Source organism: Kitasatospora sp. UYEF31 (genome assembly GCF_057291755.1).
Genome location: NZ_JBXAWK010000017.1, coordinates 1 through 57,671, shown reverse-complemented (window position 1 = coordinate 57,671; position 57,671 = coordinate 1). Strand labels below are relative to the sequence as shown.

Here is a 57,671-nt window from a genome sequence, read left to right as displayed (position 1 = left end):
GGGCGGCGCCCGCCGCCTGGATGCCCGGCTCCACGGTGGCGGAGATCCGGTCCCCGACCGCCCGGTTGCCGATCTGGTCGTGGTCCTGGAGGTAACCGAGGAACCGGTGCCCGGGGAACCGCGAAGTGTCCAGCGGACGCCCGTGGTTCCGCTCCCGGAAGGTGGACCACGTGCCGTCGTGCAGCCACACCTGCGTGAGCGTCTTCTGCAACACCGCCATGGAGCCGAAGTCGGCGTAGTATCCCTGGTGTTCGGTGGTCAGCAGAGCATGCAGGGCGTGGTGGAAGTCATCGCTCCACTGTGCGTGCATCCCGTGGCCGCCGTTTTCGCGCGGGGTCACCGTACGCGGATCGTTCAGGTCTGATTCGGCGATCAGGAACAGCGGCTTCCCCAGCGCGGTCCCCAGCCGGTCCACCGCTTCGGACAGTTCTTCGAGGAAGTGCACCGCCCGGTTGTCGGCCAGCGCGTGCACGGCGTCCAGGCGCAGGCCGTCCACGTGGAAGTCCCGCAGCCACGCCAGCGCGCTGCCGGTGAGGAAGTTCCGCACCTCGTCGGAGCCGGCGTCGTCCAGGTTCACCGCCGCGCCCCACGGCGTGCGGTAACGCTCGGTGAAGTACGGGCCGAACGCCGGCAGTTGGTTGCCCGCCGGGCCCAGGTGGTTGTGCACCACGTCGAGGACGACGGCCAGGCCGCGGGCGTGCGCCGCGTCGACAAAACGTTTGAACGCCCGCGGGCCGCCGTACGGTTCGTGCACCGACCACAGGCACACCCCGTCGTAACCCCACCCGTGCCGGCCGGGGAAGGAGGCCACCGGCATGACCTCCACATGGGTCACCCCGATGTCGACAAGGTGGTCAAGGCGTCCGACCGCGCCGTCGAAGTCACCCTCCGGGGTGAACGTGCCGACATGCATCTCGTACACGACCCCGCCCGGCAGGGCCCGCCCGTGCCACGCCTGGTCGGTCCACTCGAACCGGTCGTGGTCGAACACCCGGCTGGGCCCCCCGGGGCCCTCCGGCTGCCGCCGCGAACGCGGATCGGGCAGCCGCGGGCCGCTGTCCACCGAAAACCAGTAGTCGTCGCCGTGCTTCACCGACGGCCAGTCCGCCGACCACCAGCCGGCCCGCGGTCCGGGCCGGAGTGCCCGCCGCCGTTTACCCACCAGGACATCCACCGACGACGCAGCCGGCGCCCACACTTCGAACCGGGTCATTCAAGCCTCCTCGCGAATCAGTGGGCGGTTTCCCCGTCGAGGGGACCTGTAGACACCTCTTCGCGCACCAACAACGCGACCGGCAGATCCGGCGGCTCTGCGCCGAGCAGGCCGTCCAGGGAGACTTCACCCTCGTACGAGTCACGTCCGGTCAGGACGTCCCGCCACCGCCCCGGCGGCAACGGCAGCGCCGTCGAGCCCCAGCCGCCCGTCAGCTCCAGGCTCACCGGAAGCCGGGTCGCCACCGCGATTACGCCCCGCGGTCCGCCGCGCTGGAACGCCACCGCGTGTGCCGCCGCCGGACCGTGCGCGGCCACCGGATCGTACGGGCCTTCGAACCACTGGGGCTGCGCCCGGCGCAACCGCAGCACCCGTGAGGTCACCAGCAGTTTGTCCGCGCTCAGCGGGAAGACTCCCGGCAGCCACGGCGGCTCCCGCCACGCGTTCGGGTCCTCGGCCGGATCGGAGACGTCGTCGTCCAACTGGGCGAGCAGCGCCGCCCGCATCCCGATGTCCACCGGGTCCCGGTTGTCCGGGTCCACCAGTGTCCGCAGCCGCACCTCGCCGCCCTGGTAGACGTCCGGCACCCCCGGCATGGCCAACTGCACCAGCTTCGCGCCCAAGGACACACACCGCTCGAACGGCTCCACCCGCTCGGCGAACGCGAACATCCGCGTGGTGATCTCCGGATCGCCCAGGACGCCGCGCAGATAAGCTTCAAGGCCCTGCTCGTATTCGGCGTCCGGGTGTGTCCACGACGTCGACCGCGCTGCCTCGCGCGAGGCTTTCACGACATAGGCCACCGCGCGGTCCGGTTCGATCGACCAGGCGCCGAAGAGGGTCTGCCACATCAGATAACGGTCGTACGGGTCCGGAGTCCGGCCGTGCACGTGCCTTGTCGCCGTGGTGTCCCACTCCCGCACCTGCTCCGCCCACGCGTCCGGCAGCTCGGCCAGGGCCGTCAACCGGGCCCGTACGTCCTCACTGCGCTTCGTGTCGTGCGTCGACAGCGTGGTCATGGACGTCGGGTGGGTGCGCGACATCCGCTCCGCGTAGGCGTGGAAACCGTCCAGGCTGGTCCCGAACAGATTGGGCGCACCGCCCACTTCGTTCATCGAATCGAGTACGTGCCACCGGTACAGGGCCCGGTCCTCGCCGCCCTTCGCCGCCACGGCGGCCGCGGTCTGGGCGAACCGTACGGTGAACTCCTCGGAACCCGCGGTCAGACCGAGCGCGGCATCGGCGATCAGCCGCGCCGTGGCGTGCAGTTCCGGTGGGACATCGGCCAGGGCGCGGGCCAGGACCAGCGCCGAAGTGGCGTCCGGCGTGCCGGGTGTGACGTATGGCCGGTACACCGGAACGCCGGCGAGCAGCGCCCGCAGCGCCGCGGAACGGTCGGCCCCGAATGCGCCGATCCGCTCCAGCACCCGCTCCAGGCGGGCGGTTTCGGCCTTGAGGGAGTCGGCGAGAACTTCAAGTTTCGACGCGCGCGCGAGTTCCTCGAACAGGCCGACTGAACCCCCTGCGCTGTGCCAGCCCGGGGGGCGACCCCCGGGTCCCCCGGGTCCCCCGGTGAACGAATGGTGCAGCGCCTGCAACGGCTGCTCGCCGCCGGGATCGATGAACAGCCCGTCCACCCGCCGCAGCGCGTCGTACCCCGTCGTCCCGTCGCACTCCCAGTCCGGGGACAGTTCCTCATCGCCCGTCAGGATCTTCTCCACGATGATCCAGGTGTCCGGACCGGCCGCCTCGCGCAGCGTGCGCAGGTAGCCGTGCGGATCGGCGAGACCGTCCGGATGATCGATCCGCAGACCCTGGACGAGTCCTTCCCGGACCAGCTGGAGGATCTTCGTGTGGGTCCCGGCGAAGACCTCGGGGTCCTCCTGGCGCAGGCCCATCAGCGTGGTGATGGTGAAGAACCGCCGGTAGTTGACGCTGCTGTCGGCTTCCCGCCAGTACGCGAGCCGGTAGTTCTGCGCGTCCAGCAGGTCCCGGATCGGCAGTTTGTCCGTTCCGTTGCGGATCGGGAAAGTGTGCTCGTGGTAGCGCAGCACAGTCCCTTCGTCGGGAGCCGTCGCCGGTTCGAGCACCAGCTCGTCCAGGACCTCGTCGAGCGGGGAACCCAGGAACGGCATGAGGATCTTCCCGCCGCCGGCCTCCCAGTCGACGTCGAACCACCGCGCGTACGCGGACTGCCGCCCGCGGCACAGGACGTCCCACAACTGTTTGTTGAGGCGCTCAGGGGCCGGCACGGCCATGTGGTTGGGCACGATGTCCACGACAATGCCCAGGCCGTGCGACCTGGCCTTGGCCGCCAGTTCGCGGAACCCGGCCTCCCCGCCGATCTCCGGATTGACCGCGCTGTGGTCCACCACGTCGTACCCGTGTGTGGAACCTGGCACGGGCGTCAGGACCGGCGACAGGTGCAGGTGGCTGACGCCCAGCGAGGAGAGGTACGGGACCACTGCCGCGGCTTCGGCGAACCCGAACGACGGCTGCAACTGGAGCCGGTAAGTGCCGGTGGGCGGCCGAAGGACTGCGGGTCGCGCGTCGTTCGGTGTCCCACCCTGTGAAGACGTCATGCCGTGAGGTGTTCCCCACGGGCAGGGGTGTCACGCGGAAGGTCGGTTGCGATCGGGTCTCCACGGCGGGCCGGAGTGCGCTGTGGCCCGGCACTCCGGGGGGTCCGGGGTGCTGGGCCACAGTCTCGGCTAGTGGTTCATGTGATCTGTCAGATCACCACCGTCCGGGGGCGATGGCCCAGCTCGGTGTGTTGTTGGTGAGCTTGCCTTCGGGGGTGCCGAGGAAGGTGAACGCGGTGACGTAGTAGTCGCCGTAGGTGTAGAGGGAGAAGGCGTCGCCGCGTCCGTCGCCGTTGACGTCGCCGACCAGCAGCGGGCCTTGTGCGGCCTGCCAGTTGCCGTCGCCGGAGTCCCAGCGGACGGTGGTGGTGCCGAATCCGCCGTCGGGGTTGGCGGTGATGGAGTACAGGGCGGTGCGGGAGTTGCCGTAGTCGTAGACGGCGGCCAGGTCGGCGCGGCCGTCGCCGTTGGTGTCGCTGGCGGCGAGCTGGACGCGGGGGCGGTCCCAGGATCCGTTGGGGACGTGCCAGCTGCTGGTGGGGGCACTGAATCCGCCACCGGCCTGGGCGAGCCAGGTGAACACGGTGGCGGAGCCGCCGTCGTACAGGTACATGGCGGCGACGTCGGTGCGGCCGTCGCCGTTGAAGTCCCCGGCGGTGTAGCGGGCGTCACTGTAGCGCCAGTTGCCCGCACCGATGTCGTAGTTCTTGACGGGGGCGTTGAAGCCCCCGTCGGTGCGGGAGGCGAAGGTGTGCAGGGCGATGCTGTCGTTGGCGTTGCCCACGACGGCGATGAGTTCGGCGCGTTTGTCGCCGGTGGTGTCGCCGGCCAGCAGGGTGGTGCGGTCGAAGTCCCAGCCGGTGGCCTGGGTCCAGGATTTGACGGGGTTGGTGAAGCCGCCGTCGGCGCGGGACAGCCAGGTCGACAGTTCGACCTTGCCGTCGGTGTACTTGTACAGGGCGGCGATGTCGGCGCGGCCGTCGCCGTTGAAGTCCCCGGAGGTGTACTTGGCGCCGGTGACGCACCAGCCGCCCGGGGCGGACTTCCACGATTCCGTGGGGGCGGTGAAGCCTCCGTTGCCCTGGCTGAGGTGGGTCCACAGTCCTGCGGTGCACTGGCCGTAATCGATGACCGTGGCCATGTCGGCGCGTTTGTCGCCGTTGAAGTCGCCGGTCAGCGTGGTGCGGGGTGTGGGAGCCGCTCCGGTGCCGTGGGTGTAGCCGGTGACGCCGCCGCCGTAGTCGTTCCAGCGCAGGTAGCCGCCCTGGAAGTCATTGCGGGATCCGGCGGGCACGACGTACTCGTCGGAGGTCGGGAAGCCGAGCCAGCCGTTCTCCCAGCCGTTGGCTGCCCAGGTGGAGCGGAAGGCCATCCGGACGGTGTGGGCGCCGGTTCCCGGGCTCCAGTAGACGGAGGCGGTATCGGCACTGTCGCCGGGACGGCGGAAGTGGTTGAACCGCCCGGGCTTGTTCGGGGTGGCGGTCTCGTCGGTTGAGGGGTATCCGAGGACGGCGGGCCCGCCGGTGGCGAGGTAGCGCTGGTAGACCAGGCCGTGGACCTCGTGGCCGCCGGTGTCCCAGTTCCAGGTGATCGCGCCGGGTCCGGTGCTGGGGGCACCGGCGAAGGTGGTGATCCAGGCGTCCTTGCCGCCGTAGGTCAGGTGCTGTTCGTCGGAGGTTGGGTAGCCAAGGAAGCCTTTTTCCCAGCCGAGTGCGGCCCATTTGTCGCGGCTGCCGCCGCCGATTGCCCAGGCTCCGGTAACGGGGTGCCAGTAGATGGAAACGGGCACGTTGCCGTCGACCCAGCGGAAGTGCGCGGCGCGGCCGACGCCGTCAGGGAGGCTAAACACCCCGGAGTCGGGGATGAGCTTGCCCGGGCCGCCGAGCTGTTTGAACTTGGCCAGGATCGCCCCGCACAGCGTATCGCCGTCGTGGACTTCACAGGTGGACCAGGGGGTGCCGACGTCAGCGATGGTACGGGCCGTGTCGAAGGCGCTTCCGTCACGCAGGACACGTCCGGGGAACAGGACCAGGCGTCCGTCGCCGCTGCGGCCCCACAGGTCGGCGGGCCCGGCCGAGGTGGCGGGGTTGCCGTCGTCCTCGAAGTCACCGTCGGAGGACAGGACGGGGTAGGCGGAGGTGGTGAAGCCGGTGCCGATGCGGACCCGGGCGGCCTGGTTTCCGAGACCGGTGACGTCGCCGGCCTTGGACGGGTACTGGAACAGGTCGCCGGTGTCGCTGTTGCGGGCCCACAGGTCGGGCAGGCCGTCTCCGGTGGTATCGCCGGGCGCGGCCAGGGTGAATCCCTGGGTTCCGAGGCTGCCGATCCGGGTGGCCTTGCTGAACATCCCGGTGGTGCGGGTGCCGTGGAACAGCCACAGGTCGGCGTTCCTGGTGCCGGTGCAGTCGTCCTCTAAGGTGATCAGGTCGTACCGGCCGTCGCCGTCGACGTCACCGGGGGCCAGAAGTTGCTTGACCCGGGACCAGCCCAGAGCTTCCGGATCGGCGTAGGTGGTGCACTTCTTGTCGGCTGCGGCGGGGTCGGTGCAGGTTTCGGGGCGCGACGACGGGCTGCGGTGACCGGCGGTGAAGTACTGCCCGCTGTTGGCCGTCAACCCCCGCTCGGCGGGGCTGAGGTCGGTGCTGAAACTGCTGAGGTACATGTAGAGCGTGTCGGAGTCCGGGGCGTGGGCCCACAGGTCGTCGAACTTGATGCCGTTGCCGCCGCGGTGGGTGGTCTGGGCGCTCACCCAGGACATGCCGTCGGGTGCTTGCGGCGGGCTGGAGGCGAACGTGGCCCCGGCGGCGGGGTCGGTGTTGACGGGGTAGATGCGCAAGGAGCCGTCGTCACTGTTCGTGACCAGGTCCACGGTACCGTCGCCGGTGATGTCGCCCAGGACGGTCTTGGCGTTGGGGTTGGCGGGGGCGTAGAAGCTGTAAGACGTGGGCTGGGAGCGGTTGCCGGCCCAGTCGACGCTCTGGACGCTGAGGGTGTTGGTGCCCCAGTTCTGGACGGGCAGGTCTTTGATCTTCCAGCCGTTGTCCCAGACGGCCGTTGAGGCACCGCCGGTGGGGATGGTGCCGTTGAGGGAGTACTCCAGGGTGTGGACACCGGAGAGATTGTCGGTGGCACTGAGGTTGAAGGTGCCGGTGCCGCCGGCGAACTTGGTGGCGCCGGGGATGCTTCCGGCGGCGGGGAAGTCGGTGGACGTGACGGTGGGGACGGACGGCGGGGTGCGGTCGATGCTGAACCTGCAGCCACCGATGGGGTCTGAATCCAGTTTGCTGTCATTGCCCTTGGCGGTCCACTGGTAGGTGTGGCCGTCGGTCAGGGTGCCGATGGCAGTGGACGCCTCGTGGTCGTTGGCGCCCCAGGAGACCCATCCGCTGTCGTGGACCAGGGCGTTCCCGGCGGATTCGTCACGCACGTTGAACAGGACTTGTCCGTTGTCGCCGTCGGGGTCGCTGACCCTGGCGAAGAGGCGGATGCCGCCGGCGGCGGGGTTGACCGCGCCGATCCAGCCGCAGTTGCCGTTCCAGCCGTTGACCGGCTGGGGGTCTGTGCGCAGGCCGTAGGGCGGGTTGGGCTTGCGGTTGTAGGTGATGCCCAGGACGGCGTTGCGGGAGAAGCGCTTGAACCGGGCAGTCTCGTCCTCGTTGTTGGCCTGGAGCCCGATGGTGACGACCGGGGCGGACCCGTCGATCTTCCCGGTGTCCAGCTGGAAGGAAGTGTCCTTCTGGTTGCATCTGCTGTTGGGGTTGGGGCCGCTGGGTACCCCGTAGCCGCCGGCGACGACACCGCCCGAGGGCTTGTTGTCACCAGACGGTGTCGGTGCCGATCCGGGTGTTGTTGAAGACGACCGCGTTGGTCCAGGGCGCGTACGCGCAGTCCCAGTTCGACGAGTAGGTCTGTGTCGCCTTGAACTCGGCGCCGGTGATCTGCGCGCCGGCGGGGAGGCCCATGTCGAAGCGCCAATAGGTGCGTTCGGTGCCGTTCTTGGCCTGGTAGGTCTGGTTGCCGACGCCCGGGTCGTAGTCGGTGTTGTACCAGAAGGACGTGGTCGGGTGGCCGGAGTGGACGTAGGTGGAGTACACCTGCGGCCGGTTCCACCCGGGGTCCAGGAACAGCGGGAAGACGGTGTCCGCACTGTCGAGCAGGGCCGGGTCGGGCGTCAGCTCCAGGGCGCCGCCGGTGAACTTCGCCGCGATGGGCGCGGTCCTGGCCGCCGTGCCGGGCTGCCTGGCGGTCGACTGTGCGGGAAGTCCGCTTTCTGCCCCCGGCTGGACGTCGATGGAGGCGGTGCGGGATTTCGCATTGCCGGGACCCGCAGTGGTGGAGTCCCAGCCCCGCGGGGTGGCGGCCTGGAAGACTGTTGTCCCGTCGGCTGCGGTCGCGGTGAGCTTGTCGGAAGCCGCGTTGAGGGTCAGGCCCTTGACGGTGGTTTTCAGCCGGAGGGTTTTGACCTTCGGGTTCTTGGCCGCGGCGGGGGTCTTGACGATCAACGTGTGAGTGAATCCGCCGAATTCGGTGGCGGTGACCTTCAGGTCGACGTCCGGCAGGACGGCCGGGTACAGGGCACTGTCGCCCTCCAGCTTCGGGGCCGGGAGGGAGTCGGGCCAGGTGAAGGCGAGGGTCTGGTCGCCCTCGGTGAGGGTGGCCAGCGTGTTGGTACCGCCGCCGGAGAAGGAGACGTTCCCCGCGGCGGCCTTCGGGCCGATGGTGCCGTCGGCCGCCTTGGCCAAGGTGGCGTCCAGCGGCACCCAGGCGGTGCCGTGCTTGACCCGGGTGGGGGCGGCGGTGCGGGTCAGGGTGAAGGTGCCGTCGGGGTTGGCGGTGACGGTGTCGGTGGGGGTGGTGGACTCGGGGACGGGGGCGGGTTTTCCGGTGGTCCGGGCTTTGGCGGAGGCGGTCTGTTCGGCGGTGCGAGTGTCGGTGGGGGCGGTGGCCGGATTCGCACCGCCGGGTGCGGCGGCGGCTGCCGGCAGCATCGGCAGGGCGGCGGTCAGTGCGACGCTCAACGTCACGGCGACAAGGCCGGGGGCGGCGCGGGTTTTTCGGGTACGCCGGATCGGCGGATGTCCTATCAGGGGAGTCCTTACAAAGGGGTGTGGGGCACAGGAATGCGCGAGTGCGCAGCTGCGCGCGGACGCTATGCCCAAAGTCGACCGACCGTCAAAGGGTGCGACTCTGTGACCGAAGCCACATCTATGACGGAGCGTCATGCGTCGTGACTCGATTTGACGGTGCGTTACTGCATTTCGAGATCCACATAGAGGTAGGGGATCGCCAAAGCGGGACAAGCTGAATGAATAGGCCGGATGTCGACACGGGGGAGCGATTCCGCATTCCGTGCCGAAGAACACGAATCCCCGGGGAACTGCTATTGCCTGACGGATCATCAGGTCCCTAGTCTGCGCCGCATCTTCTGATCTTCGACGGCTTGCGGGGTGCGGGCCGTCTCCATGGTGGGGGCCTGCTTTTCATGCTGCCGTTTTCCCGGCGTCGCCTTCGTGCGCGCACATCCACATCGCGTAGATCCCTGGTCGTGCTGGCGGTGACGCTGGGGCTGCTGGTGCCCACCGCGTCCGCGCAAGCCGACTTCGAGGACGGCGAAACGTGGTCACCGCGGCCGCTCGAGGAGACCGTGTCGGTCGGCGGGCACACCGCCCCCAGGACGAAGCCGAAGCCCCTGACTGGCGACGGGCACCCGGCCTGGACGGCCCCCACGGCGGTGTGGCCCCGGGCCGCCGACGTGGAGGCGGTCCCGGCTCCGTTGCCCGCGAGCGGGCAGCGCGCCGTCGGGTCGCCGTTCAGCGCTCCGGTGCCGCTGGTCGCGCCGCAGGGCAAGGTGGCGGGTACCCCGGTGTGGATCGCCGGTGTCAGGAGTGATGCTGGATCCGGTGCCCTGCAACTGACCGCCGGTGCGGATGCCCCCGCCGCCCCGGGCAAAGTCAAGGTCGCCGTCGCGGATCAGAAGACCGCCCAGAAGGCCGGAGTCGACGGCCTGCTCCTGACGCTCGACCGCACCGACGGCCGCACGGACGCCGGGCGGGTCACCGTCGGCGTCGACTACGCAGCCTTCGCCGGGGCGTTCGGTGCCGACTGGGCCTCGCGTCTGCGGCTGGTTGCCCTGCCCGCATGCGCCCTGACCACCCCCGGCCTGCCGCAGTGCGCCACCCGCACCCCGGTCCTCGCCTCGCGCAACGACACGAAGGCCAAGCAGGTCGTCGCCGAGGTGGACCTGCCCGCCGCCACGGCCCCCGCGCCGGACGCCGACGCCCGGACGAAGTCCGCGACCGCGGCCCGCGGCGGGGCGACGGTGCTGGCCGCCGAGGCCGGCCCGGCCGGGGCGTCCGGCGACTACAAGGCCACCAGCCTGGCGGCGTCCGGGTCGTGGACCGCCGGTGGGAACTCCGGTTCGTTCAACTGGAGTTACCCGGTTCCGGTGCCCCCCGCCCTGGGCGGCACCGCCCCCAACGTGAGCCTGGGCTACAGCTCCGCGAGCGTGGACGGGCGGACCTCGTCGACCAACAACCAGTCCTCATGGGTCGGTGAGGGCTGGGACTACAGCCCCGGCTTCGTGGAGCGTTCCTACACCCCGTGTTCGAAGGACGGGCAGGAGCACACCGGTGAGCAGTGCTGGTCGCCGAAGAACGGCCTGACCCTGTCGCTCAGCGGCAAGTCCGCCACCCTGGTCCAGGACGACACCACCAAAGTATGGAAGCTGCAGGACGACCCGGCCTCCAAGGTCGAGCAGCTGACCGGGGCTAACAACGGCGACAACGACGGCGAGCACTGGAAGGTGACGACCGGCGACGGCGTCCGGTACTTCTTCGGCGCGAACTTCAAACCAGGCAGCGGCAACACGGGCACCCAGACCAACTCGGCGTGGACCGCCCCCGTCTACGGCAACAATGCCGGGGAGCCGTGCAACAAGGCCTCCGGCTTCGCCGACTCCTTCTGCCAGCAGGCCTGGCGGTGGAACCTCGACTACGTGATCGACGCCCGCGGCGGCCTGGTCACCTACACCTGGGCCAAGGAGACCAACACCTACAAGCGCGGCGCGGTGCTGGTCGGGTCCGGGACGCTGACGGACTACACCCGGGGCGGCTACCTCACCAAGATCACCTACGGGTCCAAGGCCACCGGCACCGGCCAGCCCACCGCGCAGGTCCTGTTCGACACCGCCGAGCGCTGCATTCCCACGACGGGGGTGGACTGCGCCCCGGCGCAGATGACCAAGGCGAACGCCAAGAACTGGCCCGACACGCCCGTCGACCTCAAATGCGCGTCCACCGGCGCCTGCGAGAACTTCTCGGCGACGTTCTGGAGCACCCGTCGCCTGACGAAGATCACCACGCAGGTGCTCGTCGGATCCGTCTACCAGAGCGTGGACGAGTTCGCCCTGGACCAGGAGTTCCCCGAACCGGGCGACGCCTCCACCCCCGCACTGTGGCTCAAGTCCGTCACCCGCACCGCCGTCGACGGCAGTCAGCGCACCGCCGTGCCGTCTGTCGACTTCACCGGCACGTTTATGAGCAACCGCGTGGACAGTGCCACCGACGGCTCGCCGCCGCTCAACCGCCGCCGGCTCACCGGCGTGACCAGCGAGACCGGCGGCCAGACCACCGTCCGCTACAACGCGCCGGGATGCACCGCGTCCGCGCTGCCCACAGCCGATGCCAACACGCAGGCGTGCTACCCGATGTGGTGGAACTACAGTGACGGCGCAAACCCGGTGGTGCACTGGTTCCATAAGTACACCGTCGCCGACGTCACCGAGCACGACTCCACCGGCGGTGCCCCGGACCGCAACACCCGCTACGAGTACGTCGGCGGGGCGGCCTGGCACCGCGACGACAGCGAACTGATCACCGACGAGAATAAGCGGACCTGGAACCAGTTCCGCGGCTACGGGCAGGTCGTCACCCGCACCGGGGTCGCGCCTGATCCGGTGTCCAAGTCCGTCGCGTTCTTCCTGCGCGGTATGGACGGCGACACCAAGGCCGACAAGTCCAAACGGGCCGTCACCGTCACCGATTCGGCCGGGGGCATCCACACCGACAGCAACGTTCTGGCCGGGTTCGGCTACGAGTCCCAGACCTTCACCGGCGACGCCGGTACCCTGGCCGCGACGTCGCTCAGCCGCCCGTGGCTGTCCCCGGTGTTCGCCGTGCACAAGCGCACCGGACTGCCGGACCTGACCGGGCAGTTCACCCGCACCGACGAGACCCGCAGCCGGTCGGTGCTGGCCGACGGCTCCTGGCGCCAGACCCGCCAGGCCACGGTGTACGAAGGCACGTACGGTCTGCCGACCGCGGTGACCGACCAGGCCGACGGTCTGCAGGAGTACTGCACCAAGACGTCGTACGCGTCGAACACCACCGCGTGGGTCATCGGCAAGCCGGTCGAGGCAATATCTTTGGTCGGCGGCTGCGGCACCGTGCCGACCAAGGACACTGTCTCCGCCCACGCCCGCACCTTCTACGACAAACTGGCGTTCGGGCAGGTCGGCGCGATCGGCGACGTTACTTCCACCGACGCCGCCGACACCTACAATGCGGACAACACCCCGCACTGGACCACTACCGCGGTCAGCGAGTACGACGCCTACGGCCGCACGGTCAAGGTGACCAACGCGGAGCACAACGCGGTCTCCACCGCCTACGCCCCGGCCACCGGGGTGCTGCCGACGACGGTCACGGTCACCGGCCCGACCGGCTGGACGACTTCGACCCAGTACGCGGGCACCCGGAACCTGCCGGTCAAGACCACCGACGCCAACGGCCTGGTCACCGAGCAGACCTACGACACGCTCGGCCGGGGCACCGCCGTGTGGCTGCCCGGCCGGTCCAGGGCCAGCCAGACCCCGGACAAGACCTTCGCCTACGCGGTCAACAAGACCAGCCCGTTGGTGGTGACGACCCAGACTCTGCGGATCGACAAGAAGTACGCGACGACGGTCCAGATCCTCAACAGCCTCCTGCAGGAACGGCAGACCCAGGCCAGCCCGGTCAACGGCGCGACCGGCCGGATCATCGCCGACACCTTCTACGACACGCTGGGCCGCCCGGTCAAGACCAACCAGCCGTACTTCAACAACACCGCCAACGCCCCCACGGGCAACGTCTACACCGCCAACGACAATGAGGTCCCCGCCCAGGGCGGGGTGTTCTTTGACGGTATGGGTCGCACCGTCGCCGCGACGTTCTCGTCCAAGGCGATCGAGCAGTGGCGCACCACCACCGCCTACTTCGGATCGGACCGGGTCGACACCACCCCGCCGAACGGCGGCACCGCGACCACCGCCGTCTCCGACGCGCGCGGCAAGACCGGTGAACTGCGGCAGTACGACGGTGACAAACCGACCGGCACGTCGACGAAGATCACCTACGCGTACGACCCCCGGGCGCAGCTGGCGCAGGTCACCGACCCGGGCGGCAACACCTGGAAGTACACCTACGACTTCCTGGGCCGCAAGACCCGGACCGAGGACCCCGACAAGGGCCCCTCGGACACCGTGTACGACCTGGTGGGCCGGGTCATGTCCACCACCGACGCCCGCGGGCAGACCCTGCGTTACGGCTACGACCAGTTCGGCCGCAAGACCGCGATGTGGCAGGGTGACGCCACGGACGCAAACCTGCAGGCCGCGTGGACGTACGACCGGCTGTCCGGCGGCCTGGGCCAGGCCGACGGCTCGACCCGCTATGTCGGCGGCAAGGGCGGTGCGGCGTACACCGCGCAGATCACCGGGTTCGACGCCCAGTCCTACCGCCCGACCGGCTCGAAGACCACCATCCCCGCAACAGAGGGAAACCTCGCGGGGACGTACGAGTCGACGTCCACCTACGACAAGATCACCGGCCAGGTCAGGAGTAGCACCCTGCCGGGAATCGGCGGGATGCCGGCCGAAACGCTGACCTACAGCTATCTCAGCGGCGGCCAGCTCCTGTCGATGAGCAGCGTCAACGACACCTACCTCAACCGGGCCTCCTACGACCAGTTCGGCCGCTCCCAGCGGGCGACGGTCGGGGACACGCCACTGCAGGTGGCGCTGACGTCGAAGTACGACCCGGCGACCGGCCGGCTGCTGTCCACCCAGCTGGACAAGGAGACCGGCACCACCATGGCGGTGGACACCACCTCCTACACCTACAAGCCGTCCGGTGACGTCACCTCCGTCAGCACCCAGCGTGATACCGGGCAACGCGACACCCAGTGCTTCACCTACGACGGGACGCGCCGCCTGACGCAGGCCTGGACCGACACCAAGGGCACGAAGGAGAATCCCGCCCCGTCAGTGCCCGGCGTCGGCGGCTGCGCGAGCACCAGCCCCACGACCGGAGCCGCCGGCACGGTGGGCGGCACGGACGCCTACTGGCAGTCCTTCGCCTACGACGCCGTCGGCAACCGCACCCAACTGGTGGACCACAACGCGGCCGGCGACACGTCCAAGGACACGAAGACCGCCTACGACTACACCCGCGGCGGCAACCCGACGTCCCACACCCTGGCGGGGGTGACCCGCACCACCGGGACGACGCAGTCGGTCAAGACCGCCTACACCTACGACGCGGCGGGCAACACCCGCACCCGGCCCGGCGACGACGCCAACCTCCAGATCCTCGACTGGAACGCCGAGGACAAGCTCACCAAGGTCACCTCCGCCGGTACGGAGCAGTCCTATGTCTACGACGCTGACGGCGGACGGATCCTGCGGCGTGAAGGCGGCAAGACCACCCTGTATTTGGGGTCCGACGAGCTGACGCTGGACACAGTCGACGGCCAGGTCACCGGAACCCGCTACTACAACGCGGGCGGCATCGCGGTCATCCGTACGGCCGACAGTGCGGGCAAGAACACCTTGAACTACCAGGCAGCGGACCACCACGGCACCGGCACCACGGTGCTGGACACCAAGACGCTGAACGTCACCCGGCGGTCCTCCAAGCCGTTCGGCGAACAGCGCGGCGATACCCCGCCGACCCAGGCGGCGGGCACTTGGCCGGATGACAAGGGCTTCCTCGGCAAGCCGATGGACGCCACCGGACTGACGCACATCGGAGCGCGGGAGTACGACCCGGTGCTGGGGCGGTTCATCTCCGTCGACCCGGTCATGGACTTGTCGGATGCCCAGCAGATGCAAGGGTATGGATACTCGAACAGCAACCCGCTGACATATAGCGATTCAACAGGTCTGTGCTCGACAGAAAACTGCATGTGGGGTGGTGCCAGTTGTGCTGGATTCAGTGACTGCCCCATACAACCTGGAGCGACATGGGATGTTTCTGGGCAGCCGGGACCTGTTTCTTCAGTGGAGCCACCAGTCGAGACTGGCGATGCCGCCCAGGGTGGAAACTCTGGGCATGGAACAGCCTACGACTGTTCCCATGATCCTGACTGTGCGAGAAGTGATTACTCCACCAAAAAGAGCGGAGGGACGTACACCGGAGAAAGTGAAGGCGGAGGTTGCAGATCTTTTTTGACTGTCAGTTGCGTAAAATCCTCAGCTCAATGGGCGTGGGATAATAAGGAGACGATACTTGCAGTAGTAGAGGGAGCTATGGTCGGCGTGATTTGCGAAGCCGGTGTGACTGTAGCTACTGGCGGAGCCGCGTCGGTTCCAGCTGCTGCGGCTTGTTCTGCAGCGGGCAGTGCCACCACCGGATATCTGCTAGGAGACCGGGGCGAAGACCTAGCTGAAGATGCCGCAATGGGCGCAGCGCTAGGGGGAGTTTTTAGCCTGGCAGGTAAGTTCGGCAAAGTTCCCTGTAACAGTTTCATTCCGGGAACCGCAGTGGTTCTTGCCGACGGCTCATCTAAAAATATCGAAGATATCCATCCTGGTGACCTTCTTCTGGTGACCGACCCGGAAACCGGGGTCACCAAGGATGAACCGGTTGTCGCAACGATCCTCGGCGAAGGCCAGAAGAACCTCGTCCGGATCACTGTCGACACCGATGGTGACAAGGGTGAGGCGACAGGCTCGGTCATTGCCACCGACGGACACCCCTTCTGGGTTCCCGAACTGGGCCAGTGGATCGACGCCGGAAAACTCCAGCCAGGCAACTGGGTGCAGACATCTGCTGGTACATGGGTCCAGATCAATTCGGTCAAGGCATGGACACAGCAGCAGCAGGTTCACAACCTGACGGTCAGCGACCTGCACACGTACTATGTACTTGCTGGCACCACGCCGGTCTTGGTCCACAATGATAATGGATCCACTCCAAACTCCATTATTCAGCGAATCCAGCAAATTCAGGCTGGACAAGCCAACCCCAGGCTTAATCCGGATGGGACGCCCGATATTTTCCAGGCTCGCACCGGAACTCCTGCCTCGATCGCACGAAAGTGGGGAGGCTCTCAGATTTATGACATGGGCGATGGCGCAAATAGGTATCGGGTGCTAGTCAACAAGTATGGTGATGTTGGCTGGGTGGGTAACCACAATTACAGCAAAATAACGCCTTTCACTCCTTCGTGCTAACCAGGCGAACTGACTACGCTTGCGGGAGGTTAGAGAATTGAATCGAGAGGCTGATTCTGCCGTGCTGGCCGGAATTGGATTTGAGCTAATCAAATTCTCCGGGATTGAAGGAGCTCCACCACTCGGGGCTGTGTGGATGGCTGCCAGTTGCCCTCAGGGCGAAGGGAGAATCGACCGCACCGTGCCACTGGACGACCCGGAGATTCCCTCTAAGTTCAACGCCATGTGGCATGAAATGGCGGTAGAATTCCGGCTCCTTGATGAGCGGGGCGAGTTTCTTCTCGCCATCCAGGGCGATGAAAGTAGTGAAGACCAACATGCGCATTGGGCGAAAGTTCGACTGATGGACTCATGGGATATTTTCGAAGCCGGGACCAGAGGGCTGGTGACTGGGTTCGAGTACGGATATCCCGAGTTTGCGATGAGTTCGCTTGATGGTCGCACGATCATGCGCGGTACTACATGGAGTACTGCTGCTGGTTGCATTGTCATGCGCGAACCCTATCGATCCGAGACCCTCCGTCGTCACATTAGCGGCCCATATATGCAGTATGATCTCAATCAATTTGAACGTCGTGAAGCAGAAGCCTGGTTGCGAATCGAGGATTCTTCCGCTTCCGGTATTTGAATTCCGTGCGATGCGTGGGCGGAAAATTGCTGAAGGGGTTGTGGTCGACCCATCTTTTTTGAATGCTGAGGCCTCACCGGAATTAATTCCGGTGAGGCCTCAGGGGTGTCTGACGGCAGTAGTTGACGGCAACGTCAGCGGACGGGTGCTGCACAAAAGGGGTGGTTCGTCGCCGTCGTCGGGTCGGGCGGCAGGTTCGAGAGGTGTCCGGAGGGCGTTGCCGAGGAGGTCGATGGCGTCGCGCTGGAGGCGGAGCCGGACGTGGGCATACACCGTCGCGGTCACCCCGATGTGGGCATGGCCCAAAAGCTCCTTGATCACAACCAGTTCGACGCCCTGTTCAAGCAGGAGCGTGGCCGCCGAGTGCCGAAGATCGTGAAACCGGATGCGGCGCAGGGCGGCTCGGCGAAGTAGGGCGTTGAAGTGCCGGGTGAGGGTGGTGCCCTCGATGGGGTTGCCGTCGGGCCGGGTGAAGACGTACCCGCTGGCCTTCCAGCCTGCCCCCGCCGCCTCGCGTTCCTGTGCCTGCCGGTCGCGGTGCTGTTCGAGGGAGCGCAGGCACTCGGTGGGCAGGGCGATGCGCCGCTCGGAGCAGTGGGTCTTGGTCGGGAGGGCGGTCAGGCCGGCGGAGTTGGTGCGTTGGAGGGTGCGGCGGATGCTGGCGGTGCCCCCGGTGAGGTCGAGGTCTTCCCAGCGCAGGCCGAGGAGTTCGCCCTTGCGCAGTCCGGTGCGCAGGGCGAGTTCGAACAGAGCACTGAGCCGGTGATCGTCTACTGCCGCGAGGAAGGCACGCGCTTCCTCGCCGGTGAGGGGTTCGAAGCGGCGGGGTCGGGGTGTGCCCATGCGGACGTTGCGGGCGACGTTGCGGGGGATCTCCTCTTCGCGGACGGCTTGCTCCAGGGCGGACTTGAGGACGGAGTGGACGTAGGCCAGCGTCAGCGGCGAGAGTCGCTTGCGGCAGCAGGTTCCGGCCGCGCAGCACTGGGGCTGGTCGCGGGCGGCGTCGAGGCCGCGTGCGCAGCACTGGCAGGTGGTGCGGAGTTGGTCGAGCCAGGTGCGGACGTCCTTGGCGGTGAGCTTGGCGAGCTTCTTTCGTCCCAGTCCGGGGATGACGTAAAGGCGGACGCAGGCGGTGTAGCGGGTGTGGGTGTTCTCGCGGAGCCGGTGGACGGCGACGGTCTCCAGCCAGTAGGCGAGGAACGCCGCGACGCTGCCCTGGGCCGAGGGAGCGGGTATGCCGCGGTTGCTCGTGGCGATCTTCTCCGTCAGCTGGGCCAGCGCGTCCTTCCGCGTGGTGCCGTAGACGTGGATGCGCTTGCGGGTGTCGCCGGGGGCGAGGACGTATCCGGCGGCTTCCCAGCGGCCGTCTTTGCGCTGGTAGACGGTGCCGTCGCCGTTGGCGCGGACCCTGCGCGACCCGGTGACGGTGCTGATGGGGGCGGGGGCGGTTTCGGGGTTGGTCATCAGGCTGCCTGTTCGAGTTGGTGGCGGACGAGGGTGGTCAGAGCGTGGGTGGGGATGCGGCGGGCGCGGCCGATGGTGATGGAGGCGAGCTGCCGGGTGCGGATGAGGTCGTAGACGGTGGAGCGGCTGATCTTCAGGCGCGCCATGACCTCGGGGACGGTCAGGAGCTCGGCGTCGGCGTTCACCCGGTCGCCTCCGTCTGGACGGGGGCGGTCAGAGGGTCAGCGGAGTGACCAGCGCGGTCACTCGCGCGTGACGCTTGCCGGGGGCAGGCTGGCTGCTCGGGTCGGGGCTTTGGTGCGGCGGCCAGGAGGTCGGCGAGGTGGGCGAGTTCGGGCAGGAGGCCGCTTCCGGTGTACTGCCAGTGGGAGATCACCAAGGTGGTATCCGTGTCGACGTGCCGCTCGCTCCCCGCGCGGTGGCCGCTGCGGTGACCGGCGTCGGGGTCGGTGTGACCGGCGGTCAGGTCAGCGCGGTCATCGCGGTCACTGTGCCGGTCAGTGACCGGCTGACCCTCGCCAGCCCGCTCCTGGGCGTCGTTCTGGCGGGTGCGCCAGGTGGTGCGTTCGGCTCGGAGGTGGGTGAGGGTGGTGGAGTAGTGGCGGGTGCGGGTGGAGAAGTGGCCTCGGAAGCCGAGCATGTGGGCCCACTGCCGCAGGCGCAGGTGGGCGTGCTCGGGCTGGGCGCCGAGGTGCCAGGCGGTGTAGATCATTTGGCGGGCGTGGTCGGTGAGGTCGTGCTGGGCGAGTTCGGCCAGGAACCGCAGGCGGCGGTCGAGGGTGCCGGTGGTGGTCTCGGCTCCCTTGGTGGCGTACTTGGCGATGTAGGCGGCGACGTGCCGGTCGGTGACGGGGGCACCGTCGGTGAAGTCGGTGCTGCGGATCGCGCGGACGTCGATCTGCCGCCCGAACCGGAACACCGTGGACTCCGCCGGCTGGCCGGGCTTGGTCTCCCCTGCCCCGGAGCGGTGCTGGTGCGGGACACGGGTGCGCTGGACGGCAGCGCGGACGGCGTGGTCGAGGAGCCCGGTGGTGGCCCAGGCGGGCGGGGTGCTGCCGGGGCCGGAGGGTCCGTCGATGCGGATGACGGTGTGAAAGTGGATCTGGCCGCGCTTCTGGTACTCGGCGACCTTGGCGTACGACAGGGTCGCGTGGTGGCGCAGGGTGCGCTGCGTCAGCCCGGCCGCATGCGCGATCTCGCGGCGCAGGTGGCCGGTGAAGCGGGCCCACAGGGCGGGGGCGTGGGCGTTCCACAGCACCGCACCGGTGTAGTCGTACCGCTGCGGGTTCAGCGGCGTCCCGAGGAGCGGGTCGCCGTCACTGTGCCGAGTACCGCAGACGCACGGGGATGCGCCGGGTTGGTTGTGGACGGGGCCGAAGCCGGGTGCGGTGAGGGTGGCGAAGACGCGCGGGTGGGTGGAGACGCTGGTGGGGACGGTCTTTCCGCCGCGTAGTCCGGCGGCGATGAGCTGGTAGGTGTGGTAGCGGTAGACGTTGGAGCAGGCGGGGCAGCGGGTGGCGCGGCGGTTGCCGCAGCGCACCAGGAGTTCGCCGGCGGGCAGGTGGCGGGTGTCGAGGTGGTCCAGGATCTGGCCGGTGGCGGTGTCCAGGCGGGTGCGGTGTCCGGTCATCCGGATGGGGCGGGCGCAGCCGCCCAGGGAGCCGACCTGGCGGGCCAGGGGTGCGAGGTGTCCGGCGGCGGCGAGCTTGGCCAGCCTCGCGGTCAGCCGGGCCCGGCGTTCCAGCGCCGAGCCACGGTTCGCCGACGCGTCGGCGGTGCTGGGGTGCGCAGGTGTGGCGAACGTCGCGTTCGTGGCAGCGGACGTGGTTGCGGGGGAGGGGAGTTGGGGCTGTGCGGGCATGGGGGCAGACCTCCGGCAGGGAGCGAGGCAAGAAGAGGGGTGACTGAGGGGCGACCTGGGTGGTCAGCGCACGTGGGCACGGTGCGCGAGTCGTCGGGTGCGAGTGTTGGGCCGGGAGCGTCTGCCCTGGTCAGCGGTGGTGTTCACCAGCGGTGCGTGAAGGTAGCATCGCTTCAACGGCGCATTCAAGTGCATCCCTCCTCATCTGCTTGGGTGGCCTGGTGGGGTGTGGGTACTGTGCCTGGGTTTCCCGTTTTGGCCGGGCCGGATTTCGGTGATACTGGCGCGGAGAGGGCATGTGACCAGCGGTGACAGTCGGGCGGCGGGGACGCAGGCCGGTGGGCGGCACGGTGCTGTTGACGTTCGAGGTCATCGCCGAGGCCCTGCGGGAGCGGATCCGCTCCGGTGGGCTGATGCCGGGGGACGCGTTGCCGACGCAGGCGGTGCTGATGGCGGAGTTCGGGGCCTCCAGTCTGTCCGTGCAGAAGGCCATGGCCCTGCTGAAGCAGGACGGCTACGCGATCTCCCGTCCCGGTAAGGGCGCCTTCGTCGCCCAGCCCGACACCGACGGTGACTCGGAGGTGGGGAGCGCGCCCGTCGGCGGGATTGCGGCGCGCGTCGGGGCGCTGGAGCTGGCCCTGGCCGAGGCGCTTGATCAGCTCATTGTCCTGCGGGCCCGCGTCGAAGTCCTGGAAGCGGGCGACGGCCGGCCTACCCACTGACCTGCTGCCCTTGGGCGACCCAGGGGTCGGGGCTGGGGGTGTGCGTCCAGATTTTCTCTACGAGGTTCAAGGCGGGCCCAGCCCGCTGAGGGGGACCGACGTTGCCGACCGACCCAGGGGCGATGGCAGAACCCGAGGCCCGTATGGGTGTCGGCGGTTAGCGGTCCGTCGGGTTCAGCGCGGGGTTCGGCTGCTACACGTCGCACAGCAAGTTGTCGGGTATGGACTTCCTTGCTCCAGCGGAGCAAGTTGTCGCCGACGACCGTCCTACGGTCGGATCGCGGACACAGGGTCGGCCAGGGGTCCGACCCGTTCCATCGCTGGGCCCGCCGAGGGCGGTGTCCGACCCCGCCCAAGCTCCGCAGCGCAAGCCCTCCGCCGAACCGCTGACCGCTCCCGTGCCGAGCGACCAGACCGTGCGAATACCCGCCGAGTACCGAGCCGCCCACCAGCAGACTGAACCCGATCCCCGCGCGATCAGGACGCCAGCAGGTCGGCGACTTCGGGGACGTCGCGGAACGCTCGCAGCCGGTCGAGCACGATGCGCGTGCGCTCGGTGGTGCGTTTGCTGCCGCTCTGGCCCAGGGCGAGCATCCGGGCGGCGGTCCCGGCTGCGGCCTCGGGCTCGTTCGCGTCGGCGTAGGCCACGGCCAGCCACGACAGATAGAGCGCCAACTCCCTCGCGTGACTGGCGTCGTACCGCCCAAGGACGTCCGTCAGCAGCGGCACCGCGTGCAGCGGCCGGTGCAGTTCGGTGTAGACGCGGGCTTCCATGACCTGCAGTTCCCCGGCGTCCATCCAGTACAGGTACGACGGCGACTCGATGCCGTCCGAGTCCTGGGCCAGGGCCTCGGCCGCTTCCCCGAGCGCGGTCATCGCCGCTCGGTCCTGTCCGGCACGGGTATTCGCCCAGGCCACCCGGTCCAAGTAGAGGGCGCGGGCCTTCGCCGGAGCGTCGGGACCGGCCTCCTGGACGGCGGCAGCAGCCAGGTCGACGGCGTCGTGGGCGTGTCCGGTGTTGCTCCACTGGTAGGCCAGCGAGCCTGCGACGTTGCCCGACAGGACGCTGTCCCCGGCGGCGCGGGCGGCGCTGATTCCGAGCCGGTAGATCCGTTCGGCCTCGGCGTGCTCGCCCGCGTCGGAGGCGACCCAACCGGCGATCTGCGCCAACTCGCCAATGACTCGTAGAAGTTCGCGGCCCACGGGTTCGGTGTGGCTGCCCTGGCGGTAGAGCGTGACCGCCGCGCGCAGTTCTCGCAGGGCCGGGCCGATCAGGTCCTTGCCGTAGACCACGTCATCGGCCAGGCGCAGGCCGTGCACCCGCCGGGCCAGGTCGGCGACCTGCCCCGCGCCGATCCGCCGGCCGGTCCTGGCCGTCAGCGGGGCCAGTGGGTCGCCCTCGGGCAGGAAGTCGGCCACCGTCAGCACGCGCGGCGCGGGCTCGGCCGGGGGGACGGCCTTGGCCGCCTCCAGCAGCTCGCGCGGGACCTCCAGTGCTAGGGCGAGGAAGGGCAGCCACTCGCGCGGGGACCGGGTGCCGATCTCCCAGCGGGACACGTCGTTGCGCGTCGGGGGAACCCTGCTGGGGGCGGCCTGGGCCAGGGCGTCGGCGAGCCGCTGCTGACTCCATCCGCGCGCCCGGCGCAACCGCCGCACCAGTTCCCCGACCGTCTCCCGCACCTGGCCAGCTTGGCAGACACCGGGGCAGACACGCTGGCTCCTCCGCAAGGTTCCAGCCAACGAGACCCTGGCCGGGAGGGAACCGAGCGGGAGCGAAGGAGCGGGAGATGGACGAGCAGACGGTGCAGTGGCGGGAACGCCCCGGCCCGGTGTGTGGGGAGTGCGGACGGCTCCGGGAGCAGGCCCGCGCCGCCTCGCTGTGCGGGGACCGCTCCAGGCTCAGCGACGTGCGCGTCATGCAGGACCGCCACCGCCGAGCCGCCCACGGGCAGGCGGCATGAGCGAGCGCAAGACGATGCGGTTCCGCGACTACCACGTCCGCACCGACGCGACCGCCGAGCCGGTCCGGGTGGCTGTCTGCGTCACCGACGAGGAGCAGTGCTGGTGGACCAGCGGCGAGCGAACTCGCGCCGATGACGTCACCGCCCTGATCGCCAAGCACGCCAACGAGACGGGCCACCACTGCTTCCGCCGCACCGCCACCGACTACGCCACCGCAGAGCCCGGCGACTTCCACTGACCCGAGGGCAGCAGGCCAGATGCTGCTGGACGCCGAGCCGACGGGGTGACCGGCCAGTTCACCGGGCTGACCAGGGTCGGGCTCCTGGCGAAGCAAGTTGTCCCGTTGGATATCCCAACGGGCTATCCAACGGGAAGAAGGCTGACCCGGGGGCGGTTCATGCGGTGCCGGGCCCCCGAGGCGGCCGACGCCGTCGGCTGGGGCCGGGCGGCTGGTGGAGCCCCCGCCGGGCAGCTGCCCGGGGCCACCTCAGTCTGTGGCCTTGGGGTGGCCGGTGCCGGCGTAGGTGATCCAGGCGGTGCGGTTGGTGTCGTCGAGGAGGTACCAGATGCGTCCGCCGCCGGTGACTTCGTACTGCCAGCGTTCCAGGATCTGTCCCTTGTAGGTGGTGGTGCCGAGTTTGCCCTTGAGTCGGTGCTGGCGTTCGGGGTTCTCGGCGGCGCGGGGTTTGGCGCGGATTCGATCGAAGGCCCGGCGCAGGTTGGCCGGTGCCTGACGGCTGAGATGTTCCCAGCCGTCGGCGGCCTCGGTGTTGGCGAACCGGAGGTCGTACTCGTCGCCGGTCGGGGGTGGCGCGGCCCGGTCTCCGCGCTTCGGGCTCACTCCGCCGTCCCGGGTACGGGGACGGGGCCGAGGTCGCCCTCGGGCTCGCGGGTCAGCAGCGCGTGCAGGGCGGGGTCCGCGTAGATCTCGGCGCTGTGCCTCCACTGGGCGAGCAGCAGTGCGATCGGGGAGAGGTTGTCCAGGGCGACCGCGCCGCGCGCCGTGTCGACCAGTTCGGCGAGCAGGGTGTCGATGTCCTCTGCGGGCAGGAAGGTGCTCCAGGGGAGGGCTTCGGGCAGCGCCTGGCGCAGGGCGTCGATGTTCTCGGTCCGGACCAGCCCGGCGAGCAGGCGGGAGGTGAAGTCCACAACGGTGGCGTCGCGCTCCATCTGGTCCACGCGCATCAGCGCCAGGTCCCCCGCGTCGCGTCTGCGCAGCCGCAGTATGCGGACGGCGTCGAGCCGACGCGCGGTCGCGGCAGGATGGTGCAGCAGCTCACTGAAGGGCACGTCCTCGTAGGCCGTAGTCATGACATCCACAGTAGCTCGGATGTCAATCGATGGACAGATGGCGCGACGGTCGACTCTTCCCCTGATGGTCTAGACCTCTGACGGCAGTAGTGACGGCAACAACCACGCACAACGGCGTACTTCGGCACACTCCGACGGATCATAAAATAGCCGCTGACCAGCGAAAATGCAGCTAGCGGGCCACCCCGTGCCACACGTACTATGTGCTGGCAGGTTCGGTGCCGGTTCTTGTGCACAATGCTGGTGGGCCAAAACCACTACCAACGCCGCCGCCGATCGTCGTTAATGGAATTGATGAATACAATAAAGGCAACCTGCAGCAGCGCATATCTAAAAAGAAGCTCGATTTCTATAGAGGGATTGACGCTCCGAAGGGGGTTGGTTCTTACTGGATGGATTCGAAGATATACGAAATACCAGGTGGTGGAAGCGATTACCGACTTTTGGTGAAAGCTGATGGCACGATTGGTTGGGTCGGACCGAAAGGTATGGTGAAAGGGGCGGGTCATAATTATCAGAAGATTACCCAATATAAATCTCCGTGTTAGTGAGGGCTGGTGTGACAGGTGAGCGTGAAGAGCTTGTCGGAATTGCTTGCGAAGTCTGGACTCCGTCTAATCTGTATCCAGAATTCTGTAGTGACTATTCCGGCTGAAGCGTCGTGCATGGCATCGGCCTGTTGGCCGGAGGAGGGTAGGGTTGATGAGGTTTTTGGGTTCGAGAACCCTAACCTTGTGCGGGATGCAAACGCGGCATGGTTTTATATGGCGATCGAGTACGGACTATTTATGGAAGATCGCGAGTTTTTCTTGTCGGTAGATCTCGCCCCCCATGGGGAAATTCCAATATTGCGTTGGGCTCGCATTCGATTGGAAGATGAATGGGATATCATGGGGGACGGTATGGATCCAGCAGCGTTAGGGGTTCTTGGTGGGCCTCGGGGGCGCCCAGGTTTCGTCATGTTGTCGCTGGCGGGAGACGTAATTATCGCAGGGGCGACATGGGAGACTGAAATAAGCGTCCTTGCAGTACCGAATCCACATCGCGCAGAAGCAATTCGTAATTATATCGAAGGAATGCTTGCCTCTGGCAAGCTGGCGGGTGTCGATGCCGCAAATGCCAGATTCTGGCTAATGCGAGACTGCTGACCTTTGCTAATTCTCTTGATGAGGGTTATTCAGAACGCCTCCGGTGAGGCAGCGAACACTGAGGGGATTCGCGTTTTCTGGACAGCGGATTTAGGGTTTTTCTACACCGCCAACTCCACGGCCGACTTGCCGCAGGGGCCCCTGGACGAAGTCCTTGGGGGAGGGCCTCGTCGATGCCGATCGCCTCGGTCGCGGCGGGTTCGCCTCAGGGACGGATCGTCGGCTCCTCCGGGAGTTCCAGTGCCGCCGGCCCGCTGGAGGCGGTCAAGATGTTCAAGGTTCTGAACGAGAGGAAGGCCCCGCAAGGTCCCTGACGGAGATGAGGCAGCACCCCGCCGGGCTCCGCCGGTGCTCGTCCGTAGCGCGCAAGCGGATCCGCTCGCGGGACAACGGTCGTGCCAACTTCTTGACGCCGGACGCCGGACGCCGGACGCAGGCGAGCGGCGCAGGCCGGGTCAGCCCTGGGGAGTGAGCAGGACGATCGGGATCACGCGGTCGGTCCGCTGCGCGTACTCGTCGTACAGCGGGAAGATGCGCGCCATCTGGGGCCAGAGGGCCTCGCGCTCGGCCGAGGACGCGACACGGGCGCGGGCGGTGAACCGGCGGGTGCCGACCTGGACCCCGGCGCTCGGGTCCGCCCGGAGGTTCCTGAACCAGTCCGGGTCCTGGTCGGCGCCGCCTTTGGAGGCGACGACGATGAAGTCGTCCCCCGACGTGCCGTAGATCAGGCAGGTGCGGCGTGGCTCACCGGTCCTGCGTCCTGTCGTGGCGAGCACGAGCGTGTACAGGCCGTTCGACTCGTGACCTTCGGTTCCGCCCGAGGCGAGATACGCGCGGGTCTGCTGGGCGACCCAGTCCCAGGTCGAGTCGGTGGCGCGGTCGAGATCATCGGCGACGGTCATGGCGGCGGTCCTTTCGGGTGCGGGTGGTATCGGTCGGTTTCGAACCAGGACCGTGTCGCCTCAGTCGAGCTTCTCGGCCAGCGCAACGATGATGCCCGCGGGTCCGCGGACGTAGCAGAGCCGGTAGCTGCCCTCGTATTGCGCCACTTCTCCGACGAGTTCGGCGCCGCGGGCCCGCAGACCGGCGACCGTTGCGTCGATGTCGTCGACGGCGAACATGATGCTGCGCAGGCCCAGTGTGTTGCCCAGTGCGTTCGCCGGCTCGGCGCTGATCACCGCGGGGGTGTGGAACTTCGTCAGCTCGAGCCGGCCGTCGCCGTCCCGCGTCCGCATCATCGCGATGTCCACCCGGACCCCGTCGAGCCCGTTGACCCGGTCCACCCACTCTCCCTCGACCGGCGCCTGGCCCTCCAGCTCCATACCGAGTTCGACGAAGAATGCCTTGGCTGCCTCGAGGTCGTCGACGACGACGCTCACGTGGTCCATCCGCTGAATGGTCATGGTAGTTCTCCTTCTCCCTGTGCGACCTGTCATGGCCGCTCGTGCACTTGGGACGGATCCGGTGACCCGTTCTCTACACCCGCGGGGTGCCGTCCGGAGAAGGGTACGAGAATCAGGTGCGTCGCGAAGTGTCGAGAACGTGGGCGCGGAACCGTCCCCACAATACGAGCGGCCACGACGAGCCGCGTGACGACGAAGGAGATCGACGTGAATTACCTGCTGCTCAAGCCCAGCCCACAGCCACCGAGTGAACGAGCCACTCCTGCGGGCGCTCGTGCCCGCTGTGACCGGTGTCCTTCTCCGGCGCGGAGCCGACCCAGGGGCTTCACTGAAGTCTGACGCTGCGTCACCGTACGGACGGTCTCGCGCACTTCGACGATCACCCTCGCCGCAGCACCAGTAGACTCCGCCCGGGGAGCTTCAGCCGGTCCCCGGCGTGCACCGGATCAGGGTCGGCCGCGACCCCGGACGGCTCGACGGTGTCGATGACTGTGCGCCACTGTGCCCCGTGCCCCCGCGGCACCGTGAACTCCACCGCCTCGTGCCCCGCGTGCAACAGGAGCAGGAACGAGTCGTCGGCGATCCGCTGCCCGCGTGGGTCGGGTTCGGAGATCGCCTCGCCGTTCAGGAACACGGTCAGCGACTTCGCCGCGGTGGCGTGCCAGTCGGCGTCGGCCATCTCGTCGCCGGTGGGCGTGAACCAGGCGATGTCGGTCAGTTCGTCGTGGGTGCCCTGCACCGGGCGGCCGTGGAAGAAGCGGCGGCGGCGGAACACCGGGTGCTCGCGGCGCAGCCGGGTGAGGGCCTTGATGTAGTCGAGCAGCCGGGTGTCCTCGCCCTTGTCCGGCCACCGTACCCAGGCCAGTTCGTTGTCCTGGCAGTACACGTTGTTGTTGCCCCGCTGCGTACGCCCGAACTCGTCGCCGTGGGACAGCATCGGGACGCCCTGCGAAAGGAGCACGGTGGCCAGGATGTTGCGGACCTGACGGCTGCGCAGCTCCAGGACCTGCGGGTCGTCGGTGTCGCCCTCGACCCCGCAGTTCCACGAACGGTTGTGGCTCTCCCCGTCGCGGTTGTCCTCGCCGTTGGCCGCGTTGTGCTTGTCGTTGTACGACACCAGGTCGCGGAGCGTGAACCCGTCGTGGCAGGTCACGAAGTTGATCGAGGCCAGCGGGCGGCGCCCGTCGTCCTGGTAGAGGTCCGACGAACCGGTCAGCCGGGAACCGAACTCACCCAGCGTCGCGGGCTCCCCGCGCCAGAAGTCCCGTACGGTGTCCCGGAATTTGCCGTTCCACTCGGTCCACAACGGGGGGAAGTTGCCCACCTGGTAGCCGCCCTCGCCGACGTCCCACGGCTCGGCGATCAGCTTCACCTGGCTGACGACCGGGTCCTGCTGCACCAGGTCGAAGAACGACGACAGGCGGTCCACCTCGTGGAACTGTCGGGCGAGGGTGGCCGCGAGGTCGAAGCGGAAGCCGTCCACGTGCATCTCGGTCACCCAGTAGCGCAGGGAGTCCATGATGAGCTGCAGCACGTGCGGACTGCGCATCAGCAGGGAGTTGCCGGTCCCTGTGGTGTCCAGGTAGTAGTGCTTGTCGTCGGTCAGCCGGTAGTACGACGCGTTGTCGATGCCGCGGAACGACAGTGTCGGGCCGAGGTGGCTGCCTTCGGCGGTGTGGTTGTAGACCACGTCGAGGATGACTTCGATCCCGGCGGCGTGCAGCGCCTTGACCATCGACCGGAACTCCTGCACCTGCTGGCCCCGGTCGCCCGTCGAGGAGTACGCACCCTGCGGGGCGAAGTAGCCCAGGGTGTTGTAGCCCCAGTAGTTGCGCAGGCCCAGGCTGCTCAGCCGGTGGTCGTGCACGAACGCGTGCACGGGCATCAGCTCGATGGCGGTGGCGCCCAGACTCTTGAGGTGCTCGATGACCACCGGGTGCGCGAGGGCCGCGTACGTTCCCCTGATCTCCTCGGGCAGACCCGGGTGGGTCATCGTCAGGCCGCGCACGTGCGCTTCGTAGATGACCGTGTCGTGGTATTCGATGCGCGGCGGCCGGTCGTTGCCCCAGTCGAAGAACGGGTTGACCACCACCGAGGACGGCATGTGCGGCCCGGAGTCGCTCTCCGACGCGTGTTCCGGGTCGTCGAACGAGTAGCCGTACACGGACTCGTGCCAGTCGACCTCGCCGCAGACCGCCTTGGCGTACGGGTCGAGGAGGAGTTTGTGCGGGTTGCATCGGTCGCCGGCCGCCGGGTCGTACGGGCCCTGGACGCGGAAGCCGTAGCGCTGCCCAGGCTGTACCCCCGGCAGGTAGGCGTGCCGGACGAACGCGTCGGTCTCCCGCAGTTCCACCGGTGTCTCCGTGCCGTCCTCGCCCACCAGGCACAGCCAGATCCGGCTCGCGGCCTCGGAGAAGACCGCGAAGTTGGTGCCGGCGCCGTCGTACGTGGCGCCGAGCGGGTAGGGGCGTCCTGGCCAGACCTGCATGGCAACCTGCTCAAGTGGGTTGGTCGGTGATCGGAAAGTCCTGCGGGCAGCATCATCCACCCGTTCCGGGGGTGTGTAGCGTTCACACATCAATCCACCGAACGAGTGGACGCCGGCCGGCGCGGTTCTAGATCCAGCCGAGCAGCTCGGCGGCGAGCATCTCCTCCCGGCACGGCCAGGCCGCACCGCAATCGCAGTGGTCGGTGCCGGTGATGTGCTGGTGCCGGGCGAAGATGTCGGCGACCACGTGACGGTAGGCGTCGAAGGGGTCCGGGACCGCGCCGGACGAAGTGTTCGTGGCGGTGATGGTGGTGTAGGTGCCGGTGTTCGACATGGTGGCGACCTCCTGCTGTCGCACGGTCCGCGGTGTGCGGGCCCTTCATACAATGAGACGAGTCGATCTCGGGCCTGGTTTCCCGGAGGTCCGCAATCGAGGGAACACCATCAGAGTCCCTCGCAGGACTGACACTTTTGTGGAAAACAGGGGATCCGTCCCCCGGACGCCGGGTTTCGGCTACCAGGCCAGGCCAGGCCAGGTCATTCCCAACCCGGCTCAACCAATCCCAACCCGGCCCAACCCGGCCTAACTCGCTCTATCCCGCTCTATCCCGGTCCAGCCCGGTCCAGCCCGGTCCAGCCCGGCCCAACCCGGCGCGGGGGGCGCGGACGGCGCGCGCCGGTGGTCGCGCGCACAACACGTCGGGATACCGGTTTGCCGAAGTGTGCCTGTCGCACCACCCCGGTTCTGTACGCTCGGGCGGATCAGCGGAGCACCGGGTGCACGTACTGGTTGGGGCGGTGGCGATGAGCGGGCCGGAGCACGATACGAAGGTGGCCGAGCCGGAGGAAGACGGTGCCGCAGAGCCCGCCGTGGTGGAGGACCCCGGACCGCCGGCCGGCACGATACCCACCGCCGCCCTGGCCGCCGCGCGCGGCGGTGACCTGCTCGCCGACCCGCAGCAGCTGAAGTGGGCCGACGACGACTGGGCCCAGGCTCTCCTGCGGGCCCGCCGGGCCGGGCGCGCCTACGTCTACCTCAACCTCGTCGAACAGCGCCTGCGCGCCGTGGTCCGGCAGGTCCTGTACCCGGTCTACGGGCCTGGCGAGACGGACAGTCACGACGACGGGGCCTGGGTGTCCGCGGCGGCCGGCCCGACGCAGAGCGACTGGGTCGAAAGGGCAGAGGCCGTACGGGAGATGAGCCGGCGGCGCGGCTACATCGTCGACCCCGACGACGACGACCTGCTGGCTTTCCTGACGCTGCCTCAACTGCGGGAACTGATAGTGCGCAACTGGTGGTGCTTCGCGCCGTACCTCGCGGACCGCAAGGGCTTCGAACGCGCCCTTGAGGAGATGGAGATCGCCCGGCACATCAGTGCCCGCAACCGCACCCTCACCCCCGATGTGCTGGCCCAGGTCGAACGCGCGGGCACCCGGCTTCTGGCCATGGTCGATGCCCGGCTCGGCGGGCACAGTGGCCAGAAGATGGCCCTGGACGCGGTCGAGGAGCTCTTTTCCGGCCGCTACGCGGACGTTGTGGGTGTCTTCCCCGACCGGGCGGCGCTACAACGGCAGTTGCCGTTCGGCGACCTGATCGACGGGGCCCGCGGGATCGACGCCACCGGCGTCGGGCTCAACCTGCTGTGCCAGAACTACAGCGGCCGCGACCTGGTGCGCCTGGCCCAGGACGGCTGCGGGATGCGCCTGCTGTTCCTCAACCCCAACGGCGAGGCGATGAAGCGCCGGGAGCGTGAGGAGGGCGTCAAACGCGGCCTGCTCGCCCGGGTGACGACGCTCAACATCCTGCACCTGCGCAAGGTGCGGGCGAAGCTGCGGGACCCGAACCGCATCGAGATAAGGCTGTACGACGAGACACCGCGCATCAACGCCTACCTGGTCGACGGGGAGACCGCGGTCGTCCAGTACTACCTGCGGCGGGCCCGGGGTGTGGAGTCCCCGGCGGTGGTGCTGCGGGCGGGCGACGGCCGCGGGCTGTTCGGTGTGTTCGAGGAGGAGTTCGAGCAGCTCTGGGCGGTCGGGAAGCGGACCGCCTGAGCGGCGGTCCCCGCCCCCGCGACAGCGGCGGGGACCGCGTCAGATGCGGCTCAGCGAGCCGACCGGACTCAGCGGTCAGACTGGGCCCAGCGATCAGACAGGACTCAGCGGTCAGACTGGGCCCAGCGATCAGACAGGACTCAGCGGTCAGACTGGGCCCAGCGATCAGACAGGACTCAGCGCGCCGGCTGGTATTTGTAACCCACCCGGTGCACCGTCACCAGCCGGCGCCGGTAGGGGCCGCCGAGCTTGCGGCGCAGGCGGGCGACGTGCACGTCCACCGTCCGGCCCGAGCCGATCTCCGGGTAGCCCCAGACGATGTCGAGCAACTGGCTGCGGGCGAACACCCGGTGCGGGTGGTCGAGCAGGTGGGCCAGCAACTCGAACTCCAGGTAGGTGAGTTCGACCTCGGAGCCGTCCACGGTGACGGTGCGCCCCACCGGGTCCAGGACCAGGCCGCCGTCGCGGTACGACTCGTCGGCGGGCTGCGGCTGTGGCAGCGCGCGGGGCTGGACGGACGGTGCCTGCGGCGGCGCGCCGCGGTCGACCAGCCGGAGCTGCGGCGGGTAGACGGCAACCGGGGTGTGGGGTCGGGCGGGCAGGACTGCGGACGCGTTTGAGTACGCGGACATGAAGGGGTTCCTCCGGAAAAGGTGCGGGCGGGCCTGAACGGCGGGGACCGGCACGGAGCGCGGCAGTCCCGGTCTCAAGGAACGAGAGGGTCCGTCAGTTAAAGCCGACACCCGGTGCTGGTGACGCGGCACAGGTCCACTGTGCGGCGTCTGGTCAGCAGTTTCCGGGTCATGTCGTCCATCGTACGGGGGTGCTACCTGCCCGTGTCCAGCCCGGAGCGGCCCGGAACCGGGGCAGGCCGGGGAATCCCACGATCCGGGCGGTGGTCCCGCGATCCGGGATTCGACGTCCGGCATGTGGACGTTTCACGTCCCGGAAAGCCGCGCCCCTCAGAAGGAGTTCCACCGGCTCGTGAAATCCCCGGTGCGCAGACAGCGCACCCGGTGCGCGAACTCCTCCTCGGCGGCCGGGTTCCCCGGCACGTGCTGCGCGACCCACGCGGTCGCCGCCAGCTCACGCACATCGCGCAGCACCGGATAGCCGTCCCACTCGGTGACGTCGTATCCGTACTTCTTCGCGAAGCGTTTGGCGGAGCCCTCGGGCAGGCCGTAACGGACCGCGGCCATCGGGGTCAGCGCCAGGTCGAGCTCGCGCAGGTCGAAGGACACCGTCTCCAGGTCGAGCAGCAGCGGCCTGCCGTTGAACACCCCGACGTTGCGCAGCAGGGCGTCACCGTGGACGACACCGCGCGGCAGCACGGGGGTGAGTTTGCGGTACGCCTTCTTCAGCTCCTCGCGGCGCGCGAGCAGGAACGTGCGGTCCTCCAGTGTGATCGCCGCGTCGGCGGAGTCGAGCCACGTCTCCACCAGTCCCAGCGGGCGGCGGGGCGGGAGTTCGAACGGCGGGTCGGGCAGGGCGTGCAGTTCACGCAGCAGCCTGGCCAGGTCCTTGACGTCGGGCTTGCGGTCGGGCGGCGGCAGCCGCTCCCAGAAGGTGACCGGACGGCCGTCGACGAGCAGGGGGGCGTCCGGCATCCCGTCGAGCGGGCGCACGGTGGGGAAGCCCTGGGCCGCGAGCCATCTGGCCACGGCGCCCTCCCTGGCCGCGCGTTCGGCCATGTGCACGCCACGGCCCACCCGGGCGACGACGTCGCAGGACAGCCCGAACACGGCGTTCTCGCCGTACGCGAGGAGCTCGGCCCGGCCGGCGGCGCCGATGTCCAGGCCGGCCGTGCCGCAGGCGCGGGCGAGCAGCAGGCGTTCAGCCGCGGCGGTGGGGTGCAGGCGTACGTCGATCACGTATCGATCGTAGCGCCGCAAACCGGGATAGGCGGGTAAGTAGGGGACACGGGCCCACTGGTCGGCCGGTCGGGACGCCGGACCCGCGGGCCGGGGGCGGTGCGCGCCCCCGGCCGTCACCACTACTGGACGGTCAGCAGGCGCAGCCGGAGCTTGGCCAGCGTGATCCAGTCGAGCCCGAGACCCTTGCTGATGTAGTTGTCGAACGACCCGTACTGCTTGGTGATTTCGTCGAAACCGGCCTGGATGAAGTCGGCCCGCACGCCGAGCAGCGGGTCGAGCAGGTCGGGGTTCTGCATGAGCCCGGCCTGCTTGACGCCCGCCTTCTGCGCCGCGTTGCGCGGCCCGAGGTAGGTGTTGCTCAGCAGGTAGTCCTGCATGATGACGTCGCGCGGCACGCCCAGGATGGTCAGCAGGACCGCGGTGGTCCAGCCGGTGCGGTCCTTGCCGGAGGAGCAGTTGTACATCAGCGTGCCGCCGTCGGAGATCTGCTTGAGGACCGTGGCGAACTGGGCGCGCTGCGATGCGGTGTTGACGAAAGTACGGTTGATCTCCTGCATGAACCCCGCGGCTTTGCCGTCGCCCAGGACCTCCTGCTGCTTGACCGGGTCGCGGCTCATGATGACGCCGGTGAGGTAGGCCGTCAGGTTGCCGTCGTTGACCGGCAGCCGGTTGAGCTTGACCCCGCTCGGGACCTTGTCCGGACCGTTGGTGCTGACTTCGAGGTCGGTGCGCAGGTCGTCCATGGTGTTCAGGCCGGTGGACTTGAGCAGGTCCAGATCCCGGTCGGTGAGCTTGTTGGGCACCTCCGAACGGAACACCTGGCCCCAGCGCACGGTCAGTCCGTACGCGCCCTTGTAGCCGCCGATGTCCCGGGAGTTGGCCGAGGCCTGGAGGTTGAGCGAACGGGTGCTGACCACCGGGCCGAACGGGGAGCCCTGCGGAACGACCTTGAAATACCAGCGCTTTGCGGTGTCCAGGTCGGCGACGGAGGTGCCCGTTCCGCCCGCGGTGGCGACGAGCCTGCCGGAGCGGGCGGGGTCGGCGGCGTTGGTCGAGGCGTACACCCGGACCTTGTCCAGGCCCCAGCCGTTCCAGGTCAGGGCGTAGGACCCGTCGGCGGCGCGGGTGGCCGAAGCGTCGGCGACGAAGCCGGGGAAGCTGAACCCCTGCTGCTGTTGCCGGGGAGCGGCGAAGGCGGGGGCACCGGCGGCCGCGGTGCCCAGGGTGAGGACGGCGGCGAGTGCGAGGGTGCCGGTTCGCGCGGTGGTGACACGCATGCGTGGTCTCCCTGGGAGCGGGTGGGCAAGCGGGCTGGCGTGCCGGGGATGTACCGGGATGGGGCACGCGAAATCACCACACGGGACCGTATGGTCTGGTGTGGGCGCGCTCACTGTAGTGACCTGGGCCACCCAAAACCATACGCATGCGTATGCAAACTGGGTGTTTCCCGCACTGCTCCCCGACAGGAGGAAAACCACCTGTTTGTCCGGCGGCGGCGGCGGCGGCGGCGGCACTCACGCGGCCACGCGGCCACGCGGTCTGCCGGTCTACCGGTTAGTCGGGCACTCGACCAATCGGTCTGCCGGTTAGCCGGGGCAGCGGGATGCCTACGCGGCGCGCACGCTGCGCAGCGGCTGCGCCTCGGCGTACCGCCGCAGCACCAGGCGGGCCACCTCCGGGGTGTCCGCGATCGTGCCGGTGACCATGTCGGCACCCGCGGCCAGGGCCTGTTCGGCGATCCGGTCGGGCATGAGCCCGGGGGCCAGCGCGTAGGTCGCCACCGCGATCCGCCGTGCGCCCCGGGCGCGGAGCGTGCGTACCGCTTCGCTGATGCTGTAAGGCTGCCCCGGGCCGTCCACGGCGTGGCCCAGGGAAGCGGGCAGGACGGCGTGCCAGCCGCGGCGGGCCCACTGCGCCGCAGTCGCGGCCAGCGCGTCGGCGGCCTGCGGATCGGACGAGCCTGTCGAGGCCAGAACAATTCCGTACGACGAATCCCCGGGCCAGACACCGGCTTCGCGCAGGCGTCGCTCCATCGCCCCGATGAGCAGCGGGTCCGGGCCGAGCACGGCGGACTGCGGACGGCCGCGCAGGACCGCCGGGATGTCCGTCTTGGCGTGGAAGGCCGGCGCGAGCAGCAACGGGACGGCCAGCGTGTCGTCGAGTCGCGAGAGCACCTGCGGGACCCGCGGTGCGCAGTGGTCGAGGTAGCCGACCTCGACGGGGACCGCCGGGTCGAGCTTCCTGACCCGGGTCAGGAGGGCGTGCACCGCCGCCGCGTGGCGGGGGTCGCGGCTGCCGTGGGCGATGGCCAGGAGCGTACGGGGCATGGTGTCTACCGTGCCGTGCGTGTGTGTCCGGAGTGTTGACGCATTGTCAATTCCTCTTTATCTCCGCGGAAGTGGGTCGTGAAGCGGTCAGCGTTTGCCCACGAGCAGGCCGCGCTGCCGCAGGATGTACCGCTCGACGGGCGCGAAGAGCAGCAGTTCGATGCCGATCCCGACGATCAGGATCATGACGATCGCCATGAGCATCATCGGCATGTCGCCCAGATCGCGGCCCTGGTCGAGCAGCTGGCCCAGGCCGAACCCGAGGTCGGGGGAGCTGGCGATCAGCTCGGCGGCCATCAGCGAGCGCCAGGAGAAGGCCCAGCCCTGTTTGAGGCCCGCCATGTAGCCGGGCAGGGCGGCGGGCAGCAGGATGTGCCAGACCCCGCGCAGCCCGGTCGCGCCGAGCACCCGGCCGGCCCGCAGGTGCATCGGCGGCACCTGGTCGACGCCGGACACCAGTCCGTTGGCGACCGAGGGCACCGCGCCCAGGAGTACGACGGCGTAGATCGCGTCGTCCGTCAGGCCGAACCAGATGACCGCGGCCGGCACCCAGGCCACCGAGGGCAGCGACTGTAGGCCGGACAGGATCGGGCCGATGGCCAGCCGGACGAACTTGACTTTGGCGACCAGGAGGCCCAGCGGTGTGCCGATCAGGACCGCGACGACAAAGCCGACCGCACCCCGGGAAAGCGAGGTCCACAGGATGTCGAAGACGGTTCCCTTGTACCACTGGTCCATAAAGGCGTCCCACACGTCCGCCGGGCTGGGCAGCGCGTAGTGCGGTTTGACCTCAAGCCAGTACGCGCCCTGCCAGACGGCGAACACCAGCAGGATCGCGGTCAGCGGCGGGACCGTCTTCTCCAGGAGCTTGCGGGAGAAGGGCGTGCGTGCTTCTTCGACGGTCTCCAGGGCGTCGAGCCCGGCCTCCAGGCCGGCCGAGTCGTCCTGCTTGTCGAGCGTTTCAGTGCTTGCCATGGCGGCGGATCTCCCCCCGGAGGTGGTCGGTGATCTCGATGGACAGGGCGGAGACGTCGGGCGACTCGATCCGGCGGGGCTGCGGGATGTCGATCCGCCACTCTTTGGAGATCCGTCCGGGCCGCGACGACAGCAGGACGACCCGTTGGGCCAGCCGTACGGCCTCACGGACGTTGTGGGTCACGAACACGACGGTCCGGCCTGTCTCGCGCCAGATGCGCGTGAGTTCGTCGTGCAGGACGTCGCGGGTGATGGCGTCGAGCGCGGCGAACGGCTCGTCCATCAGCAGGACGTCACCGGCCTGGGCCAGCGCGCGGGCCAGCGCGACCCGCTGCCGCATGCCGCCGGACAGCTCGTGCACACGCTTGCCGTAAGCGCCGTCCAGGCGCACCAGTGAAAGGAGTTCAAGGGCTTCGGTACGGCGGCTCTGGCGCGGAACGCCCCGGAGCTTCAGCGCCAGTTCGATGTTCTTCCCGGCCGTGAGCCACGGGAAGAGCGCGTGGTCCTGGAACATCAACGCAGGGCGTCCGCCGGTGAGTTCGATGGAACCGGCGGTCGGCTTGTCGAGGTCGGCAATGAGGTTGAGGAGCGTCGACTTGCCACACCCGGACGCGCCGAGCAGGCACACGAACTCACCCGGCCTGACGGTCAGGTCGATGCGGTCGAGCACCGGGGCCGCGCCGCGCTGGAAGGTCTTGGACACCCCGGACAGCCTTACCGAGAAAGGCACTTCGGTGGTGGCGGTGGCCGTGGACTCGCGGGTGCCGTCGATCAGCAGGTCGGTCATGGTGGCGGGGTTCCCTCCGGAAGCGGGGTCGGGCCGGTTCCGCCGGACGGGCTCCGTGCTTGCGAAGCCCGTCCGGCGGTCTTCCTAGCTCTTCGCGCCGAGGCCCGCGTCGGCGACCGGGGGCTTCCCCGCCGCCAGCAGGACCTTGTTCAGAATCGTCAGGTCGTAGATGCCGTGGATGTCGGCCTGCTTGGTGATACCGGCCTTCACACCTTCGTCGAACAGTTGCTGGAGGGTGCCGGCCAGCGGGTCGTTGGTGACCTTGAGCTGCGTCCACGCGGCGTCGATGAGCGGCTGGGACAGTGGCTTCCCGGCGAACACGGCGAGCTGCGCGTTGACCGAGGTCTTCGCCTTGTCCGGGTTGGCGGTGATCCAGTCGTTGGTGGCGACCTGGCCCTTGAGCAGGGCCTCGACCGTGTCCGGGTGCTCCTTCAGGAATTTGCTGGACACGATGAGGTTCGTGGTGTCGAACTCGCCGTTCGGCCACAGGGTGCGCTCGTCGACCAGGACCTTCGCCCCGGCCTCCTGGACCAGCCGGGACGCCCACGGCTCCGGCAGCCAGCCGCCGTCGAGGTCACCCTTCTGGAAGGCGAGCAGGGTCTGCGCGTTGTCCGTCGGGACCACGCTGACGTCACCCTTGCCGGAGGGGTCGGTCTTGTAGCCCTGCTTGGCCAGCCATGAGCGGAGCGCCACGTCCTGCGTGCCGCCCAGCTGCGGGGAGGCGATCTTCCGGCCCTTGAGGTCGGCCGGTGAGTTGACCGACGGCTTGACCACCAGCGAGGCACCGCCTGACGTCGCGCCCGCGACGATCTTCAGCAGGGTTCCGCCGGTGGAGGTGTAGCCGGAGATCGACGGGTTCGGACCGATGTACGAAGCGTCGATCGCCCCGGCCTTCAGCGCCTCGATCGCGGCCGGACCGGCGTTGAACACCTGCGTCTTGACTTCGGTGCTGCCCAGCTCCTTGGCGAAGAAGCCCTCCTTGAGCCCGGCCAGCGGGGTCGCGTGGGTGGCGTTCGCGAAGAACCCGAGGCGCAGCTGCGTGGCCGAAGTCCCCTTGGCGGCGGTCGCGGCGGACGATGCCCCCGCGGCGGCCGGGGCGGTGGTGTCGGACTTCTTGTCCGAGCCGTAACCGCAGGCCGACAGCAGGGCGAGCAGTGGGAGCAGGAGCAGCGCGAGGAAGGATCTCGCGTGTTTGCGCTGGTGCTTCGCGGGAGTCGACACGTACGGAATCCTTAAGAAGGTCGCCGTACGCGCGGACGCGACGTTACGGCGGTGGGAGGCGGGGACGGTGGGCTTCAGCGGACCTTCGACACGGCCCCTGACCCCCGGCTCCGTCGCCGCGGCCGTCCGAGAGCGCGCCGACACCGTCGACCGCCTCGTCCAGCCAGAAAGCGTCGTGGTTCATCAGGCGGCGTCCCGGGTGCCGGCGGGCGCGGTGAAGACGGGTGCCGTGAAGGCTTCGCCGGACATCCCGGCGGTGAGCGTGGACCCGTCGGCCTCATCGATCAGCAGGAACGAACCGGTCCGGCGGGAGAGCGCGTACGGGTCCAGGGCGATCGGCTGCGCGGTCCGCAGGACCACGTGCGCGATGTCGTTGGCCTGCAACTGCCCCGGCTGTGCGACGTGGTCGAGCGTCTCGATGTCGATCCGGTACGGGATCTCCTTGACGATCGCCTTGACTGTCCGGGTGGTGTGCTTCAGCAGCACCCGGTCGCCGACGCGCAGCGGCTTGTCGGCCACGTGGCACACGGTCGCCTCGACGTCCTGTGCGGGCACCGGCACCGAGGCGGTGGGTGCGATCAGGTCGCCGCGTGAGATGTCGAGGTCGTCGGTCAGCCGGAGCGTCACCGACTCGCCCGCGCCGGCCTCTTCGACGGCCGTGCCGAGCTTGTCGATCCCGGCGATCGTTGAAGTCAGGCCGGAGGGAAGGACTGTGACGGAGTCTCCGGTCCGGAACGTCCCGGCGGCGATCTGCCCGGCGTAGCCGCGGTAGTCGCGGTGCTCACCGGACTGCGGGCGGATCACGTACTGCACGGGGAACCGCGCGGTGGCGATCTCCGACACGACGGACACGTTCTCCAGGTGCTCCAGGAGCGTGGGGCCGCCGTACCAGTCGGTGTGCGCGGACACCTCGACGACATTGTCGCCGCGCAGCGCGGACACCGGGATCGCGGTGACCTCCTGGACGCCCAGTTGCAGGGCGAACGCGGTGAAGGTGTCGGCGATCGACGCGAACACGGCCTCGTCGTAGTCGACCAGGTCCATCTTGTTCACCGCCAGCACGACGTGCGGGACGCGCAGGAGCGCGGCCACCGCGGCGTGCCGCCGGGTCTGCTCGACGACACCGTGGCGCGCGTCGACCAGGATGACGCTGAGCTCGGCGGTCGACGAGCCGGTCACCATGTTCCGGGTGTACTGCACGTGCCCCGGGGTGTCGGCCAGGATGAACCGGCGCTTGTCGGTGGCGAAGTAGCGGTACGCCACGTCGATGGTGATGCCCTGCTCGCGCTCGGCGCGCAGGCCGTCGGTGAGCAGTGCGAGGTCCGCGCCGTCGTGGCCGCGGTCGCGGGATACCCGCTCGACGGCTTCGAGCTGGTCGGTCAGGACTGACTTGGAGTCATGCAGCAGTCTGCCGACGAGGGTTGACTTGCCGTCATCCACCGAACCGGCGGTGGCCAGGCGCAGGAGACCGACTTCAGTAAGAGTGGTCATCTCTAGAAATACCCTTCGCGCTTGCGGTCTTCCATCGCGGCTTCCGACATCTTGTCGTCGGCGCGGGTGGCCCCTCGTTCGGTCAGCCGGCTGGCGGCCACCTCGGCGATCACCTCGGCGAGGGTGGTCGCGGGGGAGTCCACCGCGCCGGTGCAGGACATGTCCCCGACCGTGCGGTAGCGCACCAGGCGCCGTTGGACGGTCTCATCGGGCTTCGGGCCGCCCCACTCCCCGGCGGTGAGCCACATGCCACCGCGGTCGAACACGTCGCGCTCGTGGGCGAAGTAGATCTGCGGGAGCTCGATCTCCTCGCGCTCGATGTACTGCCATACATCGAGCTCGGTCCAGTTCGAGAGTGGGAACACCCGTACGTGCTCGCCCGCCCGGTGCCGGCCGTTGTAGAGGTTCCACAGTTCGGGCCGCTGTCTTCTGGGGTCCCACTGGCCGAACTCGTCGCGCAGGCTGAACACGCGCTCCTTGGCGCGGGCCTTCTCCTCATCACGGCGTCCGCCGCCGAAGACAGCGTCGAAGCGGTTCTTCTCGATGCCGTCGAGCAGCGGCACCGTCTGGAGGGGGTTGCGCCCGCCGTCGGGCCGCTCGGTGAGCCTTCCGGAGTCGATGTAGTCCTGGACGTTGGCCACGTGCAGCCGCAGACCATTCGAGGCGACCGTACGGTCGCGGTATTCGATGACCTCGGGGAAGTTGTGCCCGGTGTCGACATGCAGGAGCGCGAAGGGCACGGGCGCCGGCCAGAACGCCTTCTGCGCCAGGTGCAGCATGGTGATCGAGTCCTTGCCGCCGGAGAACAGCAGCACCGGCTTCTCGAACTCGCCGGCGACCTCGCGGAAGATGTGCACGGCCTCTGCTTCGAGGGCGTCCAGGTGGGTCAGTGCGACGGGTACGGCACCACGGGTCGCCTCGGTGGCTGCGGTCACGTGCTCCTCCTCGGTTATGCCGTTGGTCATCGGGTCCCAGACGTGTCTGTGTGCAGGGCCATCAGTGCAGCCCGCATTCGCTCTTGCCCAGGCCCGCCCAGCGGCCGGCCCGCGGGTCCTCGCCCGGGGCCGTGCGCCGGGTGCACGGCTCACAGCCGATCGACGCGTAGCCGTCCATGAGCAGGGGGTTGGTCAGTACGCCGTGCTCGGCCACGTAGGCCTCCACGTCGTCCTGGGTCCACTGCGCGATGGGGGAGACCTTCACTTTGCCGCGCTTGGCGTCCCAGCCGACCACCGGTGTGTCCGCCCGGGAGGGCGAATCGTCCCGGCGCAGCCCGGTCGCCCAGGCGTCGTAGCCCTTCAGGCCCCGCTCCAGCGGAGCGACCTTGCGCATCGCACAGCAGCGGTCCGGGTCGCGGTCGTGCAGCTTCGGCCCGTACCGGGCGTCCTGCTGTACAACCGTCAGCTCGGGCAGGAGGGTGATGACGTTCACGTCGTACACCGCGGCTACGGCGTCACGTGTGCCGATCGTCTCGACGAAGTGGTAGCCGGTGTCGAGGAACACCACGTCCACACCGGGGGAGACCCGGGAGGCCAGGTGCGCCACGACCGCGTCCTCCATGGAGGAGGTGACGCACCAGCGGCCGGGGAAGTGCTCCGCCGTCCACGCGAGGATCTCCTCGGCGGTGGCGTCCTCAAGCGCGCGGCCGGCGGCCAGGGCGAGTTCTTCGTACGTTGTCGTGCTCATCGGACCGCCTCCCATTCCGCGTCGGTTCCCACTTCTGACGCTGCCCCGGTGGGTGCGTCCTTCATGACCAGGCCGATGAACTTCAGCGAGAACGCCCGGCGGCACGCGCCGCACAGCCACGCCCCGTGCCCCGACTCGTGCGGACGCAGGTCCTCGTCGGCGCAGTAGGGGCAGTGGAACGGGACGGCCCGCTGGGTCGGCCCTCCGGCTGTTGTCATGACAGGTCCGCCTCGCTGGCGCGCGCCGCCCACTGGGCGAACCGCTCACCGTCGGTGCGCTGCCCGTCGAACCTGCGCAGCACCCGCTCGGTGTAGTCGGCGAGCCCGGCGGCGGTCACCTTCAGACCGCGCACCTTGCGGCCGAAGCCCGGTTCGAAGCCGAGCGAACCGCCCAGGTGCACCTGGAAGCCTTCGACCTGGTTGCCGTCGTCGTCCAGGACCAGCTGGCCCTTGAGGCCGATGTCGGCGACCTGGATGCGGGCGCACGCGTTGGGGCAGCCGTTGATGTTGATCGTGACCGGCTGGTCGAACTCCGGCAGGCGGCTTTCGAGTTCCTCGATCAGCCACTGGCCGCGGCCCTTGGTCTCAACGATGGCCAGCTTGCAGAACTCGATGCCTGTGCAGGCCATCGTGCCGCGCCGGAACGGGCTGGGGCTGACCCGGAAGTTCAGGTTCTCCAGACCGTCGACCAGCGAGGCCACCTGGTCTTCCGGGACGTCGAGGATGATCATCTTCTGCTCGGCCGTCGTCCGTACGCGATGCGAACCGTGGGCTTCGGCCAGATCGGCGATCTTGCCGAGGGTCGTGCCGTCCACCCGGCCCACCCGGGGGGCGAAACCGACGTAGAGGAGACCGTCCTTCTGCCGGCGCACACCCACGTGGTCCCGCCAGACCTGCGGCGGCTGCTCGGGCGCGGGGCCGTCGAGCAGCTTGCGGTTGAGGTATTCGTCCTCAAGGATCTGCCGGAACTTCTCCGGACCCCAGTCGGCCATCAGGAATTTCAGCCGGGCGCGGTTGCGCAGCCGCCGGTAACCGTAGTCGCGGAAGATCCCGATGACGCCCTCCCAGACGTCGGGGACCTCGTCGAGCGGCACCCACGCGCCCAGGCGCCTGGCCAGCATCGGGTTGGTCGACAGGCCGCCGGCGACCCACAGGTCGAACCCGGGGCCGTACACCGGGTGGACCACGCCGACGAAGGAGATGTCGTTGATCTCGTGCACCACGTCGAGCAGCGGCGATCCGGAGATGGCCGACTTGAACTTGCGTGGCAGGTTGGAGTATTCGAGGTTGCCGATGTAGCGGCGGTTGATCTCCTCGATGGCCCACGTGCCGTCGATGATCTCGTCCTCGGCGATGCCGGCGACCGGCGAGCCGAGCACGACGCGCGGGGTGTCGCCGCAGGCGTCGGTGGTCGACAGGCCCACCGCTTCGAGCCGCCGCCAGATCTCCGGGACGTCCTCGATGCGGATCCAGTGGTACTGCACGTTCTGCCGGTCGGTGACGTCCGCCGTGCCCCGGGCGTACGTGTCCGAGATCTCGGCGACCGTCCGGAGCTGAGTCGTCGTCAGCCGGCCGCCGTCGATGCGGACGCGGAGCATGAAGTACTTGTCGTCCAGCTCGTTCGGGTCCAGCGTGCTCGTCTTACCGCCGTCGATGCCGGGCTTGCGCTGGGTGTACAGACCCCACCAGCGCATCCGGCCGCGCAGGTCGTTGGGGTCGATCGAGTCGAAGCCCTGGACGCTGTACACCTGCTCGATGCGGCGGCGGACGTTCAGACCGTCGTCGTCCTTCTTGAACTGCTCGTTGGCGTTGAGCGGCTCGCGGTGACCCATCGCCCACTGGCCTTCACCGCGGTGGCGCGCGGCGCGGCGGGGTGGGGCGGGGGCGGCAGGTTCCGGCGTGGTGGTGGACATGCGGGCGTCCTTCGATCGACTGGCGCGGGGCCCGCGGGGCACGTCGGCACACACCTCGGGCCCGTGGCAGCGGGTTGTGGAGGGCGTAAAAAAATCCGCCGGTGTGTCCTGCGCGGGCCCGTCGTCAGGTGGAGATGGCAACGACAGTGGGCGGCGGGGAGGCTCAGACCGGCAGACAGAAGGCACTGGACATGCGTCCGAGGTCGACGTGGAGTCGACCTACGAGCGCTATTCCGGTGCGTGACATGCCGCAAAGCGTGGCACGGGCGTTCGGTGACCGTCCATCAATGTCCGGGATCCGGACGGCTATCCCATAATGTGGATAGTGTTGTCCGAGATGTGAGACAGTGCGGGGGTTATGTCCTGGTAAATCGCTCACGCGACCAAGAGGTCCAAGTCTGGAATGCCGGTATCGAGCCGATTTGCGGTAATACCGGAATCCGCCGGTCGCTTTCCAACCAGCTCGCCGACCGTCCGCACCGCCATCCTCCAGCGGGACCACCCAGCACACAACTCCCGTTCCGGGAGTGGCGGTCCCCGACTCTGTCGGCCCGGTTGGTTAACGTTCTGTACCCGTGGCGCGGCCGGATCCGCCGGGACTGTTCCGTTCGTTCCGTACGGACCGGTCCCGGTGACGCTCCGGCCGGAGCCATCCGTTCCTGATGGAGGTGACGCCCATGTCCGGAGTCACGACCCGGGGCGCGCGGACCAGCGCCACGACCCGCGGTGTCATCCCCGCACCCCGCTCCGCCCGACCACTCGAACGCACCCTCGCTGGTCCTGTGCGTGACGGTGCGGTCCAGGCCCGCGCCACCGCCCCCGTCCGGGAGGAGGCCGCCGAGACCCTGCGCTACGCCCTGCACGGCTTCCTCTCCGCGGTGCGCGCGGGCCGGGGCGGCGGCACCGGACCGCACACACTCCGGCACCGGATGCTCGCCGCCATCGCCGACGAGCACGACCTGGGCCCGGGAAGGCTCGCGCCCGCCCTCGGGCTCTCCGCCGCCGAAGTCCACGACATGCTGCTCGGCCTGGGCAGGGAAGGCCTGGTCGAACACACCGCCGGTGCGGGCGGCCGACAGCGCGGACGCGGCGGCCCGCCGGTCCGGCTCACCCCCGAGGGACTGCGCGAAATGCACCGCCTGGACGCGGACTTCCGGCAGCAGTGGGAGCGGGTCCTGGCCGACGTGGACCCGGGCGACCTGCATGGCGCGGCCCGGGTGCTGAGCCGGCTGACCGCGGTGGTCGCCCCCCGCGGGTGCTGAGCCGCGCGTTGATCCAGCGTGGATCCTCCGTGACCTGCGAGGTGACCTGCGAGGTGACCTGCGGGACCACCTGCGAGGTGACCCGCGGGACGACGGTGCGGCACCGTGCGGTCAAAGTCGGGCGGACGGCTAACGTATAGACGTGGCAGCGGACAAAACAGCACGATCGAGCCCCCGCAGTGGCGTCCGCATCCGGTTGCGTACCGCGCTGTGGCGGATACTGCGCGAAACCTTCATGTCCTGCTTCAACAACCGGGTCACCGGCCTGGCTGCCGAGGCCGGGTTCTTCATGCTGCTCTCGCTGCCCCCGCTGCTGCTCGGGCTGGCCGGCACCCTCGGCTATCTGCACGACGCCATCGGCGCGGACACCGTCGACAAGCTGAAGCTCGACATCATCGACGGCTCCAGCAGCGTCCTCTCCCAGGAGAGCGTGGACAAGGTCGTCCGGCCGCTGGTCGACGACGTGTTCAACAGTGGACGCGCCGACCTGGTCTCGGTCGGTTTCCTGATCGCCCTGTGGTCCGGGTCCCGCGCGCTCAACGTGTACGTGGACACCATCACGATCATGTACGGGCTGTCCGGGAAGCGCGGTGTCGTCAAGACCCGCATGCTGTCGTTCACCCTGTACGTCGTCGGCCTGCTGCTCGGTATGTTCCTGATCCCGCTCCTGGTGGCCGGCCCCGGCCTGGTCGTCAAGACGTTCCCGCACATCGCCGGAACCGTGCACGTCCTGTACTGGCCGGTCCTGGTCATCCTGTCGGTGTGCTTCCTGACGACCCTCTACCACGTGTCCGTCCCGGTGCGGACGCCGTGGAAGGAGGACATCCCCGGCGCGCTGGTGGCCCTGCTGATCTCCATCCTCGGCAGCTTCTTCCTACGCCTGTACCTCGCCACGACCGTCGACGGCCCGTCGGTCTACGGCTCACTGGCGGCACCGATCGCCGTCCTCGTGTGGATGTACTTCTTCGCCATGGCCATCTTGATCGGGGCCGCGCTCAACGCCTCGATCGACCAGGTGTGGCCCAGCCAGCACACCGCCCAAGCCCGCGCCGAACGGGACAAGGAGCGCGTCGCGGCGGAGATCGCCACCGCCCTCGAACACGTCCGGCGCAGCGGCCGGCACCGGAAGGACGGCGCGGAGGGCGGGATCAACTGGACCGACCTGGCCGAGGACGACACCACCGTCCTGGACCCGGTCGGCGACGCCGAAGAACCGCCGGCCGAGTTCCCCGAGCGCTGGGCGAACCGCAAGCACAACCAGCAGCAGTCCCAGCAGGCGCAGCGGCGCAGCGGGTCACACCGCGCGGACGGGCGTCCGGAGGGTCCGGGACAACCGGGCGAGCCGGGACGGTCCGCTGCGCAGCCGACACAGCAGCCCGCTCCGCCCACCGCGCGTTCCACTGCCCGGCCCACGGCGAAGCCCGGCGTCCCACCGAGGCCGAAGAGCGCGCCGCCAGTGCCCGAACCGCCCGGGACCGCACCGTTCCCACCTGCGTCGTTCCGGTCCGCGGGCTACGTGGAAAACCCAGTGCGCGGGAAACCCCCAGGCGTGTAGCCTTTTCCTCGGTACGCCCCGGCTGTTGCCGGTGAGGGCGTGCACAGGACCGTTCTTCCGAGGAACCGACGAAAGGAGTGAGGACCGCATGAGTGCCATGTCGCCCGCTGTCGCCCCCGTAGGCCACCGCACACCGATCCTCACCATTCCTTTCCGGGTCCCCGCGCTCTAGCAGACAAGAGCCCCGGGGCCCGCCCGAGAAAAACGGGTCCCGTTTTGTACCCCTCATCCTTTCTGTACCCGAGCTCCGGCATGCCCGCGAACTCCACCGTGTCCACGAAGACCGGCCTGTCCGTGAACACCGGTCTGTCCGCGGACCAGGACACTCCCACCGACCTGCTGTCCGGCTACGGCTGGAACGCCGAGTGGGCCAGGCAGTTCATCCCGTACGCCAAAACCGGGCTGGTCCCGGCCCGCGTCACCGCCGTCGACCGCGCGCTGTGCGACACGGTCACGGCCGACGGTCCTGTCCGCGTCGCGTACGACTTCCGCGACAAGTCCAGGACCCCGTGCACCGGCGACTGGATCGCCGTCGACGCCGGCGCGAACCACGGCCCCGACGGCCGCCCCTGGCTGGAGGCCGTGCTCCCCAGGCACGGCACGGTCATCCGCTCCACGGCTTCGCGGAAGTCCACCGGCCAGGTGCTCGCCGCGAACCTCGACGCCGCCGTCATCGCCGCGCCACTCGACACCGACCCGGACATCGGCCGGATCGAGCGGTACCTCACCCTCGTGTGGAACTCCGGCGCGCGGCCCGTGGTCGTCCTCACCAAGGCCGACCTCGCCGCGGACGCCGACCAGATCGCCGCCGAAGTGGCCGGCGCAGCCCCCGGCGTCGACGTACTCACAGTCAGCGCCCACACCGGTGAAGGACTCGACGTCCTGCGGGCCGTCCTCGGCGTCGGTGCGGGCGCGGTACCCACCCTCGCCCTCTTCGGGCCCTCCGGAGCTGGCAAGTCCAGCCTCGCCAACGCCCTTGCCGGGGCGGACCTCCTGGCTGTCCAGGACGTCCGCGCCGCCGACGGCAAGGGCCGCCACACGACCATCCGCCGGGAACTCGTCCTGCTCCCCGGGGGTGGCGTCCTGATCGACACACCCGGACTGCGCGGAGTCGGCCTGTTCGGCCTCGACGACGGCCTGGAACGGGCCTTCAGCGACGTCGAGGCGTTCGCGGAGCGGTGCAGGTTCGCCGACTGCTCGCACACCACGGAGCCCGGCTGCGCGGTCCAGGCCGCGCTGGCGGACGGAGAACTGCACGAACGCCGGTGGGAGAGCTATTGCAAGCTGCGCAAGGAAGCCGAGTGGATGGCCACCCGCGAGGACTCCCGGCTGCGCGCCGAACGGGCCCGCAAGTGGAAGACCGTCCAGAAGGAGATGCGCCGGAGGCCGAGCCCGAAGAAGTGACGCCTGGGAAAAGGCAGTTGGGGGACAAAGGGTGGGGGACAAAGGGTGGGGGACAAAGGGTGGGGGACAACGGTTGGGGGGCAACGGTTGGGACACGACGGTTGGGACACGACGGCTGTACGGATGAACCCGGCGACACCTGACCGGACCCCTTCCGTACACCGGAGAATCTGACACACAGCGAAGCGAGAGTGCGCGGCGGACCGGACGACCGGTCCGCCGCGCACTGTCGTTTGTCCGGGGACGTACCGGGCAGACGTCTGCCGACCCGGACCGGAGGACACGTTCCCCGGCTGCCCCCTATCCCAGGCGAGTGATCCCCACATGTCGTCGAACTCCGCACGCTCCGCAAAATCCCCGGCGAAACGATCCGGCAGCCGGTCGCCATCCGGCGGCAAGGCCAAAACGAAGAGCGCGGGCCGCGCCGCGGGAGGGCAGGTGAACGAAGCCGCCGACAGCCGTACGGTCGAACTCCTCGGCCGCGCCGGACTGGCCGCGCGCGGCGTCATCTACGTCCTCATCGGCGTCCTCGCCGTGCAGATCGCCTTCGGCAAAAGCGATAAGGAAGCCGACCGGGGCGGTGCGATAGCCACCATCGGCGAGAAGCCGTTCGGTGAATTCCTGCTGTGGGCGCTGGCCGTCGGCTTTGCCGGCATGGCATTGTGGCGGTTGGCCGAGTCGATCACCGGTCAGCCGGGACCCGGCGGGAAAAAGGTCACAAAACGGCTCACCTCGCTGGGCCGCGGCGTCTTCTACTCCTTCGTCTGCGCGAGCCTGGTCGTCTCACTGACCGCCAAGAAGTCCTCCGGCGGCGGCGGTTCGGGTTCCGCGGGCTCCGGTGGGAAGTCCGGCGACCAGAGCTCCCGCGACTTCACCGCCAAGGCCCTCGACTGGCCCGGCGGCCGTCTGCTCGTCGGCGTGGCCGGCCTGGTCGTCGTCGGTTTCGGCGTCTACACGGTGGTGCGCTACGCCATGGCGAAGTTCGAGAAGAAGCTGCACACCGGACAGATGAGCGCCACGACCCGGAAGACCGTCAGGCTCCTCGGCCGGATCGGCGGCTGCGCGCGCGGCGTCCTCTTCGCCACCGTGGGCGCCTTCCTGATCGTCGCCGCCGTCAAGTTCGATCCGGAGAAGGCCAAGGGCGTGGACGCGACACTGCGGTCCTTCGCCGAAACTCCGGCCGGACGGTCCCTGCTGGTCGTGGTCGCGGTGGGCCTGGCGGTGTTCGGCGTGTACTCCGGGTGCGAGGCGCGCTGGCGCAAGCTGCGGACGAACGGCCGGGACACGGTCTGAAATCAACTTACGCTGTTGTAATGCTCCTTGGGCTCGAGAAGGCCGAGGAGCGTGGACAAGTCGTCGATCTCATTGACAGCGCCGTGGGCTAGAAAGCGACCACGCTTGTCCGGCTTGTTGACGAAGCCGATGCACCGAACTCCGGCCGCGCGCGCTGCCCGTACATCTGAGAGGGGGAGGGGATGCCCTGGCGGGGCGCCGGTGAAACAGCGGCCCGTACGGTCCCGGCCACAGCGGGTGGGGTGTCAGACGGCAGGAACGCAGCCTTCCCAGGCCCGCTCGAAGGTGTCAGCGACCTCCTTGGCCCTGGCCCGCTCACCGGCGGACGGCGAGTGGGGCCGGTGGCCGTACAGTTTCCCGGCCGGGGAATCGGGGCTGAAAACCGTGCCGAGGAAGGCGAAATCGCCGCCCAGGACCTAGATCTCTTCTGGGTCGAGGATTGCGTTGCGGCAGATTCCGATGCTGAACTCCGGCTCGTCGAACCGGGCGCACAGCTCCTCGATCTCGCGCTCCACGGCGGCCAGTTCGTCCGGACCGTCGCCGTGCACGAGGACGCGTAACCCCAGGACGGTGGGCTTCACCGCACCGTCATCGGAAGCAGTCTGCGTGCTTTTTGGATGACGGCCCGTCAATCAACGTTACGGCGAAGCTTCTTGATATCGCTGCGCTGCTTCTTGGCCTTCAGTCGACGCTCTTTGGCGCCTTTGCTCGGTTTGCGCTTCCGGCGCGGCGGCGCGGGCGGGGCGGTCGCCTCGACCAGCAGCTCGCCCAGGCGGCGCTGCGCGGCCTGCCGGTTCATCAACTGGGAGCGGAACTCCTGCCCGGACACGGTGACGATCCCGTCGACCAGCCGGTCGGCGAGGTTCTCCAGGGCGCGCAGTCTCAGGAGCTCGGGCAGGGACGTGGTGGCTGCGAGGTCGAACGACACCTCGGCACGGCTGTCGGTGGTGTTCACCGACTGCCCGCCGGGGCCGGAGGAACGGGAGAATCGCCAGGAGAGCTCGGCCGCGGGGATGGTCGAGCCGCGGATTTCGAGGTCTGTCGGCATGCCCCCATGATCCCCTGTCCGGCGCGTCCGGGGCGACCGGGTTTCCACCGGTACGGCCGACTCAGGCACCGGGGCGGTTTCCGGCCCGGAACAGGGTCGGCCCCGGCCCGGAACAGATGGGTCCCGGCTCCGGAACGCTTGGGCCGTACGGGTGTCATGCACCACAATCGGGACACATGGGAACTGACAACGAAAGTGCGGGCGGAAACACGAAGCCGTACGGATCGTGGCCGTCGCCGCTGACCGCGGCGCTGGTCACCGAGGGCGCGGCCCGGTCCGGTGAGGTGCAGGCCGACCGGAACACCGTCTGGTGGGACGAGGCGCGGCCGTCTGAGGGAGGCAGGGTCCAACTGGTCCGGCACGTGCCCAGCCGGGGGGCCTGCGACGTCCTGCCCGACGGGTTCGCCGCGCGGACCCGGGCCCACGAGTACGGCGGCGGGGCGTGGGCGGCCTCGGGTGGGCAGGTGGTGTTCGCGAACTGGTCCGACCAGCGGCTGTACCGCTACGACTCGGACTTCGCCGGGGAGCCGGTGCCGATCACGCCGGAGCCGCCGGTCGAACACGGCTACCGGTTCGCCGACCCGCAGTGGGTGGAGTGGGGCGACCGGGAGTGGATCGTGGCGGTCCGGGAGAACCACGACCCCGCGGTCGTGAAGGTCCACGGTGAGGCGGTCAACGAGCTGGTCGCGCTGCCGCTCGACGGCTCCGCCGTCGACAAGCCGTCGGCCGTACGGGTCCTGGCCTCGGGGTCCGACTTCGTCTCCGCGCCCCGGGTCGCCCCGGACGGCTCCGCGCTCGCCTGGATCCGCTGGAACCACCCGGACATGCCGTGGGACTCCACCGAGCTGGTGGTCGCCCGGATCGAGCAGCGCACTGAAGGACCGGTGGCGGCCGGTTCCGAGCCGGTGGCCGGCGGCCCCGGGGAGTCGGTGCTCCAGCCCGAATGGGGGCCGGACGGCGCCCTGTGGTTCCTGTCCGACCGGACGGGCTGGTGGAACCTCCACCGCCTGGGCGCGGGCGGGCAGATCGAGTCCGTCGCCCCGGTCGAGGCCGAAATCGGCGGCCCGCTCTGGCAGTTCGGCGCCCGCTGGTACGCCCTCCTGGACGACGGCCGCATCGCGGTCGCGCTCAACCGTGACGGGTTCACCAGGCTCGCGGTCGTGGACCCCGACCGGCCCGAGGCCGAACCGCAGGTCGTCGGGACCGGCCTGACCTGGGTCGAGCAGATCACCGCGACGCCCGACGACGACGTGCTGCTGATCGGCTCGGGCCCGGCCCTCGGCACCATGCCGATGCGCGTACGTATCCCCTCCCGCGACGAGGCCGCGCGGACCCCCCGCGTGGAACCCGTACCGCTCAGGCCGCCCGCTGACTTGCCGGTGACCGCGGACTGGTTCGCCGAACCCGAATCGATCTCCTACCCGTCGGCCGACGGCCGGACCGCACACGCGGTCCTCTACCGCCCCCGCAACCCGCGGGCCGCCGCGCCGGACGGGGAACTGCCGCCGCTCCTGGTGATCAGCCACGGCGGACCGACCGCGCAGAGCACGCCCACCCTGAACCTGCGTGCCGTGCAGTACTGGACGACCCGGGGCATCGCCGTCGTCGACGTCAACTACGGCGGCTCGACGGGCTACGGCCGCCCCTACCGCGACGCGCTCCAGGACAACTGGGGCATCGTGGACGTGCAGGACTGCGTGGCGGCGGCCACGTACCTCGCAGACCAGGGCATCGTGGACCGCAAGCGCCTTGCCGTCCGCGGCGGTTCGGCCGGCGGGTTCACGGTGCTCGCGGCGCTCGCGCTGACGGACACCTTCTCCGCCGGGGTCAGCTACTACGGCGTCGTGGACTTGGTGGCACTGGCCCACGACACCCACAAGTTCGAATCCCGCTACCTCGACGGGCTGATCGGCCCGTACCCGGCGGCGGCCGAGGTGTACCGGGAGCGGTCGCCGATCAACCACGTCGACGGGATCTCCTGCCCGCTCGCGGTGTTCCAGGGCCTGGACGACGTAGTGGTGCCGCCCAGCCAGTCGGAACAGATCGTGGACGCGGTGCGCGGCAAGGGACTTCCGTACGTCTATCTCACGTTCGAAGGTGAGCAGCACGGCTTCCGGAAGTCGGAGAACATCATCCGCGCCCTTGAGTCGGAACTCTGGTTCTACGGGAAGGTCTTCGGGTTCAGGCCCGCCGACGTGACCGAGGCCCCGCCCGGCGGCGGTTTCTAGCCGTCTCCTCAGCCGGACGCGCGTTGATCATGGTCGAAGTACTGTGCGGGCAACGGGCCGGCAAAATTCCAATCATGATCGACGTCGTCCCGCCGACTGGCGCGAATATTCGGATACACGCCGGTAACGTGCGCACCCCGCCGAAGAAACACAAGACGTACAGGCTCGGAGACAAGCGGCAACCGGTTCGGCTGCCGGGCTCCGACTCTGTCGCGGAAGGACCCGCGCGTGCTGCTGACGCCCCATGAGCAGGAACGCCTCATGATCTCGTACGCCGCCGACCTCGCGCAGCGGCGCAGAGCGCGGGGCCTGCGGCTGAACTACCCCGAGTCGGTGGCCGTGCTCACCTCCTTCCTGTTCGAAGGCGCGCGTGACGGCAGGTCGGTCGCCGACCTCCAGGAGGCCGGGCGCGAAGTGCTCAGCCGCGGTGACGTCATGGAGGGCGTGCCGGAGATGATCTCCGAGGTCCAGGCCGAAGCGACCTTCCCGGACGGCACGAAGCTGGTCACCGTACACCGGCCCATCCCGTGAAACGGGGCGGGCCGGCCGGGTCCGGCAGCGCGGCGCCTGCCAGGAGGAAACCGGCGAAGCACCGTACGGGTGAACCCACGGTCATCCCCGGCGAGATCATCCTTGGGACCGGCCCGGTCCCGCTCAACCCCGGACGGGTCAGCTTCGTCCTTCCCGTGGTCAACACCGGAGACCGGCCCGTGCAGATCGGGTCGCACCTGCACTTCCCCGCCGCGAACGACGCGCTCGACTTCGACCGTGCGGCGGCCTGGGGACACCGGCTCGACATACCGGCCGGGACCGCCGTGCGCTTCGAGCCCGGCGTGGCCAGGGAAGTGCGCCTCGTACCGATCGCGGGCAAACGGATCGTGCCCGGGCTGAAGGCGGGACGCGGGGGAGTGTTGGACGGCGGGGGACGCGGGGGAGTGTTGGACGGCGGGGGACGCGGGGGAGTGTTGGACGGCGGGGGACGCGCACTGTGAGTTTCATCGACCGGCACCGCTACGCACTCATGTACGGGCCCACCACCGGCGACCGCATCCGGCTCGCCGACACGGCGCTCACCATCGAGGTCACCGAGGACCTGTGCCGCCCGCACGGGGCGGCCGGAGACGAGGCGGTCTTCGGCGGCGGCAAGGTGATCCGCGAGTCCATGGGCCAGTCAGTCACGACCCGCGCCGAAGGCGCCCCCGACACGGTCATCACCGGCGCCGTCATCCTCGACCACTGGGGGATCGTCAAGGCCGACATCGGCGTCCGCGACGGCCGCATCGTCGGTATCGGCAAGGCCGGGAACCCGGACACCATGGACGGGGTCCACCCTGACCTGGTCATCGGCCCGTCCACGGAAATCATCTCCGGCAACGGGAAGATCCTCACCGCCGGCGGCGTGGACTGCCACGTCCACCTCATCTGCCCGCAGCAGTTCGACGAAGCCCTGGGCTCCGGAATCACCACGATGATCGGCGGCGGCACCGGACCGGCCGAGGGCTCCAAGGCCACCACGGTCACCCCCGGGGCGTGGCACCTGGCCCGGATGCTCGAATCGCTGGACTCCGTGCCGGTCAACTTTGTGCTCCTCGGCAAGGGCAACACGGTCTCCGAAGAAGCGATGTGGGAGCAACTGCGCGCGGGCGCGGCCGGATTCAAGGTGCACGAGGACTGGGGCTCGACCCCCGCCGCGATCGACGCGGCGCTGCGGGTGGCCGACGCTTCCGGAACGCAGGTAGCGCTGCACAGCGACACCCTCAACGAGACCGGCTTCGTCGAGGGCACACTCAAAGCGGTCAACGGGCGGACCATCCACGCCTACCACACCGAAGGCGCCGGGGGCGGGCACGCACCGGACATCATCACGGTCGCCGGAATGCCGAACATCCTTCCCAGCTCCACGAATCCGACCCGCCCGCACACGGTCAACACGGTCGAGGAACACCTCGACATGCTGATGGTCTGCCACCACCTCAACCCGGCCGTGCCCGAGGACTTGGCGTTCGCCGAGTCGCGGATCAGGCCGTCCACAATCGCGGCCGAGGACATCCTGCACGACCTCGGCGCGATCTCGATGATCGGCTCCGACTCGCAGGCCATGGGCCGGGTCGGCGAGACCATCATGCGGACCTGGCAGACCGCGCACGTCAACAAGGTCCGGCGCGGTCCACTCGCCGGCGACGGCGCCGCCGACAACATGCGGGCCCGCCGCTACGTCGCCAAGTACACGATCTGCCCCGCCGTCGCCCACGGCCTCGACGCCGAGATCGGCTCGGTCAGCGTCGGCAAACTCGCCGACCTGGTGCTGTGGAACCCGGCCTTCTTCGGCGTCCGGCCGAGCCTCGTCATCAAGGGCGGAGCCATCGCGTACGCCCAGATGGGCGATGCCAACGCGTCTATTCCGACCCCGCAACCCGTTCTGATGCGGCCGATGTTCGGCGCGGCCCCGCGCACGGCCGCCGCGACTTCGCTGCACTTCGTCGCCCCCGCGGCGCTCGAGGACGGCCTGGCTTCGCGGCTGGACGTACGGCGACGGCTCGTACCCGTCGCCGACGTGCGGGGGCGTGGGAAGGCGGCGATGCCACTCAACGACGCGATGCCCGACATCAGGGTGGACCCGGGGACGTTCGCGGTCCGCATCGACGGGGAGAAGGTCGAATCAGCACCGGCCTCGGTGCTGCCGATGGCCCAGCGGTACTTCATGTTCTGAGGGCCTGTGAGTGCTCTGAAGTGCTCTCAGTGCGCGAAGGTTCCCGCGGCGCGTGCGGGGCTCTCAGGGCTCCCACTGCTCTCAGGGCTCGCAAGCGCTCGGAAAACGCAAGACGTGCGGTTACCGGCCCCCAGTGCCGGAACCGACTTAGCGGCAAAGGTGGTTCATCATGGGCGCAGGACTCCTCCTCCTCGGCGACTCCAGGCTGCCGGCCGGGGGATACGCACACTCCGGCGGGCTGGAGAACGCCGTCACCCGCGGCGAAGTACACGACCTCGACACGCTCACCGAGTTCCTGCTCGGCAAGCTCTACAGTGCGGGGCTCGTCCAGGCGTCCTTCGCCGCGGCCGCCGCACTGCTCGCCGGGGAGTACGCCCTGCCGGCCGACGCCCCGTGGGCCGGACTCGACGCCGAACTCGACGCCAGGACACCGTCGGCAGCCGCGCGGGCGGCCTCCCGCGCGCAGGGGCGCTCGCTGCGCCGCCTCGCCAAGGCCGCCTGGCCGGACGACCCGTGGAACAGCCTCGGTGTCGCCCCGCATCACGCTGTGGTCCTGGGCGCGGCAGCGACCCGTACGCGATTGACTGACCGTCAGGCGGCCGTCCTTGCCGCGACCAACGCTGTCGCGGGGCCGGCCTCAGCCGTAGTGAAACTGCTGTCCTTCGACCCCATCGCGGTCACCGTCGTCCAGATGTCGATGACCGGCCATATCGACCAGGTCGCATCGGAGGCCGCAGAGGCGGCCCGTACGGCTCTGGGTGAAGGTGACTGGGGCCTGCTGCCGAGCTGTTCCGGCCCCGGCCTGGACATCTGCGCCGAGCTGCACGTACGCGAGGAGGTTGTTCACTTTGCATCGTGACCATGCGTCAGGTAATGGCGGCCACGCCCAGGGCCTGGTCCCGGACGCCCCGGGCAGCCGGGCGATGCGTCTCGGTATCGGCGGACCCGTCGGCTCAGGGAAGACGGCACTCGTCGCCGCCCTGTGCAAGGCGCTCGCGGGCCGGATCTCGCTCGCCGTCGTCACCAACGACATCTACACCACCGAGGACGCCGACTTCCTCAAGGGGGCCGGAGTGCTCGCCGCCGACCGCATCGCGGCGGTCCGGACGGGCTGCTGCCCGCACACGGCCGTACGCGACGACATCAGCGGCAACCTCGACGCCGTCGAAGACCTCGAAACCGCCCACGGGGAACTGGAGTTGATCGTCATCGAGTCCGGCGGCGACAACCTGACTATGACGTTCAGCCGGGGCCTCGCCGACGTGCAGTTGTTCGTCATCGACGTGTCCGGCGGGGACAAGGTGCCGCGCAAGGGCGGCCCTGGAGTGACCCGCTCCGACCTGCTTGTGGTCAACAAGACCGACATCGCTCCGCAGATCGGGGCGGATCTGTCGGTGATGGACCGGGACGCGAAGCGGATGCGGCCGGAAGGCGCGCCGGTGGTGTTCCTGTCGCTGCGCGGGACCCCCGGGGCCGACCCGGTGACTGATTGGGTGCTCGCGCAACTGGCCGCCTGGCAGGCGGGGACGGCTGTACCGGTGGCGGCCGCGGTTCCGGCGCTGGCGCTGTCTGTGGAACCGTCCGCGGAACCCGTCGGTTGATCACGGGTTCCCCACCTTTCAAGCGTTGTTGACGGGTGGGAAACCCGTGATCACCGACAGCCGGCCGTGAGGAGTGCAGGTGCAGGCAGAGTCTTTGGTCCGGGCTGAGCTTGACGCCCGGGGCGTCACCCGCATCACCCGGCTGCGCGGCCGGGTCCCGCTGCTGCCCCGGGAGATCTCCGTCCCGGGGCCCGGGGCGGAGATCACCTTTGTGGGCGGGGCCGCGGGGCCGCTCGGCGGGGACGACCTGTCCGTCCGCATCGAAGTGGGCCGTGGGGCGCAGTTGACCGTCCGTACCGTCGCCGCCGCGATCGTGCTGCCAGGCGACGGCACGCCCGCCCGCCAGCGACTGCGCATCGAGGTCGAGGACGGCGGCGAACTCGCCTACCTGCCGGAGCCGGTCGTCGTCAGCGCGGGTGCCGCGTACGCGAGTGTTCTCGACGTCGTCCTCGGGCGCGCGGTGCGGCTGACACTGCGGGAGACTCTGGTCCTGGGGCGGTTCGATGAGGCGATGGGGGATGCGGTCTCGCGTTGGAACGTGCTGGCCGGGGGACGCCCGGTGCTGCGGCAGAGCATGCGGTACGGCCCGGCCGCGCACCGGGGCTGGGCGGGCCCGGCGGGGACTTCGGGGAATCGCGTGATCGCCACCGAACTCCGGATCCCGGATGTGCCGGGGGCGGGTGGTGAGGTCTTCAGCATGCCGGGGCGGGCGGTTTGTGAACTGGCCGGGGGCGGGGTGCTGACATGTGTGGTGGCGGGGGATGCGTTGGGTGCGGCGAGGTTGTTGGTGAACTGCGCCGCGGCGGCGTTGAGTTGAGTATTTTGGCGGCTGTAACAGTGCGTGCTATTGACCGATCTGCCTTGTCAGAGTGCGGTTCGCACCGTAATGCCCGGGTTTGGTGTCGCTCGATGGGGTGACGTTGGGGCATCTCTGCCGGTCGGGCGTTCGAGGTTCGCTTGGGTAGCGGGA

At 69.1% G+C, this 57,671-nt stretch carries 48 protein-coding genes (1 of these 48 running past the window's edge); 20 read left to right on the top strand and 28 right to left on the bottom strand.

What is annotated here, in order from left to right:
- From treZ to AC0Z36_RS11255, 4 genes are all read right to left on the bottom strand, one after another.
- Positions 1–1,213 carry the 5' portion of a malto-oligosyltrehalose trehalohydrolase gene (gene treZ, locus AC0Z36_RS11270; RefSeq protein WP_485462644.1) on the bottom strand. The gene continues 548 nt to the left of window position 1, outside the view, so 1,213 of the gene's 1,761 nt are visible here — the first part of the coding sequence; it begins with the start codon at positions 1,211–1,213; the stop codon falls past the left edge of the window.
- A 17-nt stretch (positions 1,214–1,230) separates the two neighbouring features.
- The gene (gene treY / locus AC0Z36_RS11265) at positions 1,231–3,795 is read right to left on the bottom strand and encodes a malto-oligosyltrehalose synthase (RefSeq protein ID WP_485462643.1); all 2,565 of its coding nucleotides are present in this window, start codon (positions 3,793–3,795) and stop codon (positions 1,231–1,233) included.
- 154 nt (positions 3,796–3,949) lie between these two features.
- Positions 3,950–7,222: an FG-GAP-like repeat-containing protein gene (locus AC0Z36_RS11260; RefSeq protein WP_485462642.1), complete on the bottom strand. Its 3,273-nt coding sequence runs from the start codon at positions 7,220–7,222 to the stop codon at positions 3,950–3,952.
- 388 nt (positions 7,223–7,610) lie between these two features.
- Positions 7,611–8,819, bottom strand: coding sequence for a hypothetical protein (locus tag AC0Z36_RS11255; protein ID WP_485462641.1), 1,209 nt, complete (start codon positions 8,817–8,819; stop codon positions 7,611–7,613).
- A gap of 521 nt (positions 8,820–9,340) precedes the next feature.
- On the opposite strand from AC0Z36_RS11255, the gene AC0Z36_RS11250 reads away from it, so the two are divergent.
- A complete protein-coding gene (locus AC0Z36_RS11250) occupies positions 9,341–16,288 on the top strand; it encodes a polymorphic toxin-type HINT domain-containing protein (protein ID WP_485462640.1) in 6,948 nt (2,315 codons plus the stop codon).
- Between the two features lie 61 nt (positions 16,289–16,349).
- Positions 16,350–16,916 carry a hypothetical protein gene (locus AC0Z36_RS11245; RefSeq protein ID WP_485462639.1) on the top strand — a complete coding sequence of 189 codons (567 nt, stop codon included), beginning with the start codon at positions 16,350–16,352 and terminating at the stop codon, positions 16,914–16,916.
- 99 nt (positions 16,917–17,015) lie between these two features.
- Here AC0Z36_RS11245 and AC0Z36_RS11240 read toward each other — a convergent pair whose 3' ends face one another.
- The 3 genes from AC0Z36_RS11240 to AC0Z36_RS11230 are packed head-to-tail and all read right to left on the bottom strand — an operon-like array spanning position 17,016 to position 20,241.
- Positions 17,016–18,380: a tyrosine-type recombinase/integrase gene (locus tag AC0Z36_RS11240; protein ID WP_485462638.1), complete on the bottom strand. Its 1,365-nt coding sequence runs from the start codon at positions 18,378–18,380 to the stop codon at positions 17,016–17,018.
- Positions 18,380–18,565, bottom strand: coding sequence for a helix-turn-helix domain-containing protein (locus AC0Z36_RS11235; protein WP_485462637.1), 186 nt, complete (start codon positions 18,563–18,565; stop codon positions 18,380–18,382). Before AC0Z36_RS11235 ends, AC0Z36_RS11240 begins: the two co-directional genes overlap by 1 nt.
- Positions 18,562–20,241 (bottom strand): replication initiator, encoded by a 1,680-nt coding sequence (locus AC0Z36_RS11230; RefSeq protein ID WP_485462636.1) that lies wholly within the window; start codon positions 20,239–20,241, stop codon positions 18,562–18,564. The genes AC0Z36_RS11235 and AC0Z36_RS11230 overlap by 4 nt, the downstream gene beginning before the upstream one ends.
- Positions 20,242–20,579: 338 nt before the next feature.
- Here AC0Z36_RS11230 and AC0Z36_RS11225 point away from each other — a divergent pair, with 338 nt between their 5' ends.
- Positions 20,580–20,963 (top strand): winged helix-turn-helix domain-containing protein, encoded by a 384-nt coding sequence (locus tag AC0Z36_RS11225; RefSeq protein ID WP_485462635.1) that lies wholly within the window; start codon positions 20,580–20,582, stop codon positions 20,961–20,963.
- A 477-nt stretch (positions 20,964–21,440) separates the two neighbouring features.
- Here the strand turns inward: AC0Z36_RS11225 and AC0Z36_RS11220 are convergent, their stop codons facing one another.
- Positions 21,441–22,643, bottom strand: a complete 1,203-nt coding sequence (locus AC0Z36_RS11220) for a helix-turn-helix domain-containing protein (RefSeq protein WP_485462634.1) — start codon at positions 22,641–22,643, stop codon at positions 21,441–21,443.
- A gap of 107 nt (positions 22,644–22,750) precedes the next feature.
- Here AC0Z36_RS11220 and AC0Z36_RS11215 point away from each other — a divergent pair, with 107 nt between their 5' ends.
- Together AC0Z36_RS11215 and AC0Z36_RS11210 are read left to right on the top strand one after the other, a co-directional pair.
- On the top strand, positions 22,751–22,924 hold the full coding sequence (locus AC0Z36_RS11215) for a hypothetical protein (protein ID WP_485462633.1): 174 nt from the start codon (positions 22,751–22,753) through the stop codon (positions 22,922–22,924).
- The gene (locus tag AC0Z36_RS11210; RefSeq protein ID WP_485462632.1) at positions 22,921–23,163 is read left to right on the top strand and encodes a DUF7848 domain-containing protein; all 243 of its coding nucleotides are present in this window, start codon (positions 22,921–22,923) and stop codon (positions 23,161–23,163) included. The genes AC0Z36_RS11215 and AC0Z36_RS11210 overlap by 4 nt, the downstream gene beginning before the upstream one ends.
- A 249-nt stretch (positions 23,164–23,412) precedes the next feature.
- On the opposite strand, the gene AC0Z36_RS11205 is transcribed toward AC0Z36_RS11210, so the two are convergent.
- Positions 23,413–23,766, bottom strand: coding sequence for a hypothetical protein (locus tag AC0Z36_RS11205; protein WP_485462631.1), 354 nt, complete (start codon positions 23,764–23,766; stop codon positions 23,413–23,415).
- Positions 23,763–24,236, bottom strand: a complete 474-nt coding sequence (locus tag AC0Z36_RS11200) for a hypothetical protein (RefSeq protein WP_485462630.1) — start codon at positions 24,234–24,236, stop codon at positions 23,763–23,765. Before AC0Z36_RS11200 ends, AC0Z36_RS11205 begins: the two co-directional genes overlap by 4 nt.
- 203 nt (positions 24,237–24,439) lie before the next feature.
- Here AC0Z36_RS11200 and AC0Z36_RS11195 point away from each other — a divergent pair, with 203 nt between their 5' ends.
- The 3 genes from AC0Z36_RS11195 (at position 24,440) to AC0Z36_RS11185 (ending at position 25,698) form a co-directional block, all read left to right on the top strand.
- Entirely contained in the window at positions 24,440–24,784 is a 345-nt protein-coding gene (locus AC0Z36_RS11195) for a hypothetical protein (protein WP_485462629.1), read from the top strand.
- A gap of 90 nt (positions 24,785–24,874) precedes the next feature.
- Positions 24,875–25,384 (top strand): hypothetical protein, encoded by a 510-nt coding sequence (locus AC0Z36_RS11190; protein ID WP_485462628.1) that lies wholly within the window; start codon positions 24,875–24,877, stop codon positions 25,382–25,384.
- A 173-nt stretch (positions 25,385–25,557) separates the two neighbouring features.
- The gene (locus AC0Z36_RS11185) at positions 25,558–25,698 is read left to right on the top strand and encodes a hypothetical protein (RefSeq protein ID WP_485462627.1); all 141 of its coding nucleotides are present in this window, start codon (positions 25,558–25,560) and stop codon (positions 25,696–25,698) included.
- 141 nt (positions 25,699–25,839) lie between these two features.
- Here AC0Z36_RS11185 and AC0Z36_RS11180 read toward each other — a convergent pair whose 3' ends face one another.
- The 4 genes from AC0Z36_RS11180 to AC0Z36_RS11165 all read right to left on the bottom strand — a co-directional run bounded on the left by AC0Z36_RS11180 (position 25,840) and on the right by AC0Z36_RS11165 (position 29,633).
- Positions 25,840–26,286, bottom strand: coding sequence for a nitroreductase family deazaflavin-dependent oxidoreductase (locus AC0Z36_RS11180; protein ID WP_485462626.1), 447 nt, complete (start codon positions 26,284–26,286; stop codon positions 25,840–25,842).
- A gap of 60 nt (positions 26,287–26,346) precedes the next feature.
- Positions 26,347–26,787, bottom strand: coding sequence for a VOC family protein (locus AC0Z36_RS11175; protein WP_485462625.1), 441 nt, complete (start codon positions 26,785–26,787; stop codon positions 26,347–26,349).
- Positions 26,788–27,166: 379 nt separating this feature from the next.
- The gene (gene glgX / locus AC0Z36_RS11170; RefSeq protein ID WP_485462624.1) at positions 27,167–29,275 is read right to left on the bottom strand and encodes a glycogen debranching protein GlgX; all 2,109 of its coding nucleotides are present in this window, start codon (positions 29,273–29,275) and stop codon (positions 27,167–27,169) included.
- A 127-nt stretch (positions 29,276–29,402) separates the two neighbouring features.
- The gene (locus AC0Z36_RS11165; protein ID WP_485462623.1) at positions 29,403–29,633 is read right to left on the bottom strand and encodes a hypothetical protein; all 231 of its coding nucleotides are present in this window, start codon (positions 29,631–29,633) and stop codon (positions 29,403–29,405) included.
- A 446-nt stretch (positions 29,634–30,079) separates the two neighbouring features.
- Between AC0Z36_RS11165 and AC0Z36_RS11160 the strand changes: the two genes are divergently transcribed.
- Positions 30,080–31,330: an SAV2148 family HEPN domain-containing protein gene (locus tag AC0Z36_RS11160; RefSeq protein WP_485462681.1), complete on the top strand. Its 1,251-nt coding sequence runs from the start codon at positions 30,080–30,082 to the stop codon at positions 31,328–31,330.
- A 176-nt stretch (positions 31,331–31,506) separates the two neighbouring features.
- On the opposite strand, the gene AC0Z36_RS11155 is transcribed toward AC0Z36_RS11160, so the two are convergent.
- The 12 genes from AC0Z36_RS11155 to AC0Z36_RS11100 all read right to left on the bottom strand — a co-directional run bounded on the left by AC0Z36_RS11155 (position 31,507) and on the right by AC0Z36_RS11100 (position 43,600).
- On the bottom strand, positions 31,507–31,962 hold the full coding sequence (locus tag AC0Z36_RS11155; RefSeq protein ID WP_485462622.1) for a winged helix-turn-helix domain-containing protein: 456 nt from the start codon (positions 31,960–31,962) through the stop codon (positions 31,507–31,509).
- A 330-nt stretch (positions 31,963–32,292) separates the two neighbouring features.
- The gene (locus tag AC0Z36_RS11150) at positions 32,293–33,159 is read right to left on the bottom strand and encodes a phosphotransferase enzyme family protein (protein ID WP_485462680.1); all 867 of its coding nucleotides are present in this window, start codon (positions 33,157–33,159) and stop codon (positions 32,293–32,295) included.
- A gap of 164 nt (positions 33,160–33,323) precedes the next feature.
- On the bottom strand, positions 33,324–34,481 hold the full coding sequence (locus AC0Z36_RS11145) for a tyrosine-protein phosphatase (protein ID WP_485462621.1): 1,158 nt from the start codon (positions 34,479–34,481) through the stop codon (positions 33,324–33,326).
- A gap of 330 nt (positions 34,482–34,811) precedes the next feature.
- The gene (locus AC0Z36_RS11140; RefSeq protein ID WP_485462620.1) at positions 34,812–35,531 is read right to left on the bottom strand and encodes a sirohydrochlorin chelatase; all 720 of its coding nucleotides are present in this window, start codon (positions 35,529–35,531) and stop codon (positions 34,812–34,814) included.
- Between the two features lie 87 nt (positions 35,532–35,618).
- Entirely contained in the window at positions 35,619–36,506 is an 888-nt protein-coding gene (locus tag AC0Z36_RS11135) for an ABC transporter permease (protein WP_485462619.1), read from the bottom strand.
- Entirely contained in the window at positions 36,493–37,293 is an 801-nt protein-coding gene (locus tag AC0Z36_RS11130; protein WP_485462618.1) for an ABC transporter ATP-binding protein, read from the bottom strand. The genes AC0Z36_RS11135 and AC0Z36_RS11130 overlap by 14 nt, the downstream gene beginning before the upstream one ends.
- Before the next feature lie 84 nt (positions 37,294–37,377).
- Positions 37,378–38,514 (bottom strand): ABC transporter substrate-binding protein, encoded by a 1,137-nt coding sequence (locus AC0Z36_RS11125; protein WP_485462617.1) that lies wholly within the window; start codon positions 38,512–38,514, stop codon positions 37,378–37,380.
- Between the two features lie 183 nt (positions 38,515–38,697).
- Positions 38,698–40,005, bottom strand: coding sequence for a sulfate adenylyltransferase subunit 1 (locus AC0Z36_RS11120; RefSeq protein ID WP_485462616.1), 1,308 nt, complete (start codon positions 40,003–40,005; stop codon positions 38,698–38,700).
- A 2-nt stretch (positions 40,006–40,007) separates the two neighbouring features.
- Entirely contained in the window at positions 40,008–40,940 is a 933-nt protein-coding gene (cysD, locus tag AC0Z36_RS11115; protein ID WP_485462615.1) for a sulfate adenylyltransferase subunit CysD, read from the bottom strand.
- A gap of 61 nt (positions 40,941–41,001) precedes the next feature.
- On the bottom strand, positions 41,002–41,688 hold the full coding sequence (locus tag AC0Z36_RS11110) for a phosphoadenylyl-sulfate reductase (protein WP_485462614.1): 687 nt from the start codon (positions 41,686–41,688) through the stop codon (positions 41,002–41,004).
- Positions 41,685–41,906 (bottom strand): hypothetical protein, encoded by a 222-nt coding sequence (locus tag AC0Z36_RS11105; RefSeq protein ID WP_485462613.1) that lies wholly within the window; start codon positions 41,904–41,906, stop codon positions 41,685–41,687. The genes AC0Z36_RS11110 and AC0Z36_RS11105 overlap by 4 nt, the downstream gene beginning before the upstream one ends.
- Complete coding sequence (locus AC0Z36_RS11100) at positions 41,903–43,600, bottom strand: nitrite/sulfite reductase (protein WP_485462612.1); 1,698 nt, start codon at positions 43,598–43,600, stop codon at positions 41,903–41,905. Before AC0Z36_RS11100 ends, AC0Z36_RS11105 begins: the two co-directional genes overlap by 4 nt.
- Before the next feature lie 677 nt (positions 43,601–44,277).
- Here AC0Z36_RS11100 and AC0Z36_RS11095 point away from each other — a divergent pair.
- The 4 genes from AC0Z36_RS11095 to AC0Z36_RS11080 all read left to right on the top strand — a co-directional run bounded on the left by AC0Z36_RS11095 (position 44,278) and on the right by AC0Z36_RS11080 (position 49,114).
- Positions 44,278–44,862: a hypothetical protein gene (locus AC0Z36_RS11095; protein WP_485462611.1), complete on the top strand. Its 585-nt coding sequence runs from the start codon at positions 44,278–44,280 to the stop codon at positions 44,860–44,862.
- A gap of 142 nt (positions 44,863–45,004) precedes the next feature.
- Positions 45,005–46,417: a YihY/virulence factor BrkB family protein gene (locus AC0Z36_RS11090; RefSeq protein WP_485462610.1), complete on the top strand. Its 1,413-nt coding sequence runs from the start codon at positions 45,005–45,007 to the stop codon at positions 46,415–46,417.
- Between the two features lie 270 nt (positions 46,418–46,687).
- Positions 46,688–47,821, top strand: coding sequence for a ribosome small subunit-dependent GTPase A (rsgA, locus tag AC0Z36_RS11085; RefSeq protein ID WP_485462609.1), 1,134 nt, complete (start codon positions 46,688–46,690; stop codon positions 47,819–47,821).
- Between the two features lie 438 nt (positions 47,822–48,259).
- On the top strand, positions 48,260–49,114 hold the full coding sequence (locus AC0Z36_RS11080; RefSeq protein WP_485462608.1) for a DUF1206 domain-containing protein: 855 nt from the start codon (positions 48,260–48,262) through the stop codon (positions 49,112–49,114).
- Positions 49,115–49,530: 416 nt separating this feature from the next.
- Here the strand turns inward: AC0Z36_RS11080 and AC0Z36_RS11075 are convergent, their stop codons facing one another.
- A complete protein-coding gene (locus AC0Z36_RS11075; protein ID WP_485462607.1) occupies positions 49,531–49,695 on the bottom strand; it encodes a hypothetical protein in 165 nt (54 codons plus the stop codon).
- Positions 49,696–49,742: 47 nt separating this feature from the next.
- Positions 49,743–50,162: an alternative ribosome rescue aminoacyl-tRNA hydrolase ArfB gene (gene arfB / locus AC0Z36_RS11070; protein ID WP_485462606.1), complete on the bottom strand. Its 420-nt coding sequence runs from the start codon at positions 50,160–50,162 to the stop codon at positions 49,743–49,745.
- Positions 50,163–50,338: 176 nt separating this feature from the next.
- On the opposite strand from arfB, the gene AC0Z36_RS11065 reads away from it, so the two are divergent.
- The 7 genes from AC0Z36_RS11065 to AC0Z36_RS11035 all read left to right on the top strand — a co-directional run bounded on the left by AC0Z36_RS11065 (position 50,339) and on the right by AC0Z36_RS11035 (position 57,518).
- Positions 50,339–52,390, top strand: a complete 2,052-nt coding sequence (locus AC0Z36_RS11065) for a S9 family peptidase (protein ID WP_485462605.1) — start codon at positions 50,339–50,341, stop codon at positions 52,388–52,390.
- 228 nt (positions 52,391–52,618) lie between these two features.
- Positions 52,619–52,921 (top strand): urease subunit gamma, encoded by a 303-nt coding sequence (locus AC0Z36_RS11060; protein ID WP_485462604.1) that lies wholly within the window; start codon positions 52,619–52,621, stop codon positions 52,919–52,921.
- A gap of 83 nt (positions 52,922–53,004) precedes the next feature.
- Complete coding sequence (locus tag AC0Z36_RS11055; protein ID WP_485462679.1) at positions 53,005–53,382, top strand: urease subunit beta; 378 nt, start codon at positions 53,005–53,007, stop codon at positions 53,380–53,382.
- Positions 53,379–55,100, top strand: a complete 1,722-nt coding sequence (locus AC0Z36_RS11050; RefSeq protein WP_485462603.1) for an urease subunit alpha — start codon at positions 53,379–53,381, stop codon at positions 55,098–55,100. Before AC0Z36_RS11055 ends, AC0Z36_RS11050 begins: the two co-directional genes overlap by 4 nt.
- 169 nt (positions 55,101–55,269) lie before the next feature.
- The gene (locus tag AC0Z36_RS11045) at positions 55,270–55,959 is read left to right on the top strand and encodes an urease accessory protein UreF (protein WP_485462602.1); all 690 of its coding nucleotides are present in this window, start codon (positions 55,270–55,272) and stop codon (positions 55,957–55,959) included.
- A complete protein-coding gene (gene ureG, locus AC0Z36_RS11040; protein ID WP_485462601.1) occupies positions 55,949–56,701 on the top strand; it encodes an urease accessory protein UreG in 753 nt (250 codons plus the stop codon). Before AC0Z36_RS11045 ends, ureG begins: the two co-directional genes overlap by 11 nt.
- Positions 56,702–56,780: 79 nt before the next feature.
- Complete coding sequence (locus AC0Z36_RS11035; RefSeq protein ID WP_485462600.1) at positions 56,781–57,518, top strand: urease accessory protein UreD; 738 nt, start codon at positions 56,781–56,783, stop codon at positions 57,516–57,518.
- The last annotated feature ends 153 nt before the right edge of the window (positions 57,519–57,671 follow it).

Excerpts from the sequence above, each read along its gene's own strand:
- AC0Z36_RS11155 (WP_485462622.1), bottom strand. The coding sequence starts at position 31,962 with ATGTCCGCGTACTCAAACGCGTCCGCAGTCCTGCCCGCCCGACCCCAC.
- AC0Z36_RS11110 (WP_485462614.1), bottom strand. The coding sequence starts at position 41,688 with ATGAGCACGACAACGTACGAAGAACTCGCCCTGGCCGCCGGCCGCGCG.
- AC0Z36_RS11105 (WP_485462613.1), bottom strand. The coding sequence starts at position 41,906 with ATGACAACAGCCGGAGGGCCGACCCAGCGGGCCGTCCCGTTCCACTGC.
- AC0Z36_RS11130 (WP_485462618.1), bottom strand. The coding sequence starts at position 37,293 with ATGACCGACCTGCTGATCGACGGCACCCGCGAGTCCACGGCCACCGCC.
- AC0Z36_RS11145 (WP_485462621.1), bottom strand. The coding sequence starts at position 34,481 with ATGCGTGTCACCACCGCGCGAACCGGCACCCTCGCACTCGCCGCCGTC.
- AC0Z36_RS11160 (WP_485462681.1), top strand. The coding sequence starts at position 30,080 with ATGAGCGGGCCGGAGCACGATACGAAGGTGGCCGAGCCGGAGGAAGAC.
- AC0Z36_RS11120 (WP_485462616.1), bottom strand. The coding sequence starts at position 40,005 with ATGACCACTCTTACTGAAGTCGGTCTCCTGCGCCTGGCCACCGCCGGT.
- treY (WP_485462643.1), bottom strand. The coding sequence starts at position 3,795 with ATGACGTCTTCACAGGGTGGGACACCGAACGACGCGCGACCCGCAGTC.
- AC0Z36_RS11135 (WP_485462619.1), bottom strand. The coding sequence starts at position 36,506 with ATGGCAAGCACTGAAACGCTCGACAAGCAGGACGACTCGGCCGGCCTG.
- AC0Z36_RS11210 (WP_485462632.1), top strand. The coding sequence starts at position 22,921 with ATGAGCGAGCGCAAGACGATGCGGTTCCGCGACTACCACGTCCGCACC.
- AC0Z36_RS11095 (WP_485462611.1), top strand. The coding sequence starts at position 44,278 with ATGTCCGGAGTCACGACCCGGGGCGCGCGGACCAGCGCCACGACCCGC.
- AC0Z36_RS11215 (WP_485462633.1), top strand. The coding sequence starts at position 22,751 with ATGGACGAGCAGACGGTGCAGTGGCGGGAACGCCCCGGCCCGGTGTGT.
- AC0Z36_RS11065 (WP_485462605.1), top strand. The coding sequence starts at position 50,339 with ATGGGAACTGACAACGAAAGTGCGGGCGGAAACACGAAGCCGTACGGA.
- AC0Z36_RS11240 (WP_485462638.1), bottom strand. The coding sequence starts at position 18,380 with ATGACCAACCCCGAAACCGCCCCCGCCCCCATCAGCACCGTCACCGGG.
- AC0Z36_RS11045 (WP_485462602.1), top strand. The coding sequence starts at position 55,270 with ATGGGCGCAGGACTCCTCCTCCTCGGCGACTCCAGGCTGCCGGCCGGG.
- AC0Z36_RS11140 (WP_485462620.1), bottom strand. The coding sequence starts at position 35,531 with ATGCCCCGTACGCTCCTGGCCATCGCCCACGGCAGCCGCGACCCCCGC.
- AC0Z36_RS11100 (WP_485462612.1), bottom strand. The coding sequence starts at position 43,600 with ATGTCCACCACCACGCCGGAACCTGCCGCCCCCGCCCCACCCCGCCGC.
- glgX (WP_485462624.1), bottom strand. The coding sequence starts at position 29,275 with ATGCAGGTCTGGCCAGGACGCCCCTACCCGCTCGGCGCCACGTACGAC.
- arfB (WP_485462606.1), bottom strand. The coding sequence starts at position 50,162 with ATGCCGACAGACCTCGAAATCCGCGGCTCGACCATCCCCGCGGCCGAG.
- AC0Z36_RS11185 (WP_485462627.1), top strand. The coding sequence starts at position 25,558 with ATGCCGATCGCCTCGGTCGCGGCGGGTTCGCCTCAGGGACGGATCGTC.
- AC0Z36_RS11175 (WP_485462625.1), bottom strand. The coding sequence starts at position 26,787 with ATGACCATTCAGCGGATGGACCACGTGAGCGTCGTCGTCGACGACCTC.
- AC0Z36_RS11200 (WP_485462630.1), bottom strand. The coding sequence starts at position 24,236 with ATGACTACGGCCTACGAGGACGTGCCCTTCAGTGAGCTGCTGCACCAT.
- AC0Z36_RS11180 (WP_485462626.1), bottom strand. The coding sequence starts at position 26,286 with ATGACCGTCGCCGATGATCTCGACCGCGCCACCGACTCGACCTGGGAC.
- AC0Z36_RS11230 (WP_485462636.1), bottom strand. The coding sequence starts at position 20,241 with ATGCCCGCACAGCCCCAACTCCCCTCCCCCGCAACCACGTCCGCTGCC.